Raw genomic sequence first — 54,124 nt, forward strand, 5'->3', positions numbered from 1 at the left:
CATCTGGAGCATGACGCGGAAGGTGTCGCGGATGTTGTCGGCGGAAAACTCGGCGAAGCTTTCGGCGCAGTCCCCGCCTTGCAGCAGGAAGGCCTTGCCCTCGGCGGCCAGCGCCAGCTGCTTCTTCAGCCGCCGCGCCTCGCCCGCGAAGACCAGCGGGGGATACTTCGCCAGTTGGGCCTCGACCGCGTTCAGCGCCGACTGATCAGGATAATCCGGCATCTGGATCCGCGGTTTCGCGCGCCATGCCGTCTTGGTCCATCCCTTGCTCATCGTCTCTCTCCGGGTCCTTGGCAGATCGGGCTGCGGTATACGCCCCCGTTTCCGCCTTTGCAAAGGGCGATTGGGCGAAAACCGGTGCTTTCAGCCCTTGCGGCGGCCCCGAATTTGCGGTTCCATAGCCCGCAAACGACATTATCAGGTCGCAGACATGACGCTTGCCCCCCGCAAGGCCACCCAGACGCAGAAGGCCACAACGACCCGACGGTTCGTCTTCGTGCTTCTGGACAAGTTCACGATGATCTCCTTCGCCGGCGCGATCGAGCCCCTGCGGCTGGCCAACCGCGTCTCCACCGACGTGCTTTACACCTGGGTGCTGTGCGGCGAGGGCGCGGAAAAATCCTGCTCCAACGGCGCGACCTTCCGGCTGGACATCGGGCTGGAAGAGATGGACCGCGAGGACACGATCCTGGTCTGCGGCGGTCTCGACATCCAGCGCACCACCACCAAGGGCATCGTCAGCTGGCTCCGGCGCGAGGCGCGGCGCGGCGTGACCATCGCGGGCATCTGCACCGGCGGGCACGCGCTGGCCAAGGCGGGGCTGCTCGACGGCAAGAAGGCGACGATCCACTGGGAGAACCAGGACGGCTTTTCCGAGGAGTTCGAGGATGTGAAGCTGACCAAGTCGGTCTATGTGATGGACGGCAACCGCTGGACCACGGCTGGCGGCATCTCCTCGCTGGACCTGATGCTGAAGATCATCGCCGCCGACCATGGCGAGGACCTGGCGAACACCGTCGCCGACCAGCTGATCTATTCCACGATCCGCACCGACCAGGACACCCAGCGCCTGTCGATCCCGACGCGGATCGGGGTGCGGCATCCGAAGCTTTCCCAGGTCATCCAGATGATGGAAGGCAACATCGAGGATCCGATGTCGCCCGCCGATCTGGCCGAGGAGGTGGGGATGTCGACCCGCCAACTGGAGCGTCTTTTCCGCCGCTACCTGAACCGCTCGCCCAAGCGCTATTACATGGAACTGCGATTGCAAAAGGCGCGGAACCTCTTGATGCAGACCGACATGAGCGTGATCAACGTGGCACTCGCCTGCGGATTCGCCTCGCCGTCGCATTTCTCGAAATGCTATCGCAGCCATTACAGCACCACCCCCTACCGCGAGCGCGGGACTCAGGGCATGCCAAGTGCGGTGCCGGTGCGGCTGTCGATCTGACCGGGTGTCGCGACGGAAGTTTCTTGCGTGGACGTAAGCGTGGTCAGCCCCCGGAATGGAGCCTGACATGTCCTTTCGTTTCCCGACGCTGCTGAGCCTGCTGCTGTGCCTTGGCCTTTCCAACCCGCCCGCCCTTGCCGAGACGCCTGCGGGCGGCGGGATGAAGGTGAACGATACCGTCTTCCGGGATGCGGCGATTGCCAATGTCACTGCCGTCACCAGGGTGTTCGGGCGCGGCCAGCGCATCACCGGGGTCATCGTGGAATTCACGGCGCCCCTCAGTGCAGCCGGGTTCACCGGCGCCGAGCTTGCCGTGGCCGACCGCAATATCCTGTCTGCCCGGGTCACTTCGACTGTCAGCATGGACGCGACAGCGCAGGACGGGCGGTTCGTCGTCCTTGACCTGAATGCCGATGACGAGGCCGCCACGATCTTTGCGCCGGGCGTGGATCAGGCCAGCGAAGTCGTCGTGACCCAGACCGCCCCGCTTGCGCTGGCGGACGGCGGCAGTCTGGAGCCGGGCGACAAGGGCGTGATCAACACGCGGCAGGTCAACCTGATCGTCGATGACTTCCAGACCTTCCGGTACACCGACCCGGGAACCGGGCTGATCCTGGACTACAACCTGTTCATCCCCAAGGATTACGACGCCACGAAACCCTATCCGATGGTGGTGTTCCTGCATGACGCGGGCGTGACCGGCACCAATCCGAAGCGGGTGCTGGAACAGGGGCTGGGCGCGGTGTCCTTTGCCAGCCCGGAAGATCAGGCGAAGCACCCGGCCTTCGTGCTGGCGCCGCAATTCCCGGTGCCTCTGGCCAATGACGCCTCGCAGACCTCGGACTATGCCGATGTGACGGCGCGGCTGATCGCGGAAGTGTCCGACAGCTATGCCATCGACCAGGACCGCATCTATGCCACGGGTCAGTCGGGCGGCTGCATGACCAGCATTGCGCTGAACCTCAAATACCCCGACCTGTTTGCCGCCTCGCTGCTGGTCGCGGGGCAATGGGACCCGGCAGTCGTCGCGCCTCTGGCCCGGGACAAGATCTGGGCCATCGTGTCCGAGGATGATGCCAAGGCCTTTCCCGGAATGACCGCGATCATGGATGTGATCGAGGAGAACGGCACCAAGGTGACGCGCTCCACCTGGAACGCCAAGGCCTCGCATGAGGAACTTGCCAAGGATGTTGCTGACGCCCGCGCGGCGGCGGGGGCCGGGACCGTCTTTTTCACGACCTTCACCAAGGGCAGCGTTTTGCCTGAAGACGGCAGCGACAATCCCGGCGCGGGGCATGTGAACACCTGGGTCTATGCCTATGACATTCCGGGGGTGCGCGACTGGCTTCTGGCGCAGACACGGTGATGACGCGCCTGCGCGCCTGATCCCTGCCCGGCCGGGACCATTGCGGTCGGCCATCCTTCCAGCGGCGCACACGAGAAGGCAGAGCGCTGATTTCCTTTCCTTCCTCCGGTCATCGCGGACTGTCGGTGCCGACCCGTGCCCACAACCTAGAAATGTAGCCTGGCAGCGCGTCATGTCGACTCGCGGGCCAATTTTACGTCGACAGGATGTCGACAAATTATGGCTTCCCTTTTCTCCCGCGCCGCACTACGGTCAGGCCAGGATTTCGATCCAAACAGGGAGATACAATAAATGAAGAAACTTATGCTGGCCGTTTCGGCCTGCGCGCTGATGGCTGGTGCCGCGTCCGCCGAGGATGTGAAGATCGGCATCCTGATCGGCTTCACCGGCCCCATCGAATCGCTGACCGGGCATATGGCCAACGCTGCGGAAGCGGCAATGGCGGAAGTGAACGCCTCGGGCAAGGCGAAGAACAACTACATCTCGGTGCGCGGTGACGATACCTGCACCGACGCTGCCGCAGCGACTGCCGCGGCCGAGCGCGCCGTGACTGCCGAAGGCGTGAAGGGCATCATCGGCGGCGACTGCTCGGGCGTGACCCGTGCCATGCTGACCAACGTCGCCATGCCGAACGGCATCGTGATGGTCTCGCCCTCGGCCACCTCGCCCGCGCTGACCGCCGACCCGGACAATGGCCTCTTCTTCCGGACCGCGCCCTCGGACGCACGCGAAGGCGAAGTCATGGCCGACATCCTGACCGAAAAGGGCGTCAAGTCGATCGCGCTGACCTATTCGAACTCGGACTACGGCAAGGGCCTTGCGGAAGCCATCGCCAGCGCCTTCACCGCCAAGGGCGGCGTCGTGACGATCAACGCCGCGCATGACGATGGCAAGGCCGACTATTCGGCGGAAGTCGCGGCGCTGGCAGCGGCGGGCGGCGATCTTCTCGTCGTCGCGGGCTACCTTGACCAGGGCGGCAAGGGCATCATCCAGGCTTCGCTCGACTCGGGCGCCTTTAGCACCTTCGGGCTGCCCGGCGGCATGGTGGGCGACAGCCTGCCCGCGGCGATTGGCCCGGCGCTGGACGGTTCCTATGGCCAGGTGGCCCAGTCCGACAGCCCCGGTGCGGCAATCCTGGCAGAAATGGGCAAGAAGAACGATCCGGCCTACGACGCCACCTCGCCCTATTCGATGGAAAGCTATGACGCTGCCGCTTTGATCATGCTGGCGATGGAGGCTTCGGGCTCGACCGACTCGAACGTCTACAAGGAAAAGATCATGGAAATCGCCAACGGGCCGGCTGACGGTTCGGGCGTCAAGATCCTTCCGGGCGAACTGGGCAAGGCGCTGGATCTGATCGCGGCGGGCACCGCCATCGATTATGACGGCGCTTCGGGCGTGACTCTGATCGGACCGGGTGAATCGGCCGGGCGCTACAAGCAGTTCGAGGTCAAGGGCGGCAAATACGAGACCGTCCAGTTCCGTTGATCTGATCCGAACCGAACGACTTGGCACGGCCCGGGAAACCCCCGGGCCGTCGCCCAAAAGAAGGTCCCTTGCCCGGCCAGCCGGGAAAAGCCTGGGCCACGACAGGGGAAGTACATGATCAAGGTCGAGAAGCTGCACAAGCATTTCGGCGGCTTTCATGCCGTTGACGGCGCGTCGCTGGAAATCAGGACCGGCTCGATCACCGGGCTGATCGGCCCCAACGGCGCGGGCAAGACCACGCTCTTCAACGTGATCGCCGGGCGCTACGAGCCGACCAGTGGCCAGGTCTTCATGGACGGCGAGGACATCACCGGCCTGCCGCCGCACAAGCTGTTCGACAAGGGCCTGCTCCGGACGTTCCAGATCGCCCATGAATTCGGCTCAATGACCGTGCGCGAGAACCTGATGATGGTTCCGCCGCGCCAGTCGGGCGAAAAGCTGTGGAACGCGCTCTTCTCGCGCGGGGCAGTCGCCGAGGAAGAGGAACGCATCCGCCAGAAGGCCGACGAGGTGCTGGAGTTCCTGACCATCAGCCATATCGCCGACCAGAAGGCCGGGATGATCTCGGGCGGCCAGAAGAAGCTGGTGGAACTGGGCCGCACGATGATGGTCGACGCGAAGATCGTCTTCCTGGACGAGGTGGGCGCCGGGGTGAACCGGACGCTTCTGAACACCATCGGCGATGCCATCGTGCGCCTGAACAAGGAACGCGGCTACACCTTCTGCGTGATCGAGCATGACATGGATTTCATCGCCCGGCTTTGCGACCCGGTGATCGTGATGGCCGAGGGCAAGGTGCTGGCGCAGGGCACCGTCGACGAGGTCAAGAACGACGAACGGGTGATCGAAGCGTACCTCGGTCGCGGCTTGAAGAACAAGTTGAAGGAGGGTGCGGCGTGAGGCTGGGCATTCTCGCATTGTTGGCCTGCCTGGCAACGCCTGGCAATTCTCTGGCCCAAGCCGTCGTGGGCAAGGCTGTGGTCGGCGGCAAGACAGTCACTTTGTTCGACAACGGCACATGGAAGTATGCCACGGCTGCGGGTGAGGCCCCGACCGGTTGCACCGAGGTCACGGCGACGGTGCAGTTCTGCGGCGGGGCTCTCGGCTGGGGCCGGACCCAGCCGTCCAGCGCCGAGATCACCGCAGCCTATCGCATCGATGCGCGGCACTATGCGCAGTATCTGATCGAAGACCTTGGAAGCGACGACGGGGTTACGGCCGAGTTCATGCGCCAGGTCGTGCTGGACAATGCCCAGATGGCGACCGGCAATACGCCCGAGGTCATCGACGTGAAGCCCGCAGCACTGGGCGGGCTAACCGGAGATACCGTGATCTACGCGGTCAATATCAACGGCCTGGATGTGGTTTTCGCCAACTCGGTCTTCGTGGAGCCCAAGCGGGTGATGCAGATCATGACCTATGCCATCGGCGACGAGTACACGCCGCAGCATGCCGGCTACCAGGCCGATCTTCTGGCCAGCACAAAGCTTTCCGAATGATGCGGGCCGCTTCCTTCCACCTTCTTCCGTACCGGAAACTGGACCTACCAGAATGAGTGCACCCTTCCTCATCGGCGAGAACATGACCGGCGGTTACGGCGCGGTCGATATCCTGCATTCCTGTACGCTTGCAGTCGAGCCAGGCGAAATCGCGGTCATCGTCGGGCCGAATGGCGCGGGGAAATCCACCGCGATGAAGGCCGTCTTCGGGATGCTGAAGCTGCGCCAGGGCAGCGTGAAGCTGAACGGCGAGGACATCACCGGGTTGACCCCTCAGGCCCGCGTCCGCAAGGGCATGGGCTTCGTGCCGCAGACCCACAACATCTTCACCGGCATGACGGTGGAGGAGAACCTGGAGATGGGCGCCTTCATCCGCGAGGACGACAAGATCCGCGACACGATGGAGCAGATCTACGGGCTCTTCCCGATCCTGAAGCAGAAGCGCTACCAGAAGGCAGGGGAGCTTTCGGGCGGCCAGCGCCAGCAGGTTGCCGTGGGCCGCGCGCTGATGACGCAGCCCAAGGTGCTGATGCTGGATGAGCCCACTGCGGGCGTCAGCCCCATCGTGATGGACGAGCTGTTCGACCGCATCATCGAGATCGCCCGCACCGGAATCTCGATCCTCATGGTGGAACAGAACGCCCGGCAGGCGCTGGACATCGCCGACAAGGGCTATGTCCTGGTGCAGGGTCGCAACCGCTATACCGATACCGGGGAGGCCCTGCTGGCCGACCCGGAAGTCCGCAAGTCCTTCCTGGGAGGTTGATGATGAAACATGCAATCCTGGCCCTTCTGGCGCTGGCCCCTGCCCCGGCCTTCGCCGGATTCGAGTGCAAGGTCGACCGCCAATGCGGCGGCGGCGCCTGCGAGGCCTATGCGGGCGGCCCCTTCGTCATCGAGCAGACCGGCGACACCTGGGCGGTGAAAACCGGCGACCAGACCTGGCAGGCCTTCGATGCGGGCCATATCGACGACACGGGCGAGCTGGTCCTGGTGATGCCGCCGCAGGGTGGGATGTCGGGCATGATCAGCATCTTCCCCGAGGGTCAGTTCCTCTTTACCGCCCATGCTGCCGGTCCGGTGGCGATCAGCGGCGAGGGTGCTTGCGTCGCCACCGGCGGCTGAGCCTCGTTCCCGACACTTTGGACCCGAGACCCGATGGACATCCTAAACGCCCTTGTCGCCTTCCTGAACTTCATCGTCGTGCCGGGCCTTGCCTATGGCAGCCAATTGGCGCTGGGGGCGCTTGGCATCACGCTGATCTTCAGCGTGCTGCGCTTCTCGAACTTCGCGCACGGCGATACGATGGCCTTCGGGACCGCCTTCGTCATCCTCTTCACCTGGTGGTTCCAGTCGATGGGGATCACGGCGGGGCCGTTGCCGACAGCGCTGCTGGCGCTGCCCTTGGGCATCCTTGTGACCATCGCCATGGTGCTTGCGACGGACCGCGTGGTCTATCGTTTCTACCGCAAGCAAAGGGCAAAGCCGATCATCGTGGTCATCGTGTCGACCGGCGTGATGTTCGTGATGAACGGCCTTGTGCGGATGATCATCGGCACCTCCGAGCAGAACTTCACCGATGGCGCGCGGATGATGCTCAACCCCCAGGACTTCAAGGCCGCGACCGGACTGGTCGAGCCCCTGGCGATCAAGACCACCCAGGCGATTTCAGTGGCCGCGGCGCTGATCTGCTGCGCGTTGCTGTTCTGGTTCCTGCAGAAGACCCGCACTGGCAAGTCGATGCGAGCCTATTCCGACAACGAGGATCTGGCGCTTCTGTCCGGCATCAACCCCGAACGCGTGGTCACGATCACCTGGATCATCGCGGGGGCATTGGCCTGCATCGCGGGAACCCTTTACGGGCTGGACAAGTCGTACCGCGGGATCGTGTACTTCAGCCTTCTGATGCCGATGTTCGCCGCCGCCGTCGTGGGCGGGCTCGGTTCCCCCTTGGGGGCGGTGATCGGCAGTTTCATCGTCGCCTTCTCGGAGCTGATCGTCACCAGCGCCTGGAAGAAGGTGCTGGGCTATCTGGTTCCGGCGGACTGGCTGGGTGATGGGCTCTATCAGGCACTTTCGACCGACTACAAGGTCGCCGTCAGCTTCACCATCCTGATCATGGTTCTACTGTTCCGCCCGCAGGGCATCTTCGGAGGCAAGTGACATGGGGCCCTATCGCAATGTACTTCTCTTCGCGGGCGTCGCTGTCCTGTTCATCCTGACCGGGTTGCTGCAAAGCTGGAACCTGTCGCTGAACATCCTGAACCTTGCGCTTCTGTCCTGCATCATGGCCATCGGGGTGAACATCCAATGGGGTTACGCGGGCCTGTTCTCGACCGGCATCGTCGGCTCGGTCGCGCTCGGCGGTCTGGCCGTGGCGTTGATCTCGTCAAAGCCGGTGCCGGAGGGTTGGGCCGCTGGCGGCCCTCGCATCCTGGGCGCGCTCCTGTTTGCGGCTGCTGCCATCGCGCTTGCAGTCTGGCTTTACCGCCGTCTGAACGCCGGGACCAACCGCGCACTGGCGCTGGCGCTGTATCTGGTCGTTGTCTTCTTCATCTATCGAGCGATTCTTGACCCCGCCGTCGTCGCGGTCGAGGCAAACAATCCGGCCCAGGCCGGCAACATCGGCGGGCTTGGTCTGAATTCGTTGCTGGCCTGGCCCGTCGGTGCGCTGATGGCCGCCGCCGCCGCCTGGGTGATCGGAAAGATCGCCCTTGGCCTGCGGGAGGACTACCTGGCGATCGCCACTCTGGGCATCGCCGAAATCATCGTCACCGTCATGCGGAACGAAGACTGGCTGGCGCGCGGGGTGAAAAACCTGACGGGCCTGCCCCGCCCCTGGCCGGTCCCGCGCGAAGTCGACCTGCAACTGAACCCGGCCTTCCTCGAACCCGTGCAGGCGATGGGTCTCGATCCCGTCACTGCCTCGACGATCTTCGTCAAACTCCTTTACGCGACGATGTTCGGGCTGGTGCTGGTGCTTCTGGTCTGGGGCTGCGAGCGCGCGCTGAACAGCCCCTGGGGCCGCATGGTCCGCGCGATCCGCGACAACGAGATTTCCTCGGCCGCAATGGGCAAGGACGTGAAGTTCCGCCACCTGCAGATCTTCATCATCGGCTCGGCGGTCGTGGGGCTGGCGGGCGCAATGATGACCTCGATGGAGGGCCAGCTGACCCCGCCGTCCTACCTGCCCCTGCGCTTCACCTTCCTGATCTGGGTGATGGTCATCGTCGGTGGGTCGGGCAACAACTGGGGGTCGATCCTGGGCGGGTTGCTGATCGGCTGGCTGTATCTCGCCGTGGAATTCCTCGGGCCGCAGATGATGGATGTCATCACCGCCGGACTGCCCGCGGGAGACCTGAAGGACCATCTGCAGGACACCGCGGCGCAGATGCGGCTTTTGACCCTTGGCGTGGTCTTGCTTCTGGTGCTGCGCTTCGCGCCAAAGGGCCTGATCCCCGAGAAGTAGCCCCCTACCGGCCTGGCGTCACTGTCTGGGCGCGACATTCTTTGTCGCAAATTCTCATGCCTTCCCGGCCCTGCCCCGGCATGGTGCATCGAAACCGGACAAGGCGGAGAGACTGCAATGAAGACCCATGCGCGCGTGGTGGTGATCGGCGGCGGCGTTGTCGGCTGCTCGGTCCTGTATCACCTGACCAAGCTCGGCTGGTCCGATGTCATGCTGATCGAGCGGTCCGAGCTGACCTCCGGCTCAACCTGGCACGCGGCGGGCGGGTTCCATACGATCAACGGCGACACCAACATGGCGGCGCTGCAGGGCTACACCATCCGGCTTTACAAGGAGCTTGAGGCGATCACCGGCATGTCCTGTGGCCTCCACCATGTCGGCGGGGTGACGCTGGCCGACAACGAGGCCCGGTTCGAGATGCTGAAGGCCGAGCGCGCCAAGCATCGCTACATGGGGCTCGACACCGAAATCCTGTCGCCCGCCGAAATCTCCAAACTGACCGACGGGCTGGTGAATGTGGACGGAATCCTCGGCGGGCTTTACGACCCGCTCGACGGCCACCTCGACCCTTCGGGCACCACCCATGCCTATGCCAAGGCCGCGCGCATGGGCGGGGCCGAGATCGTCCTGCACAACCGGGTGCTGGAGACCAACCCGACCAAGGACGGCTGGGAAGTCGTGACCGAGAAGGGCACGGTCCATTGCGAGCATCTGGTGAACGCTGGCGGCCTCTGGGCCCGGGAAATCGGGGCAATGGCGGGTGTCTACCTGCCGCTCCTGCCGATGGCGCACCAGTATCTGGTGACGGACGACATCCCGGAAATCATGGACATCCTGAAGTCGGGCCGCGAGTTCCCGCATGTCATGGACCCCGGCGGCGAAAGCTATCTGCGCCAGGAAGGCCGGGGCCTCTGCATCGGCTTCTACGAAAAACCCTGCGAACCCTGGTCGGTGGACGGCACGCCCTGGGATTTCGGGCATGAGCTGCTGAACGAGCAGTTCGACAAGATCGAGGACAGCGTGAACTTCGCCTACCGCCGCTTCCCGGTTCTGGAACGCTCAGGCGTCAAGCGGGTGATCCACGGACCCTTTACCTTTGCCCCCGACGGCAACCCGCTGATCGGGCCGGTTCCGGGGCTGAAAAACTACTGGTCGGCCTGCGCGGTCATGGCAGGCTTTTCTCAGGGCGGCGGCATGGGCCTTTCGCTGGCGCAATGGATGATCCACGGCGAGGTCGAGCGCGACCCGCGCGGATTTGACGTTGCGCGGTTCGGGACCTGGACCTCGCCGGGCTATACTGTTCCGAAGGTCATCGAAAACTACCAGATGCGCTTCTCCGTCTCCTACCCGAACGAGGAACGCCCCGCCGCCCGTCCCTTCCGCACCACGCCGATGTATCAGGTGTTTGACGAGATGAACGCAGTGTGGGGCCAGCAGTATGGGCTGGAGGTGGTGAACTACCACGCCCTGCCCGGCGAGCCGCGCCATGAGACGCCCACCTTCAAGCGCTCCAATGCCTGGGAGGCGACGCGACAAGAGGTGATGGCCGTGCGCGAAGACGTCGGCATCAACGAGGTGCAGAATTTCGGCAAGTATCTGGTCAAGGGCGCAGGCGCCCGCGACTGGCTCGACCGGATCATGGCCGGACGCATCCCGAAACCGGGGCGGCTGTCGCTGACCCCGATGTTGGCGGAATCGGGCAAGATCATCGGCGATTTCACCGTGTCCTGCCTAGGCGAGACCGAATTCCAGCTGACCGCCAGCTACGGCGCGCAGGGCTGGCATCAGCGCTGGTTCGAACAACATGAGGAACCCGGCGTAACCGTCGAGAATGTCTCGGACTCCCGTTCCGGATTCCAGATCGCAGGACCGAAAGCGCGCGAGCTTTTGGCCCGCGTCACCCGGTCGGATGTCAGCGCCGGTGCGTTCAGGTTCATGGACGTGAAGCGCATGACCGTGGGCATGGCCAACTGCATCGTCCAGCGCGTCAGCTACACCGCCGACCTTGGCTACGAAATCTACACCGATCACATGTCGGTCCGTCACCTGTGGGATGTGCTGTCGGCGGCGGGCAAGGATCTGGGCCTGCGTCCCTTCGGGATGCGGGCGATGATGTCGCTGCGGTTGGACAAGTGGTTCGGCAGTTGGGGCCGCGAGTTCAGCCCGGACTACACCCCGGCCGAAACGGGCCTTGACCGCTTCATCGCCTGGAACAAGCCCGCCGACTGGATCGGCAAGGCCGCAGCGCTGAAGGAAAAGGCGGAAGGGCCGAAGCGCAGGCTGGTGCCGATCGTGGTCGACGCCAGTGACGCCGATGTCGTCGCCTGGGAGCCGATCTGGCTGGATGGCGCGGTCGTGGGCTGGTGCACCTCGGGCGGGTTCAGCCACTGGACCGGCAAGTCGGTGGCCCAGGGTTTCATCCCGGCAGACCGCGTGGTGGACGGGCTGGAACTCGAGGTCGAAATCCTCGGCGAACGCCGTCCGGCGCGCGTCCATCTGGCCCCGTTGTGGGATGACGACGGGCGGATGCGCGCCTGACGGATCGCTTGACAGGTTGCCCTGTCAGGCGGAGCATTTGTGTCATGCGCCCGGCTGTGCACATCCTTGTCCTTGCCGCAGGCGCGTCTTCGCGCATGCGGGGACGCGACAAGCTTTTACAGCGGGTCCGGGGCAAGCCGCTCTTGCGCATGGTGGCGGATGTCGCCCTTGCCACTGGCGCGCCGGTCTATGTCACGCTGCCCCCGGCCTCCGACGCGCGTCGCATGACACTCGCGGACTCTGCGGCCCGGATCGTCGATGTCCCGGATGCGGCACTGGGCATGTCGCGCTCCGTCGCGCGCGCGCTTTCGGCGGTCAGCGCGGGGGCACCGGGGGCGGAGGATGGCGTGATGATCCTTCCCGCGGACATGCCGGGCTTTTCCAGCAAGGCCCTGGCAGACCTCATCTCACGGTTCCGGGCCGAGCCGGACCTGATCTGGCGTGGCGGAACGACCGATGGTGCACCAGGACACCCCAGCATCTTTCCGCGTGATCTCTGGGACGAACTTCAGGCCGTGACCGGCGACGAAGGCGGCCGGTCTGTCCTGCAGCGACACAAGGACCGCGTCCGGCTGGTGCCGCTCCCCGGCCGGATGGCCGTGCTCGATCTCGACACGCCGGAAGACTGGGCGGCCTTCCTGGGCCGCCCTGCCCGGTCAGCCTGACACCAGAACCCGCGCTTCGTGCGCCTTGAGCGACAGGCGCGCCGACGGGAAGCAGGTGGCATCGCTGGCAAGCTCGGGGAACAACTCCAGCACCTCGTTGCGCGCCACCTCTTCAAGGGCAGAGAGTGTCCGCTCGGCCGGCTGGAAGCTTTCCGTCCAGATCCCGTCCGAGCGCACGATCTCATGCCGGTCGAAGAGGATGTGAACATAGGTCACGCCCTCGACCGGCAGCGCCCGCGTCACTTCGGCCAAGCCGGTCAGGTGCTTCGCGGGCACCAGCACTTCGCATTCGCCGAAGAACATCTCGGCCCGCGCCCCCTCGATCAGAACCCGGTGCTGCGGCGAAACCAACATCGTCCGCTCCGGCCCGATACCCGCCAGCGCCCCGGCGGCAATCCGCACCGGCTGCAGTTCGGGCCGGGCCTGAAGCTCGGCGAAGGACAGCTTGCGCTGGCCGACCCAGCGCAGGGGTTGCAGCCCGCTGTCGCGCGTCACCACCAGATCGCCCGGCACCAGAGCCTCGACCGCAACAGCGCCCCGGTCCGTCAGAATCTGTGTGCCCGCCGTGAAGCAGACGATGTCCAGGTGCTCGATGTCGGTGAAGGTCAGCGTGCCGATGACGCCACCCAAAGCGTCGAAGAAGGTGATCGTGCCGTTTTCGTGGTCCGCCGACGTGTAGGCGATGTCGATCTGATCCCAGCCCATGCCGGTGATGTTGACGGTCAGCGTGTCGTTGTCGTTCGGGCCACCACCGCCGTCGACCGACTCGTTCAGGAGCACGTCGTTCAGGGTTGCGGTGCCCATAAGCGACTCAGGGCCAGGACCGACATAGTTGACGTATATATGGTCCCGATCATCGCCGCCGAAGACCGTGTCGGTCCCCTCGCCGCCATAAAGGACGTCATTTCCGGCGTCGCCGAAGACCGTGTCGGTCCCCTCGCCGCCATAGAGGACGTCATTTCCGGCGTCGCCGAAAACCCTGTCGTTCCCGAGGTCGCCGCTGACCGTGTCGGCATCGTTCCCACCGTAAAGCGTGTCACCGCCGCCAAGACCCGAGATGCTGTCACGGCCGAGACCGCCATAGATGATGTTGGTATAGGCATCATTCGGATCGGTGCTTGATCCGTCAAAACCCACCAGCGTGTCGTTGAAATTCGAGCCGATGATCCCGTCGGTCCCCGCGGCGCTGTCGCCGGTGGCGAAGCCCCCGCTGAAAGCTCCCGTCGCAAGGTTGACCGACACTGCGGCGTTCGAGTCGCTGTAGTCAGCGAAATCGAGGCCCTGGCCACCGTTCATGGCGTCGGCACCGGCGCCGCCGCGCATGGTGTCGTCACCGGTGCCACCGTTCAGAGTGTCGTTTCCGGCGCCGCCGTCAAGGACATCATTGCCGGCGTCGCCGTTAAGCACGTCGGCGCCATCGCCGCCAAACAGGGTGTCGAGACCGTCGTTGCCGTAGATCAGGTCGGCGTCATTGCCACCATAGACCGCGTCGTTGTCAGCGCCGCCATAAAGCGTGTCGGCGCCGAGATCGCCGTAGAGGGTATCATTTCCGGCATCAGAGTAGACCAGGTCGGCGTCATTGCCACCACTGACAAGGTCGGCACCGTTACCCCCGAAGATCGTATCGTTGCCAAGGTCGCCGCTGAGCGTATCGAGACCGTCGTTGCCATAGATCACGTCGGCGTCGTTGCCGCCATAGGCCGCATCGTTGTCGGCACCGCCATAGAGCGTGTCGGCCCCGACATCGCCGTAGAGCGTGTCATTTCCTGCGTCTCCGGAAACGGTATCGGCATCATTGCCGCCGTAGAGCAGATCGCCGTCGTTTCCGCCAACAAGCGAGTCAGCTCCGATATCGCCGTAAAGCGTGTCGCTGCCGTTGTCGCCGTACAGCCGATCGGCATCGTTGCCGCCGTAGAGCAGATCGGCGTCATTGCCGCCGTAAAGTGTATCGTTCCCGACATCGCCATAGAGTGTGTCGGATCCGTCCATGCCCGCGACGGAGTCGTTTCCGGCCCCGCCGTACAGGATGTTACCGTCCGCACTGCCGATGATGGTGTCCGCAGCGGTGCCGCCGATAGCACCCTCGATCCCGATGACAGTATCGGTTCCTTCCCCGGTGACTGTCGTCGCGCCGAGGTTGACGACCACCGAGGTCGCGACGCCAACATAACTGACGAAATCGAAACCGTCATTGCCATGGATGATGTCGTTGCCAAGGCCGCCAAAGAGCGTGTCGTTCCCCGCATCGCCGTAAAGCGTGTCGTTGCCGAGGTCGCCGAAGACCAGGTCGCCGTCATTGCCGCCGTAGACCAGATCGGCGTCGTTCCCGCCGTAAAGCGTGTCGGCGCCTACGCCACCGTAGACAATGTCGTTGCCGACATCGCCGAACAACGCGTCGACACCGTCGTTGCCGGACAGGGTGTCATCGCCGATACCGCCATACAGCGTGTCATTGCCGGCGTCGCCGGCCAGCGCGTCCGCATCGTTGCCGCCAAAGATCAGATCATTGTCGTCACCGCCAGAGAGACTGTCGTTCCCGACGTCACCGTACAGCGTGTCGTTCCCGGCCTCGCCGAAAACCGAATCGACGCCATCGTTGCCGTAGAGCAGGTCGCCGTCATTGCCGCCGTAGAGCAGGTCGGTGTCGGCCCCGCCATAGAGCGTGTCAGCGCCAAGATCGCCGTAGAGCGTATCGTTCCCGGCATCGCCAGAAAGCGAATCGCCATCGTTGCCGCCGTACAGCAGATCGGAATTGGTGCCGCCGAAAAGCCGGTCTATGCCGTCGCCGCCATAGAGCGCGTCATCCCCCGCGTCGCCGTAAACGGTGTCGTTCCCGGCATCGCCGTAAAGGGTATCAACACCATCGTTGCCTGAGAGCAAGTCGCCGTCATTGCCGCCATAGACCAGATCTGCGTCGTTGCCGCCGTAGATCCTGTCGATGCCGACGCCGCCGATCAGCGTGTCGTTTCCGAGACCGCCGTTCAGGGAATCTGCGCCGGCACCGCCATCGAGAACGTTTGCGGCATTGTCCCCGGTGATGCTGTCGTCTCCGGACCCGCCAATGACGCCTTCGACCTCGAAAATGTCCTCGGTGCCATCTGAACTCGCGCTGTTCGTGCTCAAATTGACGGTCACGCCCGTGGCAAGGCCTGAATAGCTGACATAGTCAAAATCGGCGCCGCCATACAGGACGTCGTCGCCCGTACCGCCGGAACTGCCGCCGAACAGGGTGTCGTTCCCCGCGCCCCCGTAAAGAGAATCCGCATTCAGACCGCCGTAAAGCTGGTCGTTTCCAGTGCCGCCAAAGACATTGTCCCGTCCGTCGCCGCCGTAGACTGTGTCGTTGTCGATGCCAGAATAGATGGTGTCGTTCCCGGCCAGCCCCGAGATCAGGTCCGCCCCATCTGACCCATAGGTCGTTGGCGTGCCCGGTTGAATTAGCTCGCCGCCGCTGGTGCCTGTTACTGTCGCCATCGTCTTCTGCCCCTGCTTCACCGCCACTCGGTAGTCAGCTTCCGTGTCGCGGCCATGACCGAACCCGGAAACCTTTGCGCCATTATGATGACGTCGCTACCAAACTTGCCGACACGCTTCTGCCGACCGACTTCCCAGTAACCCTATTGCACAATCCGTTAACAAAATCGTCAAGAAATTTCATCTCAGGCAATAGCTTCGGCCAGATGCGGCCCATCTGCAATCCGACGGGTCTGACCATATGCAGCACGGCCGGCTTCGGTCTTCAATTCAGGGAAAATCTCGAAGATTTCCAGTCGCTGCGCGTTTCCGATCCCCTTCAGCGAGGTGTCCTCTGGGTGGAACGTCTCGGTCCAGATGCCGTTCGACAGAACCACCTCGTGCCGGTCGCACATGAAATGGACATAGGTCGTGCCGCTTGACTGAACCGTGTGCACACCTTGCGCGGCCAGGTGCTTGGCGGCGACCAGCACTTCGCGGTCGGTGTAGCGCACAGTGCTACGGGTGTTCGCCACCAGGACGCGGTGGTTCGGCGAAACCATCATGTCGCGCTCCGGGAGGCCCTTGCCGAGCGAACCCTGCTGGATGAACACCGGCAAGAGGTGCGGTTCCGACTGAAAGTCATGCAGGAACATCTGCGTCTTGCCGACCCAGCGCACCGTCTGGATGCCGTTGTCGCGGGTGACGACCCGATCCCCGGCCGCAATCAGCTCGACGGGCAGTTCGCCGCGCTGGGTGGTGATCAGCGTTCCCGGCGTAAAGCAGGGCGTACAGCGCGGCGCCTTCGAAGGCTCCGCATCGGGGGATGTCGTAGCAGCATCGTCAAACAGCATCGATCTATCACTTTCCTGCAGGCCCTCGCCCAGGCGAGGCCCTCTCTATCCTCCTTGGATAACCGGGCGGTACGTCGACTGAAAAGCAAAAAGATGTTAGGAAACAACAACAAGTCCACCACTTTTCAGCCGGTGCGTGTGTCTTGTTCGCATCGCGCGGGTCAGCATGGCAGTCCTGGCTCGGGGTTGCGGAAGGGCATCCCTGCTAACGTCTTTAGCCAACTGTAGTTTCAATCATGGCGTGTGTAACACCACTCCGATCACGTCGAGGTTATGGCCGATGCTGCGCAACCTGCTGTTGAGCACTTTTCCGCCTGCGGATTTGCCGGGCAGCGGGCGGTTCTTTGCGCAGTGTTTCCCGGCAGATTTCAAACACGGGCCCTGCCGCAGGACTGGCGCTAAATCCGCCGGGCCAATTCGGGCGAATCGAGGCATTCGCAATTCGCTGATTCGAGAAAATTGGTGCCCGAGGCGAGACTCGAACTCGCAAGCCTTGCGGCGGAGGATTTTGAATCCCCTGCGTCTACCATTCCACCACTCGGGCCACCGGGTCCCCGTTTAGAACCTGCCGCGACCCGCGTCAATGCGGGCCTGGCGGAGTTCAGAGATCGTTGGTGTCGAAGGTGTTGCAGTCGGCGATCTGGCCCGATTGCAGCCCGATCATGAACCAGCGCGAGCGCTGTTCCGAGGTGCCGTGGGTGAAGGTGTGCGGCATCGGGCGCTGGCCTGCGTTCCGTTGCAGGGTGTCATCGCCGATCTGTTTCGCGGCATTGACGGCCTCTTCCAGGTCGCCACGTTCGATGCTGCCCAGGCTCTGTGCGGCCTCGCGCGCCCAGATGCCTGACAGGCAGTCCGCCTGCAACTCGATCTGGACCGAGATCGCATTCGATTCTTCCTGGCTGACCCGCTGGCGGATATCGTTGGCCTTGGACAGGATGCCCAGCTCGTCCTGCACATGATGGCCGATCTCGTGGGCGACGACATAGGCGGCCGCGAAGTCACCGCTGGCGCCGAGGCGCTGGTGCAGCGTCGTGAAGAAGCCGGTGTCGAGGTAGACCTTCTTGTCCATCGGGCAGTAGAACGGGCCAGTCGCCTCGGAGGCGCCGCCGCAGGCGGAGCGGGTGGCATCCTTGAAGAGGACCAGAGTCGCCGGGGTGTAGGTGGCGTTCAGCTGCTCCTTGAAGACTTTCGTCCAGATTTCCTCGGTATCGGCCAGCACCACCGAGACGAACTGGCCCTCGGCCTTGTCCTGCTCGGTCAGCTCGACCGGGGTGCCGGTCGAGCCGGTGTCGGTGCCGCCGGGCCCGAGGAGCTGGCTGGGGTCGACGCCCAGGAACATGGCGATGAGAAAGATCACGATCGCCCCTGCCCCGCCGATCCCACCCATGCGAATGCCGCCGCCGCCGCCCATGCTGCGGCGGTCCTCAATGTTGGAACTTTCCCTGCGTCCGCGCCACTGCATGTCGTCACCCTTCCCTTCCGCCCGAATGTCCACGCAGGACGGTCCGGTCGAATCGTTCGAAATCAATACCTTCGCCGTGGGCGTTCACGAATCCTTAACCCGCAAGCCCCGACCCTTGGCGAAATCCTATCTGCTGCCTGCCCACATCGGAAGCAGGAAAGCACAACTGCGGGAGCGGCCCTGCCGTTCCCCTTCCCCTTCCGCGCCCCACGGCCTATGGTCGCGGCGCGTTTGTCCCTGCACGAGAGCGAAGATGACCCTTCCCCGCCAAACCCTGATCCTTCTGGCCACGCTCGGCTCGGTCGCCCTTCTGGGCGGGGCCTTCGCCTTCCAGTACATCGGCGGGCTTGCGCCCTGCCAACTCTGCCTCTGGCAGCGCTGGCCGCATGCGGCGGCTATCCTTATCGGGCTTGTCGCCCTGGCGACGGGTTGGCGCGGATTGGCCTGGCTGGGCGCCCTGGCAGCGCTGGCGACGGCCGCCATCGCGGTCTTCCATGTCGGGGTCGAACTGAAATGGTGGGAGGGTCTTGCCTCCTGCACCGCCGGTTCGATCGACGGCATTTCGACGGCAGACCTTCTGGACCCGACGAAGGATGTGGCTGCCGTGGTGCGCTGCGATGCCATTGCCTGGCAGATGCTGGGGATTTCCATGGCTGGCTGGAACGCGATCCTGTCGCTGGTGCTGGCCGGGATCTGGGTCAAGGCGGCGCGGACGGCGTGAGGCGGGCCCAAACTTCTTGAGGAAGAAATTTGGCAAATTTCTTGCTTAAGGAATTTGCCCGCCCGCCCGAAATGCATCTGGATTGCCGAAGAGCCGCTGGTGTTCCTGGATCGCAAAGCGGTCGGTCATCCCCGCAACGTAGTCGGCAACGGTGCGCGCAAGATGGGTTTCGTCCCGTGCCGCCGCGACATCGGCCTGCCATTCCTCCGGCAGAAGGTCGGGCTGGCGCAGGAACAGCGGGAAGAGGTCGTCGACCATCCGCGTGACCTCGGCCCGGACTGCCATGACGCTCGGCGCGCGATACATGCGGTGGAAAAGGAAGCTCCGCACCGCCTTCAGGTCCTGGTAGAGCGGCTTGGAAAAGCGGATGATCGTGGTGCCCATGTGCCGGATGTCGTCGACCGATTTCGGCTGCGCGCTGGTTAGCCTGTTCTGGGCGACGGCAATAACATCCTCGACCATCCGGCCGAAGACCCGGCGCAGGGCTTCGTGGCGGCGGCGCATCCTGTCGAGGCCGGGATAGGTGCGGTCGACCTCCTCGAAGGCGGGGCCGGTGACGGGAAGCTCCATCAGGTCGGCTTCGGTGAATAGACCCGAGCGCAGCCCATCATGCAGGTCGTGGTGCGAATAGGCCACGTCATCGGCGATGGCGGCCACCTGCGCCTCGGCGCTGGCGTGGGTGTCAAGCTCCAGGTCCCATTGCGCGTTAACCTCGGCGAGCGCATAGGGCAGCGGGCCGTCGTGCTTCCGGTCGGTATTCGGCCCCGTCACCGGGCCGTTATGTTTCGCAATGCCTTCAAGGGTTTCCCAGGTGAGGTTCAAGCCGTCGAAATCGGCGTAGTGCCGTTCCAGCCGGGTCACGATCCGCAGCGCCTGCGCGTTGTGGTCGAAGCCGCCATAGGGCGCCATCAACCGCTCCATCGCGTCCTCGCCGGTATGGCCGAAGGGGGTGTGGCCCAGGTCATGCGCCAGCGCCACCGCCTCCGCGAGGTCGGTGTTCAGGCCAAGGACCCCGGCGATGGTGCGGGCGACCTGCGCCACCTCGATCGTATGGGTCAGGCGGGTGCGGTAGTAGTCGCCCTCATGTTCGACGAAGACCTGCGTCTTGTGCTTCAACCGGCGGAAGGCGCTGGAATGGATGATCCGGTCCCGGTCGCGCTGGTAGGGTGAGCGGAAGGAGGACAGCCGTTCCGGCCAGAGGCGCCCTCGGCTGGCGTCGGGTTGGCAAGCGAAGGGCGCAAGCATTGGGGGCTGTCCTTGTTCGGAGCGGTCGCGTCCCATATATTCGCGGGGCGTGCCGAAGGATACGGGAACAGCCATGGAACTGACGCTGCCGCCAAAAGTCACCGATCGGGCCTTTGCCCGGCTGGCCGAGATTGCCGAGGCGACGGGCGAGGTGAAGCCCCTGCGCGTCGCGGTCGATGGTGGCGGATGTTCGGGATTCCAGTATTCGATCACGCTGGATGAGCCTGCGGCCGACGATCTGGTCCTGGAAAAGGATGGCCAGCGGGTGCTGGTCGATCAGGTCAGCCTGCCCTTCCTGTCGAACGCGGTGATCGACTTCAGCGACGAGCTGATCGGCGCGCGTTTTGTGGTGGAAAACCCGAATGCCAAGACAAGTTGCGGCTGCGGCACGAGTTTCTCGATCTGACCCCTCTGGTCATGCTACCCTCGCGCGCTAGCTTTCTGCGCATCGGACGGTGAGGGACTGTAATGCGTGTGTTGATGCTGGGCTCGGCACCCATGGCGGCGGAGGCTGCACTCTGGCCGCGTGCACCGTTCGATCTGGTGCTGGCGATCAACAACGCCTGGCGGATCCGGTTCGACTGGGACGTCGCGATCCATCCGCATGATTTCCCGGCAGAGCGGCAGGCGGTGGCGCGGCCCGGCCAGCGGATCGTGACCGAGGCCGAGTTCGTGCCCGCACAGAATGCCCATGGCGGATTCGTCTATGCGGGCGCGACAATGGCGTTTACCGCCGGATACTGGGCGCTGCACGCCTTGCGGCCAAGCGTCCTGGCGGTTTTCGGGTGCGACATGCAGTATCCGGCATCGGGGCCGACGCATTTCTATGGCACGGGAACTCCGGACCCTTTGCGCGAGGACGTCACGCTCCGCTCGCTGAAGGCGAAGTCGGCGCGGTTGATGGTGCTGGCGGCGATGCAGGGCTGTGCGGTGGTGAACCTGTCGTTCGGGCCGTCGCGGCTGGTCTTCCCGCGGGCGGCACGGTCGAGACTGGCGCATGTCCAGCCAAAGGCATGGTGCGCGGACCTTGCGGCCGAGGCTTTGGCGCGGGAGGCGGAGCTGGGGTATCTGGTGCCCTCGGGGCGCTACTGGGAGGAGGCGGAGCGGTTCGATCCGGCAGAGATCGACGCGCTGGACAGTCTCTGGTTGCAGGCGGCCACCCTTCCCCTGCGGCAGACAGCTTGAGCCGGGCCTGCGGCGGCCCTAGGGTGGGCTTGCGGAGGGCCGGGCCATGAAACTTGCGACATTCAACATCAACGGAATCAAGGCGCGGGCCGAGGCGCTGCCGGCCTGGCTGGCGCAGGCCGCGCCGGATGTGGTCTGCCTGCAGGAGATCAAGTCGGTCGACGAGGCCTTTCCGCGCGGGGACTTCGAGGCGCTGGGATACCGGGTGGAGACGCACGGGCAGAAGGGGTTCAACGGGGTGGCGATCCTGTCGAAGCTGCCGCTCAGCGACGTGCGGCGGGGGTTGCCGGGGGATGATGCCGACGAGCAGGCACGGTGGATCGAGGCGGTTGTCGATGCCGGGCGCCCGGTGCGGGTCTGCGGGCTGTACCTCCCGAACGGCAACCCGGCGCCAGGGCCGAAGTATGACTACAAGCTGGCATGGATGACGCGGATGGAGGCGCGGGTGCGGGAGTTGCTGGCGGGGGAGGAGCATTTCGTCTGCCTGGGGGACTACAACGTGATCCCGCAAGGAGTGGATGCGGCGAAGCCGGAGGCCTGGGTCACGGATGCGCTGTTCCTGCCCGCCAGCCGGGAGGCGTTCCGGCGGATGGCGAACCTGGGGCTGACGGATGCGGTCGGGGTGCGGATGCCGGGGCCGGGGGTCTACACGTTCTGGGATTACCAGGCCGGGGCTTGGGAGCGGAACAACGGGATCAGGATCGATCATGTGATGTGCTCTCCGCAGGCCGCCGACCGGCTGGAGGACGTCGGGATCGACAAGGCGGCGCGGGGCGGAGAGAAGCCGTCGGACCATGTGCCGGTCTGGGTGCGGCTGGTGGCCTGAAGCGGGCCTGTCCACGGTGGACAGAAAATCCGGGCGTTCGAAATCAATGACTTGCTCGCGGACATTCAGACTCTGGTAAGGTTTTGACTGTGCCGTCTGACCTGCCTGACCGGGGTTCGGCCACGGTTCAGCCGGGGTAGCGCAGCGCGTCGAGTACCAGCCGGAACGCGGGAGAGGTCTGGCGCCGGTTGGGGTAGTAGAGATGCGGGCCGGGGAAGGGCTGGCACCAGTCGTCAAGCGCCTGCACAAGCGATCCGGCGGCGATGGCGGGGGCTACAAGCGTCTCCGGCAGGAAGCCGATGCCGAAGCCGTCCAGCGTGGCTTGCAGGCAGGGCCTGACCGAGTTGAAGATGACCTGGCCCTCGACCTTGGCCCGGATCGACTGGCCGTCCTTCTGGAACTCCCAGGCATAGAGCGCGCCGCTGGTGACGAAACGCAGGTTGATGCAGCGGTGCGCGGTCAGGTCCTTCGGGGTGACGGGGGGCGGATGATTGGCGAAATAGTCCGGCGTCGCCACGGCCACCATGCGCGCGTCGGGGCCGATGCGGAGGGCGATCATGTCCTTTTCCACGCTTTCGCCGAGGCGGACACCGGCATCGAAGCCGTCAGCCACGATGTCGCGGAAGCCGTGGTCGATGGAGATTTCCAGCGACACATCGGGGTAGTGCCGCAGGACGGGCGCAAGCCGTGGCCAGAGCACCTGTTCGGCGACGTATTCGCTGGCGGTGATGCGGATCGTTCCGGCGGGGCGGTCGCGGAAAGTGGCAAGGCTGGCAAGCTCGTCGCGGATTTCGTCGAAGCGGGGCTCGACGGTCGCCAGCAGCCGCTCGCCGGCCTCGGTGGCCGAGACGCTGCGGGTGGTGCGGGTGAGGAGACGGATGCCGATCCGATCCTCCAGCTGGCGAATGGACTGGCTGAGGGCCGAGGGTGACACGCCAAGTTGGGCCGCCGCCCGGGTGAAGCTGCGTTCCCGCGCGACGAGCGCGAAGGTCGCCAGATCGTCCATGGATGAGCGGCGCATTGTGAAGCCTGCCTTACAACGAGATGCGGATTATAGGGTCTAATTCGGGGGAAAGGAAAAGGCGATATTGGCCCCTGCAGCGGCTTCCCGCCGCAGCATCCATCAACCACTGGGGGAGCCGCTCGGATGCGACTTCTCGCGAATACAAGGACAACTGCCATGGCAACCGAACAGATGCCGAAGATCGGGCGGCGGGGGTTCCTGGGCGCAGCGGGTGGGCTCGCCGCAGCGCCTCTGCTTGTTTCGACCGCCTCCGAAGCCTCCGCTCAGGACGCTGCACAAGGGACGGGCATCTATGCCACCGCCCCCTCGCTGGGCGGTCGGCGCATGCTGGGAACGCTGGAGGTTTCGCCCATCGGCCTTGGCGTCCAGAACATGGGCCGGACCTACCAGACGACGATCCCGGCGCGGCCCGAGATGATCAACATCATCCGCACGGCCCATGATCGTGGCGTGACCTTCTTCGATACCGCAGAAGCCTACGGCCCGCACGAATGCGAGCGCATTCTCGGGGAGGCCATCGAACCCTTCCGCGACTCGGTGGTGATCACCTCGAAATTCGGCTGGAACGTCGATCTGGACACCGGCGAGATCGGGCCGGGCCTGATCAGTCGTCCGGAGCACATCAAGCTGGCGGTCGAGGGGATGCTCAAGCGATTGCGCACCGACCGGATCGACCTTCTGTATCAGCACCGGGTCGACCCGCAGGTTCCGATCGAGGATGTCGCGGGCGCAGTCAGGGCTCTCATGGATGAAGGCAAGGTCCAGCACTGGGGGCTTTCGGAAATGGGGCTTGGCACCCTGCGCCGCGCCCATGCCGAACTGCCGGTGACCGCTGTCCAGAGCGAATATTCGATGCTGTGGCGCGGGCCGGAAGACGCGGTGCTTCCCGTCTGCGAGGAGTTGGGCATCGGCTTCGTGCCGTGGAGCCCGCTCGGCGTCGGTTTCCTGACCGGCGCGATCGACGCAAGCACGCGCTTCGCCGAGGGTGACATCCGGGGAGTCGAAGGCAGGTTCTCGCCCGAAAACCTGCCGACGAACCTCGCACTCGTCGCCTTGCTGAAGGACTGGGCCAACCGGAAACAGGCCAGTGCCGGTCAGATCGCGCTCGCCTGGCTCTTGGCGCAGCGGCCCTGGATCGTCCCGATCCCCGGCACGACGCAGATGGCGCATATGCTGGAGAATATCGGCGCGGCGGCGATCAGCTTCTCGCCTGGCGAAATCTCTGAACTCGAAACTGCCGTCGCTGCGATCGAGCTGCGCGGCCAACGTCTTCCCGACGCCGTCCTGGCCTTCTCGAATGTCGAAGCCCCGGCAAGAAACTAAGGAAAGCAGATCATGAAATACAGATATCTCGGAAATCTTGAAGTCTCGGCCATCGGCCTTGGCTGCATGGGGATGACCTCGGCCTATGGCCCGGCCTCCGACCCGGCCGAGATGATCCGGCTGATCCGCCACGCGCATGAGCTTGGCGTCACCCATTTCGATACCGCCGAGGCCTATGGACCTTTCGCCAATGAACTGCTGGTGGGCGAAGCCCTGGCGCCGATCCGCGACAAGGTGGTGATCGCGACCAAGTTCGGTTTCGACATCGACCCGGTGACGGGCGAGCGCCGGGGGGGTACGAACAGCCGCCCCGACCATATCCGCGCGGTGGCAGAGGCCAGCCTGAAGCGGCTGAAGACCGACCGGATCGACCTGTTCTACCAGCACCGCGTCGATCCGAACGTGCCGATCGAGGAGGTGGCGGGCGCGGTGAAGGACCTGATCGCCGAGGGCAAGGTCCGGCATTTCGGGCTGTCGGAAGCCGGGGTGCAGACCATCCGCCGGGCGCATGCGGTGCAAAGGGTGACGGCGGTGCAAAGCGAGTATTCGCTGTTCTGGCGCGGGCCGGAGGTGGAGCTTCTGCCGGTGCTGGATGAACTGGACATCGGTTTCGTGCCCTTCAGCCCGCTGGGGGCCGGGTTCCTGACCGGCAAGATCGACGAGACCACGACCTTTGACGCGACCGACTTCCGCAACATGGTGCCGCGTCTGGCCCCGGAGGCGCGCAAGGCCAACATGGCGCTGGTCGAGGTGGTGAAGGACGTGGCAGCAGCGAAGGGGGCGACCCCGGCGCAGATCGCGCTGGCCTGGCTTCTGGCCCGGCGCGAGGGCATGTCGCCGATTCCGGGGACGACGAAGCGGCATCGGCTGGAGGAGAACCTCGGGGCGGTTTCCGTGATCCTGTCGGCAGCGGACATGGCGGGGGTCGAGGCGGCGTTGGCCGGGATCGAGGTGCAGGGCGCGCGCCTGCCGGAGGCGGTGCTGAAGATGTCGGGGCTGTGAGCGTCGGGCCGGGTGCAAAACCTTCGAAGGATTTTGGCAAGGCTCTTCGAAAAGATTTGGGCCTGGGGTCAGCCTTGCGTCACGTCATGGTCGTAGAGCCAGTCGAAACGGCTGAGCATCGTGCCCGGCGAAACCCTGCCCAACAGGCGCAGGCCGGTGTGGCCGATCATTCGCGGCAAGCCCGTGAGATGGTAGGCGCGGGCATTGGCATTGGCCGCGGCGACGATGCGGGTGGTCCGGGGTTTGCGCGCGGACTGGTAGGCCGTCAGCGCCGCGGCGGGGCTGTCATGGGTGGCGAGGGACTGGGCGAGGACCCAGGCGTCCTCCAGCCCCATCGACGCGCCTTGCGCGAGGAAGGGCAGCGTCGGATGGGCGGCGTCACCGAGGATCGCGACGCCGCCCTGCCCCGTCGGCTTGACCCAGCTCTCCGCGACCTTGTGGCGGAAGAGGCCCCAGAGCCAGGGGTCCTCCACCCGGTCGAGCCAGCCGCGGACGCGGGGGGCAAAGCCTTCGAAAGCGACGCGCAGGGTGATGGCGTCGTCGCGCAGCGTCCAGCTTTCCTCGGCCCATTTGTCGCGCTCCTCGATGGCGACGATGTTGCGGAGCGTGCCGTTTCGCAGCGGGTAGCTGACCAGATGGCGGCCGGGGCCCATGTGGACCTCGGCAACCGGGGCGGCGCCGGGCTCGCAGGGGATGACCGCACGCCAGGCGACCTGCCGGGTGAAGAAGGGCGTCTCCGCCCCGTTCAGCGCGGCGCGGGTCTTCGAGTGCAAGCCGTCCGCACCGATCAGGAGCGGCGTGTCCAGCCGCTCGCCGCTGTCCAGCGCAACTGCCGGATGCGGGCCGTTGAGGTCGACCGCGTCGATCCGGGAGAGGAGGCGGATCGTGACGCCTGCCTCGGTCGCGGCATGGAGGAGCAGTTCGATCAGGTCGGCGCGGTGGAGGAAATGGTAGCCCTGCCCCGGTCGCAGGCGGGCGAGGTCGAGGCGCGTCACGGGATCGCCGGTCGGGCCGTCGATGAGCTGCACCGCGTCGGCCCGCATCGAAGCGGTGTCGAGCGCGTCCTGCAGGCCAAGGGCCCGCAGCACCGCCGCGCCATTTGGCGAGATTTGCAGGCCTGCGCCCACCTCGCGGATCGCGTCGGCCTGTTCCAGCACGGTGACGGCGGCCCCGCGGAGCGCGAGCGCGCGGGCGACGGCGAGGCCCGCAACCCCGGCGCCGATGACAGTGACGGGCTGGCCGATCAGGCTCATGTCAGGTTCCCCATGTGACGAAAACGCCGGACCACGGGCCCGGCGTCAAGTGTACAAAGTGTCGCCGGGCGGGCGTCAGTCGTCGCGATGCACCTTCTCGCGGCGCTCGTGCTTTTCCTGGGCTTCCAGCGTCATCGTGGCGATGGGACGGGCGTCGAGGCGCTTGAGGCTGATCGGTTCGCCGGTCACTTCGCAGTAGCCGAATTCGCCATTCTCGATCCGGCGCAGCGCCCCGTCGATCTTGGCGACGAGCTTGCGCTGGCGGTCGCGGGTCCGGAGTTCCAGCGCGCGATCGGTCTCCTCGGAGGCGCGGTCGGCGATGTCGGGAACGTTGCGGGCGCTGTCTTGCAGGCTGTCGATGGTTTCGGCCGACTGGTCCAGGAGTTCCTGCTTCCACACCAGCAGTTTCCGGCGGAAATATTCGAGCTGGCGGTCGTTCATAAAGGGCTCGTCCTCGGCGGGACGGTAATCGTCTGGCAGGAAAACTTCGGCCTTCATCGAAACTCTCTCCTTCGCGCCGGATCGCTCCGACAGGTGGGCTTCTGTCATGGACGCGCTCCTGTTGCCGGGGCATGTATCCCAAGGCCGGAGCATTGTCACTAGCGGTTGCGACATTTTCTGGGCGCAGGTAGGGTTTGTGAAAGGCCGGGAAACAGAATGTTGATACTGCGATGAAATTCGAGACCACCGCGACTTACGTTGCGTCAGATGACCTGGCGATTGCGGTGAATGCCGCGGTCACGTTGCAGCGCCCGCTTCTGGTCAAGGGCGAGCCCGGGACGGGCAAGACGGAGCTGGCGCGGCAAGTGGCTGGGTCGCTCGGAATGCCCTTGATCGAGTGGCATGTGAAGTCGACGACGAAGGCGCAGCAGGGGCTTTACGAATACGATGCGGTCAGTCGGCTCCGCGACAGCCAGTTGGGGGACGAACGGGTCCATGAGGTGCGGAATTACATCCGCAAGGGCAAGCTGTGGCAGGCGTTCGAGGCCGGGGAGCGGGTTGTCCTCCTGATCGACGAGATAGACAAGGCCGACATCGAGTTTCCGAACGACCTGCTCCTGGAGCTCGACCGGATGGAGTTCCATGTCTACGAGACCGGCGAGACGATCCGCACCCGACACCGGCCGGTGGTGATCATCACCTCGAACAACGAGAAGGAATTGCCGGACGCCTTCCTGCGGCGCTGCTTTTTCCATTACATCCGGTTTCCCGATCCGGAGACGCTGGCGGCCATCGTGCGGGTGCATTTCCCCGACATCAAGGGCCAGCTTCTGAGTGCCGCGCTGACCCAGTTCTACGAGATCCGCGAGGTGCCGGGTCTGAAGAAGAAGCCCTCGACCTCCGAGGTGCTGGACTGGCTGCGGCTTCTCCTGGCCGAGGATCTGGCGCCGGAGGATTTGCGGAAGGACGTGAGGACGGCCCTGCCCCAGCTGCATGGTGCGCTTCTGAAGAACGAGCAGGATGTGCAACTCTTCGAGCGGCTGGCCTTCATGGCGCGCGGGCAGCGCTAGGACCCCCTCGCCGACCCTCCCCCTTGCAGGGAGAAGGGGCGCGGGGTGTCAGGCGTTTCGCTTCATGTCTTCGTCGTGGCGGCGGCGGGCTTCCATCAGGTCTTCCGCGACACTGCTGACTTTGGCGGGCGGCAGCGTCGGGTAGACCGAACCGATGCCGTTCAGCTTGAGGATCAGGTCTTCGAGGATGGAAAGCGTCGCGGTCCAGCCGCCCTTGTGGCCGGTGAAGTGGTCTTCGTTCGGGAAGCCGGTTTGCAGGAAGCGGAGCCGGGTGCCTTGCCCTTCCGCGGCAAAGGCCAGCGAGACGATGGACTGCACGCCGAATTCCGGGAAGCGGTAGGAGAACATCAGCCGTTCCTCCGGGGCGATCTGGTGGTAGGTGCCGCCGATCCAGTGCTCACGCTGCGGGCTGACCATGTGAAAGCGCCAGTTGCCGCCGGGGCGGAAGTCGATCTCGCAGGAGCGGAGGTGGAAGGCATCCGGCCCCCACCAGGCCGAGACGAGCGCAGGGTGCGACCAGAGGCCGAAGACGAAGGCCGGGGCGGCGGCGAAGTGGCGGTCGAGGGCGAGGAGGTTCGGATGGGTCACTGTGCGGCCTCTCGCGCCAGCCGCTCGCGGGCGGCTTCGAGGTCGCGGGCGACGCCGTCGATGTGGGTCTTTTCGGGGAGGGCGGGCCAGAGCGTGCCGACGCCGTGCATCGCCAGCAGTGCGTCACCCATGACGCGCAGGGCATGGGGCCAGCCGCGCGCGTGCTCGACCCTCGCCTGCGCGTCCGGGAAGCCGGTCTGCAGGAAGTGGAGCCGGGTGCCGTCGCCCTCGGGCACAAGGTCGGCGGAGATGATCGAGAAGAAATCGGTGCCTTCGAAGTGGTAGGAATAGACCAGGCGGTTGGGAGCTTCGACCTCGTGGTAGGTTCCCGAGACATGTTCGGTCACGTCGCCGTTGACGTTGCGCAAGGACCAGGTGCCGCCGGGGCGGAGATCGACCGCGATGTCATGGGCGCGGAAGCCGTGCGAGGAGCCGAACCATGAGCGGATGAGGTCGGGCCTAGTCCAGATCGCCCAGACCAGGGCGGGCGGCCCGGCGAAATGGTGGGTCAGGCGGAGCGCGTTGGCGCTATTGTCGTCCATTCCTGTCCTCCTCGGCTTGCAGGCGGGCGATGAGCGCGTCGATCCGGTCGAAGGCGCCCTCCCACTGCTTGCGGTAGTGGTCGATCCAGTCCCCTGCCCGCTTCAACCCTTCCGGCTCCAGATGCACGGGGCGGGTCTTCGCCACCCTCTCGCGGCGGATCAGGCCAGCCTCCTCCAGCACCTTCAGATGCTTGGAGATGCCGGGCTGCGACAGGTGGTTGGCGGCCACGATGTCGTTCACCGAAAGCGCCCCGTCGGCAATCTGGGCAAGGATCGCGCGCCGGGTCGGATCGGCGAGGGCGAGAAAGGTGCGGGAGAGAGGATCGGCCATCGCATATCCCAATAGTTATATTTCTGTTTGGTAATTTAATAACGCCCTCCTGGCAAGCCGAATCAGCAGATACCCGACATCGGACGCGAAAACCGCGCGGCGCGGGTGTTGGATTTGTAATATTCCGTGACAGGCGCTTATACATCCTGCGGCCCGCTGCACTTTAACCGCGAGGGATAGTGGTCAGAAAAGCCGCGTTTTTTCGCGAATTGACTCCGCAGGCATCATGGCCGGAGACTTAGCCTGCCCCAGCTGCCAGGGGCGCTGCATGACTGGTCTTTCGATGCGCCTGCCCCTGATTGTTGCCGCCCTGACCGCGCTGGCCGCCTGCGCCCCGACCGCGCAGGTGTCGAAGAATCGTCCGCCGGTCGAGGTGGGCGTGGGCTTCGGCACCCCGACCGCCTATCGCGCGCTCGCGGGGCCGGTGACGGGTTCGTCGCTGACGCGCGATTTCATGGACCTGACCTTCGGCATGGAAAGCGGGCGCGCGCTGGACACGTTCAGCCGCTTCGAGGGGCCGGTGACGGTGGCCATGCGGGGCGCTGCCCCCGCGACCGCCGCGAAGGACCTCGCCGCGCTGATCGGCAGGTTGCGCAGCGAGGCCGGGATCGACATTTCCCCAGCGACAGGCGACGCGACGATCACCGTGGAATTCGCCACGCGGGCCGAGCTGCGCCGCCTTGCCCCGACGGCGGCCTGCTTCGTGGTGCCGAATGTCGGCTCGCTGGCCGAATACCGCCGCAAGCGCGGGTCGGATGCGGTGGACTGGGCAAGCGTGACCCGGCGCGAGCGGGCGGCGATCTTCATTCCGTCGGACACGAGCCCCCAGGAAGTGCGTGACTGCCTGCATGAGGAACTGGCCCAGGCGCTCGGGCCCCTGAACGACCTGTACCGGTTGCCTGACAGCGTCTTCAACGACGACAATTTCCATTCGGTGCTGACCAGCTTCGACATGGACATCCTGCGGATGACCTATTCGCCCGCGCTGGCAAGCGGCATGAGCCGGGAGGAAGTTGCGGCGCGGCTGGGGGGCAGCGCCGGGGCCGTGACCGGAAACCCGCCCGACTGGACCCGTGCGATCGAGACGGCGCTGGGGCGCAACGGCTCGCTGTCCGCGCGCAAGGCGGCGGCGGAACATGCGCTTGCGATCGCCCAGGGGGCGGGATGGCAGGACGGTCGCGCCGCCTTCAGCTATTTCGCCGTGGGTCGGCTGATGGCGGGAAGCGAACCTGCGCGGGCGCTCGACGCGTTCGAGCGGGCCGCCGCGATCTATGCCCGCCTGCCGGGGGGCGAGTTGCAGCTGGCCCATATCGACATGCAGCTTGCCGCCATGGCCCTGTCCGGCGGCCTGCCCGAGGCGGCGGTGCAACTTGCCGACCGGGCAATCCCGGTGGTGAAACGGCACGAGAACGCGGCCCTTCTCGCAACGCTGATGCTGATCAAGGCCGAGGCGCTGGACGATCTTGGCAACCCCGGTGCCGCCGCGGCGCTGCGGCTCGACAGTGCCCCTTTCGCGCGCTATGGCTTCGGGCCTGACAGCGTGGTCAAGGCCCGGATGCGCGACATCGCCGCCGTGGCGGGCCGGGCGGCGAAGGGCTGAGGGGCGGAACCGCCCCGGAAATGGGGCGAGATGTTCGTGATCGGCGGTCTGGTTCTGGGCGCAATCGGCGGCGGCCTGCGGGCGAAGGCGCGGGGCGGCAAGCTGGCCGACATCCTGCTGTACGCCGCAGCGCATGCCATCATCTTCGGGCTTATCGGCCTGTTCATCACCATCTACCTTGACCGCATGATGCGGGGGTAGGGGATGTTCCTGCCGTTCTTCCAGACCTTGCGGGAGGAAGGCGTGCCAGTGTCCCTGCGCGAGTTTCTGGGCTTTCTCGAAGCGCTGGCGGCGGGGCTGGTGATCCATGATCCCGAGGGATTCTACCATCTGGCGCGCCTGACCATGGTCAAGGACGAGCGCCACATCGACCGTTTCGACCGCGCCTTCGCCCGGGCCTTCGGCGGGCTGGACGGCGTGACGGCCGAGCAGGTGCTGGAGGCGCTGAACCTGCCGCGCGACTGGCTGGAAAAGCTGTCCGAGCGGCATCTGAGTGCGGAGGAACGCGCGGCGATCGAGGCTTTGGGCGGGTTCGACAAGCTGATGGAGACCCTGCGGCAGCGGCTGGCCGAGCAGAAGGGGCGGCATCAGGGCGGGTCGAAATGGATCGGGACGGCGGGGACCTCGCCGTTCGGGGCCTATGGCTACAACCCGGAAGGGGTACGGATCGGGCAGGACGCAAGCCGCCACCAGCGCGCGGTCAAGGTCTGGGACCGGCGCGAGTTCCGCAACCTTGATGGCGACGCGGAAATCGGCACGCGGACGATGAAGCTGGCGCTGCGCCGCTTGCGCCGCTGGGCACGCGAGGGGGCGGCGGAGGAGCTGGACCTTGACGGCACCATCCGCGCGACGGCGGCGCAGGGGTGGCTGGACGTGCAGACGCGGCCCGAGCGGCGCAATGCGGTGAAGGTGCTGCTGATGCTCGACATCGGCGGCTCGATGGACCCGCATGTGAGGGTGATGGAGGAGCTGTTCACCGCCGCCAAGGCGGAGTTCCGGCATCTGGAGCTCTTCTACTTCCACAACTGCGTCTATGAGGGGCTCTGGCGCGACAACCGGCGGCGCTGGGACCACCAGACGCCGACCTGGGACGTCCTGCGGACCTACGGGCCGGACTGGCGGCTGATCGTCGTCGGCGATGCGGCGATGTCGCCCTATGAGGTGACGCATCCGGGGGGCGCGAACGAGCACTGGAACCGCGAGGCGGGCGAGGTCTGGCTGCGACGACTGCGCGCGCAGTGGCCGCATCACCTGTGGATCAACCCGGTCGAGGCGCGGGCCTGGGGCCACAGCCGATCCACCGCGCTGATCCGGGATATCTTCGAGGACCGCATGGTGCCGATGACGCTGGACGGGCTGGCCCGGGGCGTGCGCGAGCTGCGCTGAGCGTTGCGGGGCGGCGGCGGGTGACTATATCCCCTCCATGACCAAGTTCCTGCCGATCCTTTTTGTCGTCCTATACGCCTTCCTGATGATGCGCTTTTCGGTCTGGCGCACGCGGAAGCTGCTGGATGCGCAGTCGCAGCCGCTGACCGACCCGTCGATCACGCGCCTTGCCGACCGGATGGCAGCGGCGATGGGGATACCGGAGATCAAGGTCCGCGTCTTCGAGGTGGAACCGGTCAACGGGCTGGCGGCGCCGGACGGAAGGATATTCCTGACGCGCGGGTTCCTGAACCGGAAAGCGCAGGGCGAGGTGACGGCGGAAGAGCTGGCAAGCGTCATCGCGCATGAGATGGGCCATGTGGCGCAGGGGCACATGCGGCGCCGGATGATCGACTTCACCGGGCAGAATGCGGTCTTCGTGATGCTGTCGGCGCTCTTGAGCCGGTTTCTGCCGTTCATCGGGGTCTGGATCGCCAACCTGATTTCGACCGCGCTGATGGCAAGGCTGTCGCGGCGGGACGAGTTCGAGGCGGATGCCTGGGCGACGGCGCTCCTGATCAAGGCGGGGATCGGGACCGGGCCGCAGAAATCGCTCTTCCGCAAGCTGGATGCGCTGACCCGGAACCGGGCGGAAGGGATACCGGCCTGGCTGCTGAGCCATCCGCATGTCGAGGAGCGGATCGCGGCGATCGAGGCGAACGAGGCGCGGTGGGGGCGGCCGGGCCAAGTTTCTTGAGGAAGAAACTTGTGAAATTCCTTGCTCAAGGATTTTGGGCGTTATGCCCCCAATGCCTTCGCCAGCCGGTAGAGTTTCGCCCGCTTCAGCAGGCCCTTCAGCGCGACCGGCTGGCCCGAGATCGCCTCGGCCCTGGCCCGGACCGTTTCCACGATACCAGCCATTGCCTCGGGGTGGCGGGAGTGCAGTTCCCACAGAAACCCGTCCGGGTCGCGGCGGGTCACACCTTCGGCGGCGAGCGCATGGCCGGGGAAATCCTGCGCGTTGAAGGTGACGATGGCATCGGCGCTGCCGGCGATGGCGGTGGCCAGCACATGCCGGTCGTTCGGGTCGGGGAGGAGGAGCCGCGCTTCGATCTGCGGCTGTTCGCGGACCAGCGCCCGGGGGAAGCTGGCGCGCAGGATTGCGGCCTCTCCTTCGGCGATTGCCGGGGCGGCGGGGCCAAGCTTGGCGGTGGCCAGCACCCATTCGCGCAGGATGCGGTCGGAGAAGACGGGCTCATAAAGCCCGGCCTCGCCCGCACCCTGCAGGATTTCGCGCAGGACGGTGGGATAGAGCACGCAGGCGTCGAGGACGGCCTTCATCCGTCCAGCCGGAAGGCCAGCGCCTTGAGGTAAGAGGATTCGGCCAGTTGCGGCAGGACCGGGTGATCCGGCCCGGCAAAGCCGGTGTGGATGATCTGGCTGCGCCTGCCCCCGCGCCCGATTCCGCGGGCGCTGGCGTTGCGGAAGGCGTGCAGGTCGGCGGCATGGGAGCAGGAGCAGAGCACAAGATAGCCGCCGGGCGCGACGAGAGCCGCGGCAAGACGCGCGACGCGTTCATAGGCGCGCAGACCCGCCTCAAGCGCGGGTTTCGCCGGGGCGAAGGCTGGCGGATCGCAGATCACCAGATCGAACTGCGCGCCTTCCGTGCCGAGCGCCTCCAGCACCGCGAAGGCATCGCCCTGCCGCGTGGTGAAGCGGTCGGCGAAACCGGAGGCTTCGGCCCCCTGCCCCGCCAGCGCCAGCGCGGGGGCCGAGGCGTCGACGGCCAGCGCAGACTCGGCCCCGTTGGCGAGCGCCGCCAAGGCAAAGCCCCCGACATGCGAGAAGACATCCAGCACTCTGGCGCCCTTGGCCAGCCGGGCGGCGAAGGCATGGTTCTCGCGCTGGTCGAAGAAGAGACCGGTCTTCTGGCCGCCCATCAGGTCGGCCATGTAGGTCGCGCCGTTCATCGGCACGGGCACCGGGCCGGTCGGCGCGGTTCCGTGGACGACGGCAATCTCCTCGGCCAGCCCCTCCAGCCCGCGCGCGCGGCCCGAGCCGTTCTTGATCACCGTCGCCACGCCCGTCACCGCGACCAGTGCGGCAACCAGATCCGAAAGCGCGGCTTCGGCCCAGGCGGCATTCGGCTGGACCACGGCCACGTCGCCAAAGCGGTCGATCACCACGCCAGGCAGGCCGTCGGCCTCGGCATGGACAAGGCGGTAGAACGGATCGGGATAGAGCCGCGCGCGATGCGCCAATGCCCGTTCCAGCCGCGCCGCGAACCAGGCTCGGTCGATCACCGCCTCGAGGTCGCGGTCCAGCATCCGGGCGATGATCTTCGATTTCACGTTGACGGTGACGAGGCCCAGGGGGCGGCGCTCGCCATCTTCCAGCACCGCCAGCGCACCGGCAGTCAGGGCTTGCGTCCGCCGGTCGGTCACAAGCTCGTCGGCATAGACCCAGGGGAAGCCGTGCCGGATCGCCCGCGCTTCGGCCTTGGGTTTCAGGCGCACGACGGGATGGGCGCGAGGCGCAGCGTCGTCATCTGTCGAAGTCATGCTGGTCCCTTCCGGCTGTGCCTTGAGGCGCCCGCATAGCCGCTTTCGCGCCCGCCCGGAAGGTTACTTCAGCGCTACCTGCATGGCGATGTTGGCGGAGAGATACAGATAATCGGGCTGGCCGGGGTTGCTGTTGATCTGGGTCGAGATGCTGATCGAGGTGATGACACAGCTTTTCGCGATGCTGTCGAGCAGAACCTGGCATTCCCCGACCGAGCGGGCGTAGAGGTCGCGGCGATGGCCGTCTTCCTCGACCCGACGCGCGGCAGGGTCCGCCCCGGCAAGCGGCATGTTCAGGCTGATGGAGCTGCTGAACATGATCCCGGGGGACGCGGCGGCAGACATGGTGTCATCTTGCGCATGTGCAACCGGGGCGCACAGGACAAGGGCAAGGGACAGAAGAGGGGCGGCAAGGCGCATGGCAGGGCTCCGATCGATGACGGCTGAAAGTGTCGTCGATACGAAGCCCTCGCGCAACGCCGGAGGCAGGGTCGGAAGGTGCGGATTACCTGACTGCCAGGACCCCGCCCGCCTGATCAGTCGGCCGAAGCCGTCAGATAGGCCGTCGCACGGTCAGGGGCCTGCGCGAGCGAGGCTTTGCCTGCGCCCGAGATCGGCGCCGCAAGAACCATTGCCGAAAGCAGAACGCCGACAGCAACGGCCGGGGCAAGGATCGAAAGCTTTTTCATCATCCATTCTCCAGAAAATCGAAAACCGTACCGCCTTCTTCCATGTTTGTTTGTTGGCTTTTGGACTCGGGTCGGTAAAGATTCGGCCCATATTCTGGCATTCCCGTGCCGATAGATGCGCGAGCCTTGCCAATACCCGCTTTGGTTGAAGAATGGCCTCGTTTCGGCGTCAATTGCCTGTTGTTAGCGCTAACACATGCTGTTATACGCAGCCCGACCGCAAAGCCCAGAGGACGCCATGCCACTGCACCCCACCATCGCCCGCGTCACCGACCGCATCCGTGCACGGTCCGAGACGTCGCGCGGAGCGTACCTGGAGCGTATGACGCGGGCGGTGGCGAAGGGCCCGGTCCGCGCGCATCTGAGCTGTGGCAACCAGGCCCATGCCTATGCGGCGATGGGGGCGGCGAAAGGCGATCTGGTCGACGCGAAGGTCGCGAACCTTGGGGTGATCACCGCCTACAACGACATGCTCTCGGCGCATCAGCCCTATGAGCGCTACCCGGACCTGATCCGGGCTGCGGCGGCGAAGGCGGGGGTCACGGTGCAGGTCGCGGGCGGGGTCCCGGCGATGTGCGACGGGGTCACGCAAGGTCAGCCGGGGATGGAGCTGTCGCTCTTTTCCCGCGACGTCATCGCCCTGGCGGCAGGGGTGGCGATGAGCCACGACTGCTTCGATGCAGCGCTGTACCTGGGCGTCTGCGACAAGATCGTGCCCGGCCTGGTGATGGCGGCGGCGACCTTCGGCCATGTCCCTGCGGTCTTCGTTCCGGCGGGGCCGATGACGAGCGGCATTCCGAACGACCAGAAGTCAAAGGTGCGCAATGCCTGGGCCGAGGGGCGGGCAACGCGCGAGGAACTGATGGCCGCCGAGATGGCGAGCTACCATGGACCGGGAACCTGCACCTTCTACGGCACGGCCAACACCAACCAGATGCTGATGGAGCTGATGGGCCTGCACCTGCCCGGCGCCAGTTTCGTGAACCCCGGCACGCCCCTGCGCGAGGCGCTGACAGTGGCGGCCGTCGAGCGGGCCGCAGCGATCACCGCCTTGGGCAACGACTTCCGCCCGGCGGGCGAGGTGTTGGACGAACGCGCCTATGTCAACGGCATCGTCGGGCTCATGGCGACCGGCGGGTCGACGAACCTGGTGCTGCACCTGCCCGCGATGGCGCGCTGTTCGGGGGTGCTGCTGGATTTGCAGGACTTCGCCGACCTCAGCGAAGCGGTGCCCCTGATGGCGAAGGTCTACCCGAATGGCCTGGCGGACGTGAACCACTTCCACGCGGCGGGGGGGTTGCAGTTCCTGATCGGCCAGCTTCTGGATGCGGGGCTTCTGCATGGGGATGCGAAGACGGTGGCCGGGGACGGGCTCGCCTTCTATCGGCAGGAACCGGTGCTGGAGGACGGGCAGCTCGCCTGGCGTGCGGGGCCGGTCGTCAGCCTGAACGACCGGATCGTGCGGCCCGCGACCGAGCCTTTCGCGGCACAGGGGGGGCTGAAGCTTCTGACGGGGAACCTGGGGAAGGGCGTGATCAAGGTATCCGCCGTCGCGCCGGAACGACATGTCATCGAAGCCCCCGCCCGCGTCTTCCATTCCCAGGATGCGGTGAAGGCGGCGTTCAAGGCGGGGGAGTTCACCAGCGACACTGTCGTCGTTGTGCGCTTCCAGGGCCCGCAGGCGAACGGGATGCCGGAGCTGCATTCGCTGACGCCGACGCTGAGCGTGTTGCAGGACAGGGGGCTGAAGGTGGCACTGGTGACCGATGGCCGGATGTCCGGGGCGAGCGGCAAGGTCCCGGCGGCGATCCATGTGGCGCCCGAAGCTGCCGCCGGTGGCCCGCTGGCCCGGCTCCGCGATCGTGACATCGTCCGGCTGGACGCGGTGGCGGGAACGCTGACCGTCCTTTCGCCCGATTTCGACAACCGCGCGCCCGTGGTGGCGGACCTTTCTGCCAACGAGCACGGCATCGGCCGCGAGCTGTTCGCCGCCTTCCGCCGCAACGTGGGATCGGCCGATACCGGCGCGGCCCTCGTGATCTGACTTCCCGGGCCGCGCGCCCGGACCGACTGTCGCTGCCTCCGGCGGGGATATTTTAACCAGTATGAAAGGATTGGCGGTGCATCTTCTGGCTACGGTACAGGCGGGGACGCCGATGACCGTCCAGTGTGAAGGGCCCCTCGCCTCCCCCCGCAAACGGGCCCGAGGTGAGGGGTCAGCTCTGCCCTTGCGCTTTCATACTGGCGCAAATATCCCCGCCGGAGGCTCCCGCACCATCCACCCGCCCCTCGCCGGGGCCTGAAGGAGCCGACCATGACCCCCGCCCAGCAATCCACTGAGGCCGCGAAGATCTGCCGCCTTGCCCCCGTCGTTCCCGTGCTGGTGATCGACGATCTGGCCCATGCCAAGCCGCTGGCCGAGGCGCTGGTCGCGGGCGGCTTGCCTGCGCTGGAGGTCACTTTGCGCACCCCCGTCGCGCTGGATGCGATCCGGGCGATGGCGGAGGTGCCGGGGGGAGTTGTCGGGGCGGGCACGCTGCTGACACCTGCCGATGTGAAGGCGGCCAAGGCGGCGGGGGCGATGTTCGGCGTCTCGCCGGGCGCGACCGAGCGGATCATCGCGGCTTGCGAGGACGAGGGCCTGCCGCTTCTGCCGGGGGCGGCGACGGCGTCGGAGATCATGGCGCTGCTGGAACGGGGCTTCACGGTGCAGAAGTTCTTCCCGGCAGAACAGGCGGGCGGCGCGGCGTACCTCAAGTCCATCGGCTCGCCGATTCCGCAGGTGAAATTCTGCCCCACGGGGGGGATCAGCCTGAAGATCGCGCCCGACTACCTGGCGCTGAAGAACATCCTCTGCGTCGGCGGCAGCTGGGTTGCGCCGAAGGAGGCGATGGCGAAGGGCGACTGGGCGGCGATCACCACGCTGGCGCGCGAGGCGGCCCACCTGCCCCGCAGCGCCTAGTTGTCTGATGCCCCGGTTCGATGGTGCGATCCTTGCGAGCGGTCGGAAGGCGCACCAAGGGACAGGATTCCGGAACCGATCCTGCAGGCTCCTGAAGAAGCCGGCTGACACTCCGCCCGGAGAGGACCCGGCCAGCCCGCCTGCACCCGATGCGGAGCGACACCCTGGCGGAACGCGTTCCAGGCCATGTACTCCTTCCGTAGCCACCCGGAGCTTTCGCGGCTTTTCAGCCTCACCCCGGTTCGGTATAAGCGCCGAATACCAGAAGCGGGGGGCTGCGCCCAACCCGCGCGCCCAGGGCAGCGAAGAACAGAGGATCCGATGAGCAAGCAGAACACCGACACCGACGTCGCCTTCATCTCGGCCCTGGCCGAGCTTCTGAACAAGAACGAGCTGACCGAATTGTCGGTGAAGCGGGAATACGGCGAGGATGACAGCCTTGAGGTCCGCGTGGTGAAGCAGGCGACCGTGGTGACCGTCGCCGCTGCGCCTGCCCCGGTTCTGCACCATGCCGCGCCCGCTGCCGCCCCGGCTGCCGTCGCCGCTCCGGCAGCACCCGAAGACCCGGCCCAGCATCCCGGCGCCGTGACCTCGCCCATGGTTGGGACTGTCTACCTCGCCGCCGAACCCGGCGCCTCGCCCTTCGTGACCGTGGGCGCGCAGGTCAGCGAAGGCCAGACCGTCCTGATCATCGAGGCGATGAAGACGATGAACCACATCCCCGCCCCGCGCGCAGGGATCGTGAAGCGTATCCTGGTCGAGGACGGCCACCCGGTCGAATACGGCGCCCCCCTGATGATCGTCGAATAAGGCTGGTGCCCCATGTTCGATAAAATCCTGATCGCCAACCGGGGTGAGATCGCGCTGCGCGTGATCCGGGCCTGCCAGGAAATGGGGATCAAGTCGGTCGCCGTTCATTCCACCGCCGACGCCGATGCCATGCATGTCCGCATGGCCGACGAAAGCGTCTGCATCGGCCCCGCGCCTTCGTCCGAAAGCTATCTCTCCAAGGCCGCCATCATCTCGGCCTGCGAGATCACCGGGGCGCAGGCCGTGCATCCCGGCTACGGCTTCCTGTCGGAAAACGCCGCCTTCGCCCAGGCGCTGGAAGACCACGGCATCACCTTCATCGGTCCTTCGGCGGAGCATATCCGCATCATGGGCGACAAGATCACCGCCAAGGACACCGCCAAGGCGCTGGGTATCCCGGTCGTCCCCGGCAGTGACGGCGGCGTCCCGGATTTCGAGACCGCGAAGCGGGTGGCCCAGGAGATCGGCTATCCGGTCATCATCAAGGCCACCGCCGGCGGCGGCGGGCGCGGCATGAAGGTCGCGAAATCGGTCGAGGAGCTGGAGATCGCCTTCCGCACCGCCCGGTCCGAGGCCAAGGCGGCCTTCGGCAATGACGAAGTCTACATGGAGAAGTATCTCCAGCGCCCGCGCCACATCGAGATCCAGGTCTTCGGCGACGGCAAGGGCGGCGCGGTGCATCTGGGCGAGCGCGACTGTTCGCTGCAACGCCGCCACCAGAAGGTGTTCGAGGAAGCCCCCGGCCCGGTGATCACCCCGAAGCTGCGCGCAGAAATCGGCGGCATCTGCGCCAATGCGATGCAGAAGCTGAAATACATCGGCGCAGGCACGATCGAGTTCCTCTATGAGGATGGGAAGTTCTATTTCATCGAGATGAACACCCGCCTGCAGGTCGAACACCCCGTTACCGAAGGCATCTTCGGCGTCGACCTGGTGCGCGAACAGATCCGCGTCGCCTCGGGCATGGACCTGTCATTCACGCAGAATGACCTCGAAATCAACGGCCACGCCATCGAGGTCCGGATCAACGCCGAGAAGATCCCGAACTTCTCGCCCTGCCCCGGCCGGATCACCCAGTTCCATGCCCCCGGCGGCCTGGGCGTGCGGATGGACAGCGCCATCTACGACGGCTACCGAATCCCGCCCTATTACGACAGCCTGATCGGCAAGCTGATCGTCCATGGCCGTGACCGGCCCGAGGCGCTGTCGCGGCTGAAGCGGGCGCTGAGCGAGTTGATCATCGACGGGATCGACACCTCGATCCCGCTCTTCCACATGCTTCTGGCCGAGCCCGACATCCAGAATGGGGAATACAATATCCACTGGCTGGAAAAATGGCTGGCCGAGCGGTTCGCATAAGGTGAAGGGGCGTCCCGAGGGGCGCCCTGCCGCAAAAGTCTTCGAAGACTTTTGCAAAATCCTTCGAAGGATCTTGTAAGTGCCCGGGACGTCCTCGCGCGAAGATCTTACCCCCGACATCCTGCTGCGCGCCTATGCCATGGGAATCTTCCCGATGTCGGACGGTCGCGACGACCCCGACATCCACTGGGTCGACCCGCGCCTGCGCGGCGTGCTGCCGCTCGACGGATTCCACATCTCGCGCTCGCTGGCGAAAGGCCTCCGGTCCGGTCGGTTCCGCGTCACCACCGACACCGCCTTCGAAGCCGTGGTCGAGGCCTGCGCCGACCGCGAGGAGACCTGGATCAGCCAGCGCATCCAGCGGCTTTACCTCCAGTTGCACGGCCTCGGTCAGGCCCACAGCATCGAGGTTTGGCAAGGCGACAGGCTGGTCGGTGGCGTCTACGGCGTCACGCTCGGCGCGGCCTTCTTCGGGGAAAGCATGTTCTCGCGCGCGACCGACGCCTCGAAGATCGCACTGGCCCATACGGTGCACCGCCTGCGCGCCGGAGGGTTCCGGCTGTTCGACACCCAGTTCCTGACCCCGCATCTGGCCAGCCTCGGCGGGCGCGAGCTGCCGAGGTCGGAGTATCACCGTCTTCTGGAAGACGCGCTTGGCAGGTCAGCGCGGTTTTATCCGCCGGAGTTCTCGCCCTCGCCCTCCGAAGTCGCCGGTTCGGCCGGGGCCTCGGGCAGCACGCAGGACAGGACCCAGACGTCATAGCGCGGATGATCCAGCGCGGACAGCGCAGGCGAGGACGCCAGCATCCAGCCGCTGAACAGCGGAGCCTCGGTCGTCTCCTCGATCACCGTCAGATGCGCCTCGGCGTCCGACGCCGGGTTGCCCGTCGGATAGCGGCAGCTGTCGAGCCGAACCACCAGCCGCCCGAACTTGGCCGTCTGCCCGCGACTGAGGGCGACATCGCCGGTCTCGTTGGTGAGCTTGTCCAGAAAGCGCAACTGCGCGCCGTCCGAGTCGGTGAACTCCGCCGCCGGAGCCTCACCCGTTTCCTGCGCCGAAACCGGCAGGGCCAGCGCCATGAGCAGGGCCAGCGCCTTCATGGTGTCGCGGTCCCGTCTGCGGGTGCTGCACCTTCCGCGCCGCCACCGGCGAACTTCATCAGAAGCGTGATCAGGCTGACCGCGCCCTGCGTGTCCTCGATCTCGCCGCCCGGCTCCAGCATTTCCTCGGCTCCGCCGGGCTGGACCTCGACGAAATTGCCGCCCAGCAGTCCCTCGGACGAAATCAGGATGGTGGAATCCGTGGGCAGCGCCACATCCTTGCGCATCGAAATCGTCGCATCGGCGAAATAGGTCTGCGGGTTCAGCACCAGTCCCGTCACCGTCCCGACCTTCACCCCCGCCAACCGAACGTCCGTCCCGACGGTGACCCCCTCGACCGAGCGGAAGCTGGCGATCAGCGGATAACTGTCCGGCGCGCTGACCATCCCCGATCCGCGCACGGCATAAAGCGCAAAGCCCGCCGCTACCGCCAGGATTGCCGCCCCGGCCAGGATTTCCGCGCGTTCGTAAGCCATCACTCGGGCTGCCAGGCCTCATAGTCCCGGCGCGCCACCGGCTCGGCCCGGCGGATCGACCCCGGCGGCACATAGGCGGCCTCGGTCCCGGTCAGGTTTTCCTGATGCGGCTTTTCCCAGGCCTTGTGCTTCAAGGGGGCCTTGGTCGGCGGCTCGTCCCAAGTGAAATGCAGCCAGCCGTGCCAGTCGGGCGAAACGCGCGATGCTTCCATCTCGCCATTGTAGATCACCCAGCGCCGCTTGCCGTCGCGGGTCTGGTAGAAGATGTTCCCGGCATCATCCTCGCCCACCTTCACCCCTTTGCGCGAGGTGAAGATCTGGGTGCCGATGGTCTGGCTGTTCCACCAGGTCAGCAGGCGCTTGAGGAAGTACATGGCGGGCCTCCGGCATCGTTTGCCCTGATATGGCGGAAAGGGGCTACAAGGTCCAGAGGGCGCACCACCGACCTTGCCGGTTTTCGCCCGCGACGGAATACTGACGCCAGGGCGTATGATGGGCAAAGGAGACCTGAATGATCCGCTCAACCGGAACGCTTGCCAGCCCCAAGGCATCGCAATACCTGCAACAGCTGTGCAAGCACTTTGCCCACAAGACCGAAGTCAGCTTTGACCCCCACCAGGGCAGCATCGCCTTGCGAAGCGGCCCGGCAACCCTGGTTGCCGACGGCGACCGGCTCACCGCAACCGTCACCGCCCCCGATCTTGCCGCCCTGCCCCAGGCCCGGCATGTGATCGACAAGCATCTCGCGATCTTTGCCCACCGCGAGGGGTTCACCACCCTCGCTTGGGATGATCCCATCGACGCATGAAAAAGGCGGGCAAGCTGCCCGCCTGACATTCACTCAGCCGACGGGAGGTCAGGCCTTCGCAGGCTCTTTCTTCTTCGTCTCGGTATAGACCAGCATCGGTTTCGCACCGTTGTTCACGGCCTCTTCCTTGACGACGACCTCCTCGACCCCGTCCATGCCCGGCAATTCGAACATGGTGTCCAGAAGGATATCCTCCATGATCGAGCGCAGGCCGCGTGCGCCGGTCTTGCGCTTGATCGCCCGCTTGGCGATCGCGATCAGCGCGTCGCCGGTGAAGGTGAGCTTCACGCCCTCGATCTCGAACAGGCGCTGGTATTGCTTGACCAGCGCATTCTTCGGCTCGGTCAGGATCGTGACCAGCGCCGCCTCGTCGAGGTCGGTCAGCGTGGCGATCACCGGCAGGCGGCCGACGAATTCCGGGATCAGGCCGAACTTGAGCAAATCCTCGGGTTCCAGCTCCTTGAACAGGTCGCCGACCGAGCGTTCGTCCGGTCCCTTGACCTCGGCCCCGAAGCCGATGCCCGACCCCTTGTTGCGCTGCGAGATGATCTTCTCCAGCCCGGCAAAGGCCCCGCCGCAGATGAAAAGGATGTTCGTGGTGTCCACCTGCAGGAATTCCTGCTGCGGGTGCTTGCGGCCCCCCTGCGGCGGCACGCTGGCAACGGTGCCCTCCATGATCTTCAAGAGCGCCTGCTGCACGCCCTCGCCCGACACGTCGCGGGTGATCGAGGGGTTGTCGGACTTCCGCGTGATCTTGTCGACCTCGTCGATATAGACGATCCCGCGCTGCGCCCGTTCGACGTTGTATTCGCTGGCCTGCAACAGCTTCAGGATGATGTTTTCCACATCCTCCCCCACGTAACCAGCCTCGGTCAGCGTGGTCGCGTCCGCCATGGTGAAGGGCACGTCCAGGATGCGCGCCAGCGTCTGCGCCAGAAGCGTCTTGCCGCAGCCCGTGGGGCCGATCAAGAGGATGTTCGACTTAGACAGCTCGATATCGGTCTTGGACGAATGGTTCAGCCGCTTGTAGTGGTTGTGCACCGCGACCGACAGCACGCGCTTGGCATGGATCTGGCCGATCACGTAGTCGTCCAGCACCTTGCAGATCTCGCGCGGGGTCGGCACGCCATCCGAGGATTTCAGACCCGTGGTCTTCGTCTCCTCTCGTATGATGTCCATGCACAGCTCGACGCATTCATCGCAGATGAAGACCGTCGGCCCGGCGATCAGCTTGCGCACCTCATGCTGGCTCTTGCCGCAGAACGAACAGTAAAGCGTGTTCTTGCTGTCGCCGCCGGTGTTGTTCGCCATCCGCAGTCCTCTAAGCTTTGCTGCCAATTCCCTGTGCTACAGGGCCGGAGCCTTGGCGGAAGTTTAGGCCAACCCCCAAGGCACCACAATCCGAAAAACCCGCCCGAAAAGTCGTTGGACCATCGGGCGGAATGTGGGCGTCATTTCGACGTATCGTCGGCCTTTCCACGGCTTTCCAGGATCTGGTCGATCAGGCCCCAGGCCTTGGCATCCTCGGCCGACATGAAGTTGTCGCGCTCCAGCGCCTGTTCGACCGTGTCATAGTCGTTGCCGGTGTGACGGACGTAGATCTCGTTCAGGCGGCGCTTCAGCTTCAGCGTCTCCTGCGCGTGGATCATGATGTCGGTCGCCTGGCCCTGGTAGCCGCCCGAGGGCTGGTGCACCATGATCCGGCTGTTCGGCAGGCTGAAGCGCATGCCCTTTTCCCCCGCCGTCAGGAGAAGCGAGCCCATCGAGGCCGCCTGCCCGATCACCAGCGTGGAAATCTTCGGCCGGATGTACTGCATCGTGTCGTAGATCGAGAGCCCCGCCGTAACAACGCCGCCGGGGCTGTTGATGTACATCGAGATTTCCTTGGACGGGTTTTCCGATTCCAGGAACAGCAGCTGCGCGCAGATCAGGCTCGACATGCCGTCATGCACCGGGCCGCCCAGGAAGATGATCCGTTCCTTCAGAAGGCGGCTGTAGATGTCATAGGCGCGTTCGCCCCGGCTGGTCTGCTCGACGACCATGGGGACAAGCGTGTTCATGTAGTGGTCAACGGGATCGCGCATCGGGGCCTGCCTCTCGTGTCTTTTCGAGGAATATCGTCGAAAGTCTTGCCAGAGTCTTAGTGGCGCGGCACGGGGGCTGCAAGGGCACCCCGGCGACTTCCGGTCCAGCCCGCGCGTCCGTGCGGCCGGGACCATTCTCCCGCCGTCACCCTTGCGCCGATCCGATCGCATATCCGGGTCACGCCGAAGCCCCCCGGCAAAGCTTCGCCGACTCTCCCGCAGGACGAGTGCATTGCCGACAATTCTCGCATATTTCACCAATTGCGCCACATTCTGCCCGAATCCGGCCCAACTGCTCTGGGAATGATGAATGGCGCCAAACGATGGGGAAATGTCATGCTTTTGCGTATGCGCCTTGCGGCCATTGCCGCATCGACACTGCTTTGCCTCGGGGCTGCCGCCCAGGCCGGATGTGCGATTCCCCCGAATGCCGATGCGATGCAGAAGGAACTGCTCGCCCATCTCAACGCCGAACGCAAGGCGCGCGGGCTTTCGGCGCTGACGCTCTCGGCCAAGCTCGACAAGGCCGCCCAGGGTGCGGCCTGCGACAACGCCAAGCGCCGCTCGATCAGCCATGTCTCGTCTGACGGCGGCACGCTCAAGACCCGCCTGCGCCGCGTGGGCTACGGTTTCCGCACCGCCGCCGAAAACACCGGACGCGGCTTCGCCACGGGCGCCCGCGCGGTGGAATGGTGGATGCACTCGCCGCACCACAAGGACAACATCCTTCTGCGCAAGGCGCGCGACGTGGGCGTCGGGATCGCCGTCAGCCCCGCCCCCGACAACAAGATCCACTGGATCCTCGTGGTCGGCGCGTCCAAGTAACGGCCCTGCGCGCCCCGAACCCTCAGCGCGCAATCACCAGATCAGCCCGCAAGCCCCCAAGGGCCTCGCTCTGTGACAGTCGCAGCGATCCGCCATGGCTCAGGGCCACGTCCGATGCGATCGACAAGCCCAGCCCGACGCCGGTTCCGCGGTTCTGATCGCGCGATGCATCAAGCCGCGTGAACGGACGCAAGGCCTCCTCGCGCCGGTCAGCGGGAATGCCGGGACCATCGTCCTCGACCGTGATGCGCAGGCTGCGCTCCTGGAAGATGACGCGCAACTCGACCCGGGATGCAAAGCGCAATGCGTTCGACACCAGGTTTTCCAAGGCCCGCGCCACGGCCTGCGGGCGCATCTCGACCGGCTCCGGCCTGCCATCGACCCCGACCAGCCGGGCCCTTTCTCCGGCATGTGCGACAACGTCCTCGACCATCGCCAGCACATCAGTCGGCGCCGACCCTTCCATCGCGTCGCCGCGGACGAAGGCCAGAAACTCGTCGACCATCCGTTCCATCTGCGCCACATCCGCCTGCAACGCCTCGACCTCCGGGTCCTCGGGCATCAGCGACAGGGCCAGCCGCATCCGCGTGAGCGGCGTGCGCAGGTCGTGGCTGACCCCCGACAGCATCAGCGTGCGCTGCTCGATCTGCCGCTCGATCCGGGCGCGCATGTCCAGAAACGCCCGACCCGCCGCGCGGACCTCGATCGCGCCACGCGGCCGGTAGCTGACGGTGCGCCCCTTGCCGAACTCTTCCGCCACTTCCGCAAGCTTGGTGATCGGCCGCAACTGACGTCGCAGGAAAAAATAGGCGATGATCGTCAGTAGGATCGAAGCGATGACCATCAGGACCATCAGCTGGTGCGGATTGGTCGCCGACATCCGCCGTCGGCTCAGCTCGGCCTGAACCGGTCCGAAGCGGCTGTCGAATGTCAGGTGGACAAGGCGATCCGTCGCCGTCAGGTCCACCGCGACCAGGTTCGGCAGGCGTTCATGCAGCGTCACGATGATCATGTCGCCGGACAGGTCGATGAACTGCCGCTTGTCCTCTGTGGGTGCATCGGGCCTTGCCGGCAAGAGCAGGTTGATCTCAAGCGCCTTCGCGATGGGCACGACCGCGTCCCGGGCCGCCTCAAGCGACGGGCTTGCCTCGATCCGGTCCAGCAGGAAGCCAAGGTCGATCGCAACCCCTTGCGTCATCTGTCCGGTCACGTCTTCATAGAAACGCTGGATGAACTCGCTCGAGAACACCAGCTGAATGGCGACGATCGGCCCGATCAGGATCAGCGCCGCGCGACCGTAAAGGCCCCTGGGAAGGATACGTTGGAAGACCGACATCGCCCGCCAGACTATCCGCCCCGCATTCCCTTGGGAAGTCGCGCGGGGCCGGGCCGCTCCGATCCTCCGGTCCGGCTGCTGCGCGCCGCGAATCCCTCGCCCCTGACCGGAACCGGCACCAACACCTGGCTGGTGGGCGGCTCCGGTCTTGCCGTCATCGATCCCGGTCCCGATGATCCTGCGCATCTCGCCGCCATCCTCTCCGTACCCGGCCCCGGCCAGCGAATCGACAGGATCATCGTCACCCATGCCCACCGCGACCATTCCGCCCTGGCGCCGCGCCTTGCCGCCGCCACCGGCGCGCCGATCGTGGCCTTCGGCGGGGCACTGGACGGCCGCAGTCCGCTGATGACCCGCCTCGCCGGCAGTCTGCCGGACGGGGGCGAGGGGCTCGACCTCGCCTTCACCCCCGACCAGCACCTTGCCGACGGCGACACGCTCACCGGCCCGGACTGGAGCCTCACCGCCGTCCACACCCCGGGCCATCTTGGCGGACATCTCTGCCTCGCGCTCGGCGACACGCTCTTTTCCGGCGATCACGTCATGGGCTGGTCCACCTCCATCGTCTCGCCGCCCGACGGCGACATGGGCGCCTACATGGCCTCGCTGCACCGCCTCGCCGCCCGAAACTGGCAGCGCTTCCTGCCGGGCCATGGCGAGCCCGTCGACGATCCCGCCGGGCGGATGGCCTACCTGATCGCCCACCGCCACCAGCGCGAGGCGCAGATCCTTGGGGCCCTGACCGGCGCCCCCTGGCACATTCCAGCCCTGACCGCCCGTATCTACCACGACATCCCGCCCCCGCTTCTTCGCGCCGCCGAGCGCAACGTCTTCGCGCATCTCATTGATCTCGCGTCCAGAAACCTGGTCGTGGCCGATCCGACCCTCCATCCCGATGCGCTGTTTTACCGCGCGTGACCCGCGGTGTCCCTTCCCGCGATTTGCCCCTTGCCGCCCCCGTACACCCTTGCTATAGACCCGCCCGTGTTCCGGCGTAGCTCAGCGGTAGAGCAGTTGACTGTTAATCAATTGGTCGTAGGTTCGATCCCTACCGCCGGAGCCAACACCACCAGGGGCCCGTGAGCGATCACCGGGCCCCTCGTGATTCCGGGGCCCCAGGATTTCCGCGACCGGCCGACTTGCCATCCTCCGGCAGACTGGCTAAATGGGCAGCCAAGGCGGGTGTAGCTCAATGGTAGAGCAGAAGCTTCCCAAGCTTACGACGAGGGTTCGATTCCCTTCACCCGCTCCATCTCCTCACCTCGGCGATTGACACAGGTCCCCCGTCGGTTGACCCTTGCGTCACCCAGAACGGAGCGGTCCATGTCCCCTCGCCTCGCAGCCCTTCCCCTCTGCCTCGCGCTCGCCGCCTGCACCCAGGACAGCGGGCCGTCCGAACCCTACGCCTTTGTCGGCGCGTGGGACTGCGGGGTGCAGAGCTTCAGCTTCACCAACACCACCTACACCAACGGCACCGACACCTATCCGATCCGGACTGTCAGCCGCGATGGTCGCAACTACACCCTGCGCTTCTCCAACGGCTACGTCATCACCCTGGCCGCCGTCACCGATACCGGGCTTACCTGGGTCTCGGGCCAGACCGGCGACCAGTTCAACTGCCGCCGCGTGAAGTAGCTTCCGTTCGGGCGCGGAACCGGCTAACCAGCCGCCCGACGCCAATGAGGAGAGACGAGAATGAACACCGACATCACCCGCTACGGCATCGGCCCCCGCATGTCCGAGGCCGTGGCCTGCAACGGCATCCTCTGGCTCGCGGGGCAGCTCGGCGAGCCTTCCGGCTCGGTCGCCGACCAGACGCGCCAGGCACTTGCTGCCGTCGATGCAATCCTCGCCAAGGCCGGGATCGACAAGACCCGAATCCTGATGGTCCAGATCTGGCTCGCGGACATGGCGACCTTCGCCGAGATGAACTCGGTCTACGACACCTGGGTGCCGCAGGGTCACACCCCGGCCCGCGCCACCGGTGAATCGAAGCTGGCGACGCCGGACTACAAGGTCGAGATCATCGTCACCGCCGCGCTGAAGTAAGCGCCGGAATTCTCGAAAATTCCGGATCGGAGCCTTCAAAGGCTCCGGTCCGATTTCTTCGAAGAAATCGCTTCCCCGATCACCCCCGCAGGAAGGCCACCAGCGCCGCCGTGGACCCGTCCTTGCCTTCGGTCCCCGCCTTGCCCTCCAGCACCGGCTGCAAAGCCAGCGCCAGTTCCTTGCCCAGCTCCACCCCCCACTGGTCATAGGAGTTGATCCCGAGGATCACGCCTTCCACGAACACCCGATGCTCGTAGAGCGCGATGATCTGGCCCAGTGTGAAGGGCGTCAAATGGTCGAAGGCCAGAACGGTCGAGGGTCGGTTGCCCGGGAACACCCGATGTCGCGCCTGGCGCTCCAGCTCGGCCCCAGTCGCCCCCTTCTTCGCCATGATCGCCCGCGCTTCGTCGAGACTGCGCCCGCGCAGCAAGGCTTCGGCCTGAGCCAGGCAATTCGACACCAGCAGGAGGTGCTGATGCTTGAGGTCCGGCTCATGGCCGCGCCGCGCCACCAGGAATTCGCAGGGCACCACCCGCGTGCCCTGGTGGATCAGCTGGTAGAACGCATGCTGGCCATTGGTGCCCGGCTCGCCCCAGACGACCGGGCCGGAATTGGTGGTCAGGTCCGATCCGTCCACCGCCACCCGCTTGCCGTTACTCTCCATCTCCAGTTGCTGGAGGTAGGCAGGAAGCCGCGCAAGTCGTTGATCATAAGGCAGAACCGCCCGCGTGGCATAGTCGCACAACTGGTTGTGCCAGACACCGACCAGGGCCAGCATCACCGGCATGCTCTGGGCAAACGGCGCCGTCAGGAAATGGCGGTCCATCGCCCGACCACCGGCGAGGAATTCGTCGAACGCCTCCGGCCCCACCGCGATCATCAGGGCCAGGCCGATCGGCCCCCACATCGAATAGCGCCCGCCGACCCAGTCCTCGAACCCGAAAACCCGCTCGGGATCAATGCCATAGGCGGCGGTCTTGTCACCTGCCGTCGACACCGCCGCGAACTGCGCCGCCGGGTTCTTCACCTTCGCGGCCATCCAGCGTTTTGCCGTGTCGGCATTGGTCATCGTCTCGATGGTGGTGAAGGTCTTCGACGCCACGATCACCAGCGTCGTCTCCGGGTTCAGCCCCTGCAGCGTGTCATGGATATGCGCGCCATCGACGTTCGAGACGAAATGACAGCGCGGCCCGTCGGCAAAGGGCTGCAGCGCAAGATAGGCCATCGCCGGGCCCAGGTCGGACCCGCCGATGCCGATGTTGACCACATCGGTGATCCGGCCGCCCTGGCCCTTGAAGCCACCCTGTCGCACGTCCCGCGCAAACGCCGCACAGGCCGCACGGATTCGGCGCACCTCGGGCAGCACGTCCTTGCCGTCGACGAAGATCGACTCGTCATCCCCGGCCCGCAGCGCCACATGCAGGACGGCCCTGCCCTCGGTATCGTTGATCTTCGCGCCCGAAAACATCGCCGCCCGCTTCTCGGCGACGCCAGAGACTTCGGCGAGCCGCACCAGCGCGGCGCGGGTGGCCGCGTCAAGGTTGGTCTTGGAATAGTCGAACAACATCCCGTCGGCTCGGACGGAATAGTCCGCCGCACGGCTTTCATCAAACAGATCAAGGATATGTCGGCCCTTGTTCACGTCATGAAGCCGCTTCAGGTCAGCCCATTTCGTCATGGCTACTCCGCCCAATGCACGGTTGCGTTGTCGAGGACGGCGCGCACCGGCGCCTCCATCGGGGTCAGGGTCATCGCGCGTTCCAGCGCCGCGCGCTTGTCCGGCCCAGTGATCAGGACATGGATGTTGAACGCCTCACGCAGCGTTCGTGCCGTCAGGGTGATCCGGGGCTCGCCCGCCGCCTCGGCCCGCATCGGCAGAAGGATCGGCGCACTGGCCGACAGCGCCTCCTCCAGCCGGTCGGCGCCGGGAAAGAGGCTTGCCGTGTGCATGTCCGCCCCCATGCCAAGAAGCAGGACCGAGATCGGCAGATACGGCTTCAGCCCGTCCTCCAACGCCTCAAGCATCGCCTCCGGCTGGTCGGCGGGCGCATAGAGCGGCACCAGCCGCGCCTGCGCTGCCCTGCCGCGCAACAGCCGTTCCCGCAGCAATCGCGTGTTCGACCGTTCGGAGGTTTCCGGCACCCAGCGTTCGTCGTTCAGCACCACCGCGACATTGGCCCAGTCCAGGTCTACCCCCGACAGCGTGTCGAAGATAGGCCCCGGGGTCGTGCCCCCGGGAACCGACAAGGTCGCCTTCCCCTCCCGCCGCAGGAAATCCGCCAGCTGCCCGGCGATGGTGTTCGCCAGCCCCAGCATCAGGAATTCGCGGTCCGGGTAGACCTCCCACTTCATTCGCGTATCTCCCGCCAGCGCCGCCCGTCGCGGTGCATCAGCATCAACGCATCCTCCGGGCCCGAGGATCCGGGATCATAGGTCTGCGGCCGGTCGCCGCGCGCTTCCCAGCCCTGGATGATCGGGTCGGTCCAGGCCCAGGCCGCCTCCACCTCGTCGCCGCGCATGAACAGCGTCTGGTTGCCCCGTATCACGTCCATGATCAGCCGCTCATAGGCATCCGGCACGTCATCCGCTTCGGCACCCAGCGCATCGGCAAAGGACATGTCCAAGGGCACCTGCATCAGCCGCATGCCCCCCGGCCCCGGCTCCTTGATCATCACCATCAGGTCCATGCCCTCGTTCGGCTGGAGCCGGATGACCAGCACGTTCGCATGCCAGCCCGTGGCGTCATCGAAGATCGCATGCGGCGGCTGGCGGAAGGTGATGGCAATCTCGCTCGCCCGCGCCCGCAGGCGCTTGCCGGTGCGCAGGTAGAACGGCACCCCCTGCCAACGCCAGTTCGACACCTGCACCTTCAGCGCGATGTAGCTTTCGGTCTTCGATGCCGGGTTCTCGGAATGGACCAGATAGCCCTTCTCGCCCTTGCCCGCGCCATACTGCCCGCGCACGATGTCTTCCTTCGGCACCGGCTTCAGCGCGCGGATCACCTTCAGCTTCTCGTCCCGCACGGCGTCCGGGTCGAAATGGTACGGAGGCTCCATGGCGATCAGGCACAGAAGCTGCATCATGTGGTTCTGCACCATGTCCCGCATGGCACCCGACTTGTCGTAATAGGCCCCGCGCCCGTCGACCCCCACCGTCTCGGCCACGGTGATCTGCACGTGGTCGATGTATTCCGCCTTCCACAAGGGCTCGAACAGGATGTTGGCAAAGCGCACCGCCATCAGGTTCTGCACCGTCTCCTTGCCCAGGTAATGGTCGATCCGGTAGATCTGCGTCTCGTTGAAATGCTTCGCCAGCACCGCGTTCAGCGCCTTCGCGGATGCCAGATCGCGCCCGAACGGCTTTTCCACCACGATCCGGCTCCAGGCGTCCGCGATGCCATATTCCGACAGCCGCTGCGCAATGTCGCCGAAGAGGCTCGGCGCCACCGAGAAATAGAAGGCCCTGACCACATTCTCGCGCATCAGCGCCTTCAAGGCCGCCCAGCCCCCGGTCCCGGTCGCGTCGATCGAGACATAGTGGATGCGGCCCAGGAACCCCTCGATCGCCGCCTGATCCTGCCGCGCCTTCGGCACGAATTCGGCAATCGCCGCCCGCACCTGCTCGCGGAAGCCTTCGTCGGTCAGGTCGGCCCGTGCCGCGCCGATGATCCGGCTGTCCCCCGGCATCTGCCCCGCCACGAAGCGACGATAGAGCCCCGGCAGGATCTTGCGGCGGGCCAGGTCGCCCGTGCCGCCGAAGATCACCAGGTCGAAGACATCCACCGGAATGACACGCGAAACCATGACCGTCTCCTGCGAGGGCGCTGTTAGCGCTAACGGCGGCGTTCTACAGCCTGCCCGCTCCCCTGTCTAGCATTCACGCGCGACAGGGGGAACTGGTGCGCGGATCAGCCCTCGTCCAGCGACTGCCAACGCACCTTCAGGAGCCCCGGCTCGGCAGCCAGCCGCTGCACCGCCTGCTCCAGCCCGATCTCGCCAACCCCTTCCGCCGTCACCGTGGCGGAAACGTCCAGCCCGCGCCCGTCCTCGCCCGGAGCCAGACCGATCTCCGACAGATGCAAACCCCCGATCGTGAGAGTCCGCAACATCAGGCTCCGTGCCAGCGCCTCCTCGGCCTCGGCCACGGTGACGATCACGCGGTAGCCCCGGCTGAGCGGGATCCCCGCCCGCGTGTGCCGTTTCAGCCACTTCACCAGGGGCCGCAACCCCAGGTTCACGAACACCACCATTCCAGTCAGCAAGAGCGCCAGGTCCCAGGCCCCTGCCCCGGCCATCATGCCCACG

General features: G+C 65.7%; 57 protein-coding genes and 3 tRNA genes (2 of these 60 only partly in view). 34 read left to right on the top strand and 26 right to left on the bottom strand.

The features are described 5' to 3' along the window. Positions 1-273, bottom strand: the beginning of a protein-coding gene (locus JNL31_RS05290) for a class II 3-deoxy-7-phosphoheptulonate synthase (RefSeq protein WP_294970809.1). 1,098 nt of this gene lie to the left of the window's left edge; the window shows 273 of its 1,371 coding nt (coding positions 1-273); the start codon lies at positions 271-273; its stop codon lies beyond the left edge, outside the window. Between the two features lie 157 nt (positions 274-430). Between JNL31_RS05290 and JNL31_RS05295 the strand changes: the two genes are divergently transcribed. The 11 genes from JNL31_RS05295 (at position 431) to JNL31_RS05345 (ending at position 12,475) form a co-directional block, all read left to right on the top strand. After that, positions 431-1,450 (top strand): GlxA family transcriptional regulator, encoded by a 1,020-nt coding sequence (locus JNL31_RS05295; RefSeq protein WP_294970811.1) that lies wholly within the window; start codon positions 431-433, stop codon positions 1,448-1,450. 67 nt (positions 1,451-1,517) lie between these two features. Continuing rightward, on the top strand, positions 1,518-2,816 hold the full coding sequence (locus JNL31_RS05300) for a PHB depolymerase family esterase (RefSeq protein ID WP_294970813.1): 1,299 nt from the start codon (positions 1,518-1,520) through the stop codon (positions 2,814-2,816). 291 nt (positions 2,817-3,107) lie between these two features. Beyond that, a complete protein-coding gene (locus JNL31_RS05305) occupies positions 3,108-4,304 on the top strand; it encodes an ABC transporter substrate-binding protein (protein ID WP_294970814.1) in 1,197 nt (398 codons plus the stop codon). Positions 4,305-4,418: 114 nt separating this feature from the next. Next, positions 4,419-5,204 carry an ABC transporter ATP-binding protein gene (locus JNL31_RS05310; protein WP_294970816.1) on the top strand — a complete coding sequence of 262 codons (786 nt, stop codon included), beginning with the start codon at positions 4,419-4,421 and terminating at the stop codon, positions 5,202-5,204. Continuing rightward, on the top strand, positions 5,201-5,803 hold the full coding sequence (locus JNL31_RS05315) for a hypothetical protein (RefSeq protein WP_294970818.1): 603 nt from the start codon (positions 5,201-5,203) through the stop codon (positions 5,801-5,803). The genes JNL31_RS05310 and JNL31_RS05315 overlap by 4 nt, the downstream gene beginning before the upstream one ends. Before the next feature lie 52 nt (positions 5,804-5,855). Beyond that, complete coding sequence (locus JNL31_RS05320) at positions 5,856-6,569, top strand: ABC transporter ATP-binding protein (RefSeq protein ID WP_294970820.1); 714 nt, start codon at positions 5,856-5,858, stop codon at positions 6,567-6,569. Positions 6,570-6,571: 2 nt separating this feature from the next. Then, positions 6,572-6,928, top strand: coding sequence for a hypothetical protein (locus tag JNL31_RS05325; protein ID WP_294970822.1), 357 nt, complete (start codon positions 6,572-6,574; stop codon positions 6,926-6,928). 33 nt (positions 6,929-6,961) lie between these two features. Continuing rightward, positions 6,962-7,966 carry a branched-chain amino acid ABC transporter permease gene (locus JNL31_RS05330; RefSeq protein ID WP_294970824.1) on the top strand — a complete coding sequence of 335 codons (1,005 nt, stop codon included), beginning with the start codon at positions 6,962-6,964 and terminating at the stop codon, positions 7,964-7,966. 1 nt (position 7,967) lies between these two features. Next, positions 7,968-9,272: a branched-chain amino acid ABC transporter permease gene (locus JNL31_RS05335; RefSeq protein WP_294970826.1), complete on the top strand. Its 1,305-nt coding sequence runs from the start codon at positions 7,968-7,970 to the stop codon at positions 9,270-9,272. Between the two features lie 117 nt (positions 9,273-9,389). Continuing rightward, positions 9,390-11,810: an FAD-dependent oxidoreductase gene (locus JNL31_RS05340; RefSeq protein ID WP_294970828.1), complete on the top strand. Its 2,421-nt coding sequence runs from the start codon at positions 9,390-9,392 to the stop codon at positions 11,808-11,810. Positions 11,811-11,854: 44 nt separating this feature from the next. Next, positions 11,855-12,475 carry a nucleotidyltransferase family protein gene (locus tag JNL31_RS05345; protein WP_294970830.1) on the top strand — a complete coding sequence of 207 codons (621 nt, stop codon included), beginning with the start codon at positions 11,855-11,857 and terminating at the stop codon, positions 12,473-12,475. On the opposite strand, the gene JNL31_RS05350 is transcribed toward JNL31_RS05345, so the two are convergent. The 4 genes from JNL31_RS05350 to JNL31_RS05365 form a co-directional block, all read right to left on the bottom strand. Further along, positions 12,467-15,949, bottom strand: a complete 3,483-nt coding sequence (locus JNL31_RS05350) for a Hint domain-containing protein (RefSeq protein WP_294970832.1) — start codon at positions 15,947-15,949, stop codon at positions 12,467-12,469. The genes JNL31_RS05345 and JNL31_RS05350 overlap by 9 nt on opposite strands. A 185-nt stretch (positions 15,950-16,134) precedes the next feature. Further along, positions 16,135-16,782, bottom strand: coding sequence for a Hint domain-containing protein (locus tag JNL31_RS05355; RefSeq protein WP_366928918.1), 648 nt, complete (start codon positions 16,780-16,782; stop codon positions 16,135-16,137). A gap of 460 nt (positions 16,783-17,242) precedes the next feature. Then, positions 17,243-17,326, bottom strand: a tRNA-Leu gene (locus JNL31_RS05360). Positions 17,327-17,383: 57 nt separating this feature from the next. Then, complete coding sequence (locus JNL31_RS05365; RefSeq protein WP_294970834.1) at positions 17,384-18,244, bottom strand: neutral zinc metallopeptidase; 861 nt, start codon at positions 18,242-18,244, stop codon at positions 17,384-17,386. A 253-nt stretch (positions 18,245-18,497) separates the two neighbouring features. Here JNL31_RS05365 and JNL31_RS05370 point away from each other — a divergent pair, with 253 nt between their 5' ends. Continuing rightward, positions 18,498-18,965: a disulfide bond formation protein B gene (locus JNL31_RS05370; RefSeq protein ID WP_294970835.1), complete on the top strand. Its 468-nt coding sequence runs from the start codon at positions 18,498-18,500 to the stop codon at positions 18,963-18,965. Positions 18,966-19,010: 45 nt separating this feature from the next. On the opposite strand, the gene JNL31_RS05375 is transcribed toward JNL31_RS05370, so the two are convergent. Next, the gene (locus JNL31_RS05375) at positions 19,011-20,210 is read right to left on the bottom strand and encodes a deoxyguanosinetriphosphate triphosphohydrolase (RefSeq protein ID WP_294970837.1); all 1,200 of its coding nucleotides are present in this window, start codon (positions 20,208-20,210) and stop codon (positions 19,011-19,013) included. 79 nt (positions 20,211-20,289) lie between these two features. Between JNL31_RS05375 and JNL31_RS05380 the strand changes: the two genes are divergently transcribed. From JNL31_RS05380 to xth, 3 genes are all read left to right on the top strand, one after another. After that, complete coding sequence (locus JNL31_RS05380; protein WP_294970943.1) at positions 20,290-20,616, top strand: iron-sulfur cluster assembly accessory protein; 327 nt, start codon at positions 20,290-20,292, stop codon at positions 20,614-20,616. 62 nt (positions 20,617-20,678) lie between these two features. Then, complete coding sequence (locus JNL31_RS05385; protein WP_294970839.1) at positions 20,679-21,395, top strand: hypothetical protein; 717 nt, start codon at positions 20,679-20,681, stop codon at positions 21,393-21,395. Positions 21,396-21,441: 46 nt separating this feature from the next. Further along, positions 21,442-22,221 carry an exodeoxyribonuclease III gene (gene xth, locus JNL31_RS05390; protein WP_294970841.1) on the top strand — a complete coding sequence of 260 codons (780 nt, stop codon included), beginning with the start codon at positions 21,442-21,444 and terminating at the stop codon, positions 22,219-22,221. A gap of 127 nt (positions 22,222-22,348) precedes the next feature. On the opposite strand, the gene JNL31_RS05395 is transcribed toward xth, so the two are convergent. Continuing rightward, positions 22,349-23,242 carry a LysR family transcriptional regulator gene (locus JNL31_RS05395; protein ID WP_294970843.1) on the bottom strand — a complete coding sequence of 298 codons (894 nt, stop codon included), beginning with the start codon at positions 23,240-23,242 and terminating at the stop codon, positions 22,349-22,351. Positions 23,243-23,401: 159 nt separating this feature from the next. Between JNL31_RS05395 and JNL31_RS05400 the strand changes: the two genes are divergently transcribed. After that, positions 23,402-24,568: an aldo/keto reductase gene (locus JNL31_RS05400; RefSeq protein ID WP_294970845.1), complete on the top strand. Its 1,167-nt coding sequence runs from the start codon at positions 23,402-23,404 to the stop codon at positions 24,566-24,568. 12 nt (positions 24,569-24,580) lie between these two features. After that, on the top strand, positions 24,581-25,570 hold the full coding sequence (locus JNL31_RS05405) for an aldo/keto reductase (RefSeq protein ID WP_294970847.1): 990 nt from the start codon (positions 24,581-24,583) through the stop codon (positions 25,568-25,570). Positions 25,571-25,638: 68 nt separating this feature from the next. Here the strand turns inward: JNL31_RS05405 and JNL31_RS05410 are convergent, their stop codons facing one another. Next, positions 25,639-26,823 (bottom strand): FAD-dependent monooxygenase, encoded by a 1,185-nt coding sequence (locus JNL31_RS05410; protein WP_294970849.1) that lies wholly within the window; start codon positions 26,821-26,823, stop codon positions 25,639-25,641. 75 nt (positions 26,824-26,898) lie between these two features. Next, on the bottom strand, positions 26,899-27,321 hold the full coding sequence (dksA, locus tag JNL31_RS05415) for an RNA polymerase-binding protein DksA (protein WP_294970945.1): 423 nt from the start codon (positions 27,319-27,321) through the stop codon (positions 26,899-26,901). 173 nt (positions 27,322-27,494) lie between these two features. Here dksA and JNL31_RS05420 point away from each other — a divergent pair, with 173 nt between their 5' ends. Then, positions 27,495-28,334 (top strand): MoxR family ATPase, encoded by an 840-nt coding sequence (locus JNL31_RS05420; RefSeq protein ID WP_294970850.1) that lies wholly within the window; start codon positions 27,495-27,497, stop codon positions 28,332-28,334. Positions 28,335-28,382: 48 nt separating this feature from the next. Here JNL31_RS05420 and JNL31_RS05425 read toward each other — a convergent pair whose 3' ends face one another. From JNL31_RS05425 to JNL31_RS05435, 3 genes are read right to left on the bottom strand one after another with little or no spacing between them, the layout of a single operon-like run. Further along, positions 28,383-28,922: an SRPBCC domain-containing protein gene (locus JNL31_RS05425; RefSeq protein WP_294970852.1), complete on the bottom strand. Its 540-nt coding sequence runs from the start codon at positions 28,920-28,922 to the stop codon at positions 28,383-28,385. Beyond that, complete coding sequence (locus tag JNL31_RS05430) at positions 28,919-29,464, bottom strand: SRPBCC domain-containing protein (protein ID WP_294970854.1); 546 nt, start codon at positions 29,462-29,464, stop codon at positions 28,919-28,921. The genes JNL31_RS05425 and JNL31_RS05430 overlap by 4 nt, the downstream gene beginning before the upstream one ends. Further along, on the bottom strand, positions 29,451-29,795 hold the full coding sequence (locus JNL31_RS05435; RefSeq protein ID WP_294970856.1) for a metalloregulator ArsR/SmtB family transcription factor: 345 nt from the start codon (positions 29,793-29,795) through the stop codon (positions 29,451-29,453). Before JNL31_RS05435 ends, JNL31_RS05430 begins: the two co-directional genes overlap by 14 nt. A gap of 268 nt (positions 29,796-30,063) precedes the next feature. Here JNL31_RS05435 and JNL31_RS05440 point away from each other — a divergent pair, with 268 nt between their 5' ends. The 4 genes from JNL31_RS05440 to JNL31_RS05455 are packed head-to-tail and all read left to right on the top strand — an operon-like array spanning position 30,064 to position 33,517. Continuing rightward, a complete protein-coding gene (locus JNL31_RS05440; protein WP_294970858.1) occupies positions 30,064-31,395 on the top strand; it encodes a DUF2927 domain-containing protein in 1,332 nt (443 codons plus the stop codon). A gap of 30 nt (positions 31,396-31,425) precedes the next feature. Next, positions 31,426-31,596 (top strand): hypothetical protein, encoded by a 171-nt coding sequence (locus tag JNL31_RS05445; protein WP_294970860.1) that lies wholly within the window; start codon positions 31,426-31,428, stop codon positions 31,594-31,596. 3 nt (positions 31,597-31,599) lie between these two features. Next, positions 31,600-32,781, top strand: a complete 1,182-nt coding sequence (locus JNL31_RS05450; RefSeq protein WP_294970862.1) for a VWA domain-containing protein — start codon at positions 31,600-31,602, stop codon at positions 32,779-32,781. A gap of 37 nt (positions 32,782-32,818) precedes the next feature. Continuing rightward, positions 32,819-33,517 (top strand): M48 family metallopeptidase, encoded by a 699-nt coding sequence (locus JNL31_RS05455; RefSeq protein WP_294970863.1) that lies wholly within the window; start codon positions 32,819-32,821, stop codon positions 33,515-33,517. Positions 33,518-33,558: 41 nt separating this feature from the next. Here JNL31_RS05455 and JNL31_RS05460 read toward each other — a convergent pair whose 3' ends face one another. The 4 genes from JNL31_RS05460 to JNL31_RS05475 all read right to left on the bottom strand — a co-directional run bounded on the left by JNL31_RS05460 (position 33,559) and on the right by JNL31_RS05475 (position 36,010). After that, complete coding sequence (locus JNL31_RS05460; protein ID WP_294970865.1) at positions 33,559-34,101, bottom strand: RSP_2648 family PIN domain-containing protein; 543 nt, start codon at positions 34,099-34,101, stop codon at positions 33,559-33,561. After that, positions 34,098-35,321 carry an RSP_2647 family RNA methyltransferase gene (locus JNL31_RS05465; RefSeq protein ID WP_294970867.1) on the bottom strand — a complete coding sequence of 408 codons (1,224 nt, stop codon included), beginning with the start codon at positions 35,319-35,321 and terminating at the stop codon, positions 34,098-34,100. The genes JNL31_RS05460 and JNL31_RS05465 overlap by 4 nt, the downstream gene beginning before the upstream one ends. A gap of 63 nt (positions 35,322-35,384) precedes the next feature. Further along, positions 35,385-35,639 (bottom strand): hypothetical protein, encoded by a 255-nt coding sequence (locus JNL31_RS05470; RefSeq protein WP_294970869.1) that lies wholly within the window; start codon positions 35,637-35,639, stop codon positions 35,385-35,387. Positions 35,640-35,857: 218 nt separating this feature from the next. After that, positions 35,858-36,010, bottom strand: a complete 153-nt coding sequence (locus JNL31_RS05475) for a hypothetical protein (RefSeq protein WP_294970871.1) — start codon at positions 36,008-36,010, stop codon at positions 35,858-35,860. Between the two features lie 238 nt (positions 36,011-36,248). Between JNL31_RS05475 and edd the strand changes: the two genes are divergently transcribed. From edd to aat, 5 genes are all read left to right on the top strand, one after another. Continuing rightward, a complete protein-coding gene (gene edd / locus JNL31_RS05480; RefSeq protein ID WP_294970873.1) occupies positions 36,249-38,054 on the top strand; it encodes a phosphogluconate dehydratase in 1,806 nt (601 codons plus the stop codon). A gap of 270 nt (positions 38,055-38,324) precedes the next feature. After that, positions 38,325-38,972 carry a bifunctional 4-hydroxy-2-oxoglutarate aldolase/2-dehydro-3-deoxy-phosphogluconate aldolase gene (eda, locus tag JNL31_RS05485; RefSeq protein ID WP_294970875.1) on the top strand — a complete coding sequence of 216 codons (648 nt, stop codon included), beginning with the start codon at positions 38,325-38,327 and terminating at the stop codon, positions 38,970-38,972. Positions 38,973-39,293: 321 nt separating this feature from the next. Next, positions 39,294-39,782 carry an acetyl-CoA carboxylase biotin carboxyl carrier protein gene (gene accB / locus JNL31_RS05490; RefSeq protein WP_294970877.1) on the top strand — a complete coding sequence of 163 codons (489 nt, stop codon included), beginning with the start codon at positions 39,294-39,296 and terminating at the stop codon, positions 39,780-39,782. A gap of 12 nt (positions 39,783-39,794) precedes the next feature. Further along, positions 39,795-41,141 (top strand): acetyl-CoA carboxylase biotin carboxylase subunit, encoded by a 1,347-nt coding sequence (accC, locus tag JNL31_RS05495; RefSeq protein WP_294970878.1) that lies wholly within the window; start codon positions 39,795-39,797, stop codon positions 41,139-41,141. Positions 41,142-41,220: 79 nt separating this feature from the next. Continuing rightward, positions 41,221-41,904 (top strand): leucyl/phenylalanyl-tRNA--protein transferase, encoded by a 684-nt coding sequence (gene aat / locus JNL31_RS05500; RefSeq protein WP_294970880.1) that lies wholly within the window; start codon positions 41,221-41,223, stop codon positions 41,902-41,904. Here aat and JNL31_RS05505 read toward each other — a convergent pair. Genes JNL31_RS05505 through JNL31_RS05515 form a run of 3 tightly spaced genes read right to left on the bottom strand, consistent with a single transcriptional unit; the run spans position 41,814 to position 43,092 of the window. Next, positions 41,814-42,242 carry a DUF2155 domain-containing protein gene (locus tag JNL31_RS05505; RefSeq protein ID WP_294970882.1) on the bottom strand — a complete coding sequence of 143 codons (429 nt, stop codon included), beginning with the start codon at positions 42,240-42,242 and terminating at the stop codon, positions 41,814-41,816. The two genes, aat and JNL31_RS05505, sit on opposite strands and share 91 nt — an antisense overlap. Next, complete coding sequence (mlaD, locus tag JNL31_RS05510) at positions 42,239-42,718, bottom strand: outer membrane lipid asymmetry maintenance protein MlaD (protein WP_294970884.1); 480 nt, start codon at positions 42,716-42,718, stop codon at positions 42,239-42,241. Before mlaD ends, JNL31_RS05505 begins: the two co-directional genes overlap by 4 nt. Then, complete coding sequence (locus JNL31_RS05515; protein ID WP_294970886.1) at positions 42,718-43,092, bottom strand: NADH:ubiquinone oxidoreductase subunit NDUFA12; 375 nt, start codon at positions 43,090-43,092, stop codon at positions 42,718-42,720. Before JNL31_RS05515 ends, mlaD begins: the two co-directional genes overlap by 1 nt. Positions 43,093-43,229: 137 nt before the next feature. On the opposite strand from JNL31_RS05515, the gene JNL31_RS05520 reads away from it, so the two are divergent. Further along, entirely contained in the window at positions 43,230-43,526 is a 297-nt protein-coding gene (locus JNL31_RS05520; protein WP_294970888.1) for a DUF2218 domain-containing protein, read from the top strand. A gap of 48 nt (positions 43,527-43,574) precedes the next feature. Here the strand turns inward: JNL31_RS05520 and clpX are convergent, their stop codons facing one another. Together clpX and clpP are read right to left on the bottom strand one after the other, a co-directional pair. Continuing rightward, positions 43,575-44,837: an ATP-dependent Clp protease ATP-binding subunit ClpX gene (gene clpX, locus JNL31_RS05525; protein ID WP_294970890.1), complete on the bottom strand. Its 1,263-nt coding sequence runs from the start codon at positions 44,835-44,837 to the stop codon at positions 43,575-43,577. Between the two features lie 140 nt (positions 44,838-44,977). Beyond that, positions 44,978-45,610, bottom strand: coding sequence for an ATP-dependent Clp endopeptidase proteolytic subunit ClpP (gene clpP / locus JNL31_RS05530; RefSeq protein WP_294970891.1), 633 nt, complete (start codon positions 45,608-45,610; stop codon positions 44,978-44,980). A 438-nt stretch (positions 45,611-46,048) separates the two neighbouring features. Here clpP and JNL31_RS05535 point away from each other — a divergent pair, with 438 nt between their 5' ends. Continuing rightward, on the top strand, positions 46,049-46,435 hold the full coding sequence (locus JNL31_RS05535) for a CAP domain-containing protein (protein ID WP_294970892.1): 387 nt from the start codon (positions 46,049-46,051) through the stop codon (positions 46,433-46,435). Positions 46,436-46,457: 22 nt separating this feature from the next. Here JNL31_RS05535 and JNL31_RS05540 read toward each other — a convergent pair whose 3' ends face one another. After that, on the bottom strand, positions 46,458-47,771 hold the full coding sequence (locus tag JNL31_RS05540; protein WP_294970894.1) for an ATP-binding protein: 1,314 nt from the start codon (positions 47,769-47,771) through the stop codon (positions 46,458-46,460). A 24-nt stretch (positions 47,772-47,795) separates the two neighbouring features. Between JNL31_RS05540 and JNL31_RS05545 the strand changes: the two genes are divergently transcribed. The 5 genes from JNL31_RS05545 (at position 47,796) to JNL31_RS05565 (ending at position 49,820) form a co-directional block, all read left to right on the top strand. Continuing rightward, complete coding sequence (locus JNL31_RS05545; protein WP_294970947.1) at positions 47,796-48,689, top strand: MBL fold metallo-hydrolase; 894 nt, start codon at positions 47,796-47,798, stop codon at positions 48,687-48,689. A gap of 70 nt (positions 48,690-48,759) precedes the next feature. Continuing rightward, a tRNA-Asn gene (locus JNL31_RS05550) sits at positions 48,760-48,834 on the top strand. Between the two features lie 115 nt (positions 48,835-48,949). Next, positions 48,950-49,023: transfer RNA gene (locus JNL31_RS05555), tRNA-Gly, on the top strand. A gap of 71 nt (positions 49,024-49,094) precedes the next feature. Continuing rightward, positions 49,095-49,406, top strand: coding sequence for a hypothetical protein (locus JNL31_RS05560; RefSeq protein WP_294970896.1), 312 nt, complete (start codon positions 49,095-49,097; stop codon positions 49,404-49,406). 60 nt (positions 49,407-49,466) lie between these two features. After that, positions 49,467-49,820: a RidA family protein gene (locus JNL31_RS05565; RefSeq protein ID WP_294970899.1), complete on the top strand. Its 354-nt coding sequence runs from the start codon at positions 49,467-49,469 to the stop codon at positions 49,818-49,820. A gap of 79 nt (positions 49,821-49,899) precedes the next feature. Here the strand turns inward: JNL31_RS05565 and pgi are convergent, their stop codons facing one another. The 4 genes from pgi to JNL31_RS05585 all read right to left on the bottom strand — a co-directional run. Beyond that, a complete protein-coding gene (gene pgi / locus JNL31_RS05570; protein ID WP_294970901.1) occupies positions 49,900-51,498 on the bottom strand; it encodes a glucose-6-phosphate isomerase in 1,599 nt (532 codons plus the stop codon). 2 nt (positions 51,499-51,500) lie between these two features. Further along, positions 51,501-52,172: a 6-phosphogluconolactonase gene (gene pgl / locus JNL31_RS05575; protein WP_294970903.1), complete on the bottom strand. Its 672-nt coding sequence runs from the start codon at positions 52,170-52,172 to the stop codon at positions 51,501-51,503. Then, positions 52,169-53,623: a glucose-6-phosphate dehydrogenase gene (zwf, locus tag JNL31_RS05580; RefSeq protein ID WP_294970905.1), complete on the bottom strand. Its 1,455-nt coding sequence runs from the start codon at positions 53,621-53,623 to the stop codon at positions 52,169-52,171. The genes pgl and zwf overlap by 4 nt, the downstream gene beginning before the upstream one ends. A 104-nt stretch (positions 53,624-53,727) precedes the next feature. Continuing rightward, on the bottom strand, positions 53,728-54,124 hold the 3' portion of the coding sequence (locus JNL31_RS05585) for an MgtC/SapB family protein (protein ID WP_294970907.1). Its footprint extends 302 nt past the window's final position; only the last 397 of its 699 coding nucleotides appear in the window; its start codon lies off the right edge, out of view; its stop codon occupies positions 53,728-53,730.

It is taken from the genome of Tabrizicola sp. (genome assembly GCF_016792905.1).
GTDB lineage: Bacteria > Pseudomonadota > Alphaproteobacteria > Rhodobacterales > Rhodobacteraceae > Tabrizicola.

Bases quoted from the DNA above. Each gene is read 5' to 3' on its own strand.
- JNL31_RS05295 (WP_294970811.1), top strand. From the start codon at position 431: ATGACGCTTGCCCCCCGCAAGGCCACCCAGACGCAGAAGGCCACAACG.
- JNL31_RS05300 (WP_294970813.1), top strand. From the start codon at position 1,518: ATGTCCTTTCGTTTCCCGACGCTGCTGAGCCTGCTGCTGTGCCTTGGC.
- JNL31_RS05305 (WP_294970814.1), top strand. From the start codon at position 3,108: ATGAAGAAACTTATGCTGGCCGTTTCGGCCTGCGCGCTGATGGCTGGT.
- JNL31_RS05310 (WP_294970816.1), top strand. From the start codon at position 4,419: ATGATCAAGGTCGAGAAGCTGCACAAGCATTTCGGCGGCTTTCATGCC.
- JNL31_RS05320 (WP_294970820.1), top strand. From the start codon at position 5,856: ATGAGTGCACCCTTCCTCATCGGCGAGAACATGACCGGCGGTTACGGC.
- JNL31_RS05325 (WP_294970822.1), top strand. From the start codon at position 6,572: ATGAAACATGCAATCCTGGCCCTTCTGGCGCTGGCCCCTGCCCCGGCC.
- JNL31_RS05330 (WP_294970824.1), top strand. From the start codon at position 6,962: ATGGACATCCTAAACGCCCTTGTCGCCTTCCTGAACTTCATCGTCGTG.
- JNL31_RS05335 (WP_294970826.1), top strand. From the start codon at position 7,968: ATGGGGCCCTATCGCAATGTACTTCTCTTCGCGGGCGTCGCTGTCCTG.
- JNL31_RS05340 (WP_294970828.1), top strand. From the start codon at position 9,390: ATGAAGACCCATGCGCGCGTGGTGGTGATCGGCGGCGGCGTTGTCGGC.
- JNL31_RS05345 (WP_294970830.1), top strand. From the start codon at position 11,855: ATGCGCCCGGCTGTGCACATCCTTGTCCTTGCCGCAGGCGCGTCTTCG.
- JNL31_RS05350 (WP_294970832.1), bottom strand. From the start codon at position 15,949: ATGGCGACAGTAACAGGCACCAGCGGCGGCGAGCTAATTCAACCGGGC.
- JNL31_RS05355 (WP_366928918.1), bottom strand. From the start codon at position 16,782: ATGCTGTTTGACGATGCTGCTACGACATCCCCCGATGCGGAGCCTTCG.
- JNL31_RS05365 (WP_294970834.1), bottom strand. From the start codon at position 18,244: ATGCAGTGGCGCGGACGCAGGGAAAGTTCCAACATTGAGGACCGCCGC.
- JNL31_RS05370 (WP_294970835.1), top strand. From the start codon at position 18,498: ATGACCCTTCCCCGCCAAACCCTGATCCTTCTGGCCACGCTCGGCTCG.
- JNL31_RS05375 (WP_294970837.1), bottom strand. From the start codon at position 20,210: ATGCTTGCGCCCTTCGCTTGCCAACCCGACGCCAGCCGAGGGCGCCTC.
- JNL31_RS05385 (WP_294970839.1), top strand. From the start codon at position 20,679: ATGCGTGTGTTGATGCTGGGCTCGGCACCCATGGCGGCGGAGGCTGCA.
- xth (WP_294970841.1), top strand. From the start codon at position 21,442: ATGAAACTTGCGACATTCAACATCAACGGAATCAAGGCGCGGGCCGAG.
- JNL31_RS05395 (WP_294970843.1), bottom strand. From the start codon at position 23,242: ATGCGCCGCTCATCCATGGACGATCTGGCGACCTTCGCGCTCGTCGCG.
- JNL31_RS05400 (WP_294970845.1), top strand. From the start codon at position 23,402: ATGGCAACCGAACAGATGCCGAAGATCGGGCGGCGGGGGTTCCTGGGC.
- JNL31_RS05405 (WP_294970847.1), top strand. From the start codon at position 24,581: ATGAAATACAGATATCTCGGAAATCTTGAAGTCTCGGCCATCGGCCTT.
- JNL31_RS05410 (WP_294970849.1), bottom strand. From the start codon at position 26,823: ATGAGCCTGATCGGCCAGCCCGTCACTGTCATCGGCGCCGGGGTTGCG.
- dksA (WP_294970945.1), bottom strand. From the start codon at position 27,321: ATGAAGGCCGAAGTTTTCCTGCCAGACGATTACCGTCCCGCCGAGGAC.
- JNL31_RS05420 (WP_294970850.1), top strand. From the start codon at position 27,495: ATGAAATTCGAGACCACCGCGACTTACGTTGCGTCAGATGACCTGGCG.
- JNL31_RS05430 (WP_294970854.1), bottom strand. From the start codon at position 29,464: ATGGACGACAATAGCGCCAACGCGCTCCGCCTGACCCACCATTTCGCC.
- JNL31_RS05435 (WP_294970856.1), bottom strand. From the start codon at position 29,795: ATGGCCGATCCTCTCTCCCGCACCTTTCTCGCCCTCGCCGATCCGACC.
- JNL31_RS05440 (WP_294970858.1), top strand. From the start codon at position 30,064: ATGACTGGTCTTTCGATGCGCCTGCCCCTGATTGTTGCCGCCCTGACC.
- JNL31_RS05445 (WP_294970860.1), top strand. From the start codon at position 31,426: ATGTTCGTGATCGGCGGTCTGGTTCTGGGCGCAATCGGCGGCGGCCTG.
- JNL31_RS05450 (WP_294970862.1), top strand. From the start codon at position 31,600: ATGTTCCTGCCGTTCTTCCAGACCTTGCGGGAGGAAGGCGTGCCAGTG.
- JNL31_RS05455 (WP_294970863.1), top strand. From the start codon at position 32,819: ATGACCAAGTTCCTGCCGATCCTTTTTGTCGTCCTATACGCCTTCCTG.
- JNL31_RS05460 (WP_294970865.1), bottom strand. From the start codon at position 34,101: ATGAAGGCCGTCCTCGACGCCTGCGTGCTCTATCCCACCGTCCTGCGC.
- JNL31_RS05465 (WP_294970867.1), bottom strand. From the start codon at position 35,321: ATGACTTCGACAGATGACGACGCTGCGCCTCGCGCCCATCCCGTCGTG.
- JNL31_RS05470 (WP_294970869.1), bottom strand. From the start codon at position 35,639: ATGTTCAGCAGCTCCATCAGCCTGAACATGCCGCTTGCCGGGGCGGAC.
- JNL31_RS05475 (WP_294970871.1), bottom strand. From the start codon at position 36,010: ATGAAAAAGCTTTCGATCCTTGCCCCGGCCGTTGCTGTCGGCGTTCTG.
- edd (WP_294970873.1), top strand. From the start codon at position 36,249: ATGCCACTGCACCCCACCATCGCCCGCGTCACCGACCGCATCCGTGCA.
- eda (WP_294970875.1), top strand. From the start codon at position 38,325: ATGACCCCCGCCCAGCAATCCACTGAGGCCGCGAAGATCTGCCGCCTT.
- accB (WP_294970877.1), top strand. From the start codon at position 39,294: ATGAGCAAGCAGAACACCGACACCGACGTCGCCTTCATCTCGGCCCTG.
- accC (WP_294970878.1), top strand. From the start codon at position 39,795: ATGTTCGATAAAATCCTGATCGCCAACCGGGGTGAGATCGCGCTGCGC.
- JNL31_RS05505 (WP_294970882.1), bottom strand. From the start codon at position 42,242: ATGAAGGCGCTGGCCCTGCTCATGGCGCTGGCCCTGCCGGTTTCGGCG.
- mlaD (WP_294970884.1), bottom strand. From the start codon at position 42,718: ATGGCTTACGAACGCGCGGAAATCCTGGCCGGGGCGGCAATCCTGGCG.
- JNL31_RS05515 (WP_294970886.1), bottom strand. From the start codon at position 43,092: ATGTACTTCCTCAAGCGCCTGCTGACCTGGTGGAACAGCCAGACCATC.
- JNL31_RS05520 (WP_294970888.1), top strand. From the start codon at position 43,230: ATGATCCGCTCAACCGGAACGCTTGCCAGCCCCAAGGCATCGCAATAC.
- clpX (WP_294970890.1), bottom strand. From the start codon at position 44,837: ATGGCGAACAACACCGGCGGCGACAGCAAGAACACGCTTTACTGTTCG.
- clpP (WP_294970891.1), bottom strand. From the start codon at position 45,610: ATGCGCGATCCCGTTGACCACTACATGAACACGCTTGTCCCCATGGTC.
- JNL31_RS05535 (WP_294970892.1), top strand. From the start codon at position 46,049: ATGCAGAAGGAACTGCTCGCCCATCTCAACGCCGAACGCAAGGCGCGC.
- JNL31_RS05540 (WP_294970894.1), bottom strand. From the start codon at position 47,771: ATGTCGGTCTTCCAACGTATCCTTCCCAGGGGCCTTTACGGTCGCGCG.
- JNL31_RS05560 (WP_294970896.1), top strand. From the start codon at position 49,095: ATGTCCCCTCGCCTCGCAGCCCTTCCCCTCTGCCTCGCGCTCGCCGCC.
- JNL31_RS05565 (WP_294970899.1), top strand. From the start codon at position 49,467: ATGAACACCGACATCACCCGCTACGGCATCGGCCCCCGCATGTCCGAG.
- pgi (WP_294970901.1), bottom strand. From the start codon at position 51,498: ATGACGAAATGGGCTGACCTGAAGCGGCTTCATGACGTGAACAAGGGC.
- pgl (WP_294970903.1), bottom strand. From the start codon at position 52,172: ATGAAGTGGGAGGTCTACCCGGACCGCGAATTCCTGATGCTGGGGCTG.
- zwf (WP_294970905.1), bottom strand. From the start codon at position 53,623: ATGGTTTCGCGTGTCATTCCGGTGGATGTCTTCGACCTGGTGATCTTC.